43 protein-coding genes, 1 tRNA gene, 1 pseudogene and 1 riboswitch (2 of these 46 running past the window's edge) are annotated in these 57671 nt (G+C 60.5%); of the genes and pseudogenes, 27 read left to right on the forward strand and 18 right to left on the reverse strand.

Going from position 1 to position 57671, the window contains the following annotated elements; translation table 11 throughout:
* Both speB and panB read left to right on the forward strand, forming a co-directional pair.
* On the forward strand, positions 1-446 hold the 3' portion of the coding sequence (gene speB / locus QZ377_RS00650; RefSeq protein ID WP_291438606.1) for an agmatinase. 439 nt of this gene lie to the left of the window's left edge; 446 of the gene's 885 nt are visible here — the last part of the coding sequence; the start codon falls outside the window, past its left edge; its stop codon occupies positions 444-446.
* A 226-nt stretch (positions 447-672) separates the two neighbouring features.
* Complete coding sequence (panB, locus tag QZ377_RS00655) at positions 673-1506, forward strand: 3-methyl-2-oxobutanoate hydroxymethyltransferase (protein ID WP_291438608.1); 834 nt, start codon at positions 673-675, stop codon at positions 1504-1506.
* A 174-nt stretch (positions 1507-1680) separates the two neighbouring features.
* On the opposite strand, the gene QZ377_RS00660 is transcribed toward panB, so the two are convergent.
* From QZ377_RS00660 to QZ377_RS00690, 7 genes are all read right to left on the reverse strand, one after another.
* The gene (locus tag QZ377_RS00660) at positions 1681-2613 is read right to left on the reverse strand and encodes a Dyp-type peroxidase (protein WP_291438610.1); all 933 of its coding nucleotides are present in this window, start codon (positions 2611-2613) and stop codon (positions 1681-1683) included.
* A 90-nt stretch (positions 2614-2703) separates the two neighbouring features.
* Positions 2704-5973 (reverse strand): DEAD/DEAH box helicase, encoded by a 3270-nt coding sequence (locus QZ377_RS00665; protein WP_291438612.1) that lies wholly within the window; start codon positions 5971-5973, stop codon positions 2704-2706.
* 14 nt (positions 5974-5987) lie between these two features.
* Positions 5988-6707, reverse strand: coding sequence for an acyltransferase (locus QZ377_RS00670; protein WP_291438614.1), 720 nt, complete (start codon positions 6705-6707; stop codon positions 5988-5990).
* Positions 6708-6898: 191 nt separating this feature from the next.
* Complete coding sequence (locus QZ377_RS00675; RefSeq protein ID WP_291438616.1) at positions 6899-7444, reverse strand: NADPH-dependent FMN reductase; 546 nt, start codon at positions 7442-7444, stop codon at positions 6899-6901.
* Between the two features lie 285 nt (positions 7445-7729).
* Entirely contained in the window at positions 7730-8149 is a 420-nt protein-coding gene (locus QZ377_RS00680; protein ID WP_291438618.1) for a thioesterase family protein, read from the reverse strand.
* 285 nt (positions 8150-8434) lie between these two features.
* Entirely contained in the window at positions 8435-10018 is a 1584-nt protein-coding gene (locus tag QZ377_RS00685) for an ammonia-forming cytochrome c nitrite reductase subunit c552 (RefSeq protein WP_291438619.1), read from the reverse strand.
* A complete protein-coding gene (locus tag QZ377_RS00690; protein WP_012623734.1) occupies positions 10011-10478 on the reverse strand; it encodes a NapC/NirT family cytochrome c in 468 nt (155 codons plus the stop codon). Before QZ377_RS00690 ends, QZ377_RS00685 begins: the two co-directional genes overlap by 8 nt.
* A 352-nt stretch (positions 10479-10830) precedes the next feature.
* On the opposite strand from QZ377_RS00690, the gene QZ377_RS00695 reads away from it, so the two are divergent.
* From QZ377_RS00695 to QZ377_RS00705, 3 genes are all read left to right on the forward strand, one after another.
* Positions 10831-13446 carry an ATP-binding protein gene (locus tag QZ377_RS00695; protein WP_291438622.1) on the forward strand — a complete coding sequence of 872 codons (2616 nt, stop codon included), beginning with the start codon at positions 10831-10833 and terminating at the stop codon, positions 13444-13446.
* Positions 13446-14981, forward strand: a complete 1536-nt coding sequence (locus tag QZ377_RS00700) for a sigma-54 dependent transcriptional regulator (RefSeq protein ID WP_291438624.1) — start codon at positions 13446-13448, stop codon at positions 14979-14981. The genes QZ377_RS00695 and QZ377_RS00700 overlap by 1 nt, the downstream gene beginning before the upstream one ends.
* Before the next feature lie 439 nt (positions 14982-15420).
* The gene (locus QZ377_RS00705; RefSeq protein ID WP_291438626.1) at positions 15421-15684 is read left to right on the forward strand and encodes a hypothetical protein; all 264 of its coding nucleotides are present in this window, start codon (positions 15421-15423) and stop codon (positions 15682-15684) included.
* Between the two features lie 223 nt (positions 15685-15907).
* Here the strand turns inward: QZ377_RS00705 and QZ377_RS00710 are convergent, their stop codons facing one another.
* From QZ377_RS00710 to QZ377_RS00730, 5 genes are all read right to left on the reverse strand, one after another.
* Positions 15908-17707 (reverse strand): methyl-accepting chemotaxis protein, encoded by a 1800-nt coding sequence (locus tag QZ377_RS00710; protein ID WP_291438627.1) that lies wholly within the window; start codon positions 17705-17707, stop codon positions 15908-15910.
* Between the two features lie 582 nt (positions 17708-18289).
* Positions 18290-18379, reverse strand: a tRNA-Ser gene (locus tag QZ377_RS00715).
* A 192-nt stretch (positions 18380-18571) separates the two neighbouring features.
* Positions 18572-18847, reverse strand: a complete 276-nt coding sequence (locus QZ377_RS00720) for an HU family DNA-binding protein (RefSeq protein ID WP_012623739.1) — start codon at positions 18845-18847, stop codon at positions 18572-18574.
* Positions 18848-19197: 350 nt separating this feature from the next.
* The gene (gene murI, locus QZ377_RS00725; protein WP_291438628.1) at positions 19198-20130 is read right to left on the reverse strand and encodes a glutamate racemase; all 933 of its coding nucleotides are present in this window, start codon (positions 20128-20130) and stop codon (positions 19198-19200) included.
* A 44-nt stretch (positions 20131-20174) separates the two neighbouring features.
* Positions 20175-21131 (reverse strand): sulfite exporter TauE/SafE family protein, encoded by a 957-nt coding sequence (locus QZ377_RS00730; protein ID WP_291438629.1) that lies wholly within the window; start codon positions 21129-21131, stop codon positions 20175-20177.
* A gap of 307 nt (positions 21132-21438) precedes the next feature.
* On the opposite strand from QZ377_RS00730, the gene hisH reads away from it, so the two are divergent.
* The 8 genes from hisH to QZ377_RS00770 all read left to right on the forward strand — a co-directional run bounded on the left by hisH (position 21439) and on the right by QZ377_RS00770 (position 30609).
* A complete protein-coding gene (hisH, locus tag QZ377_RS00735; RefSeq protein WP_291438630.1) occupies positions 21439-22089 on the forward strand; it encodes an imidazole glycerol phosphate synthase subunit HisH in 651 nt (216 codons plus the stop codon).
* The gene (hisF, locus tag QZ377_RS00740; protein ID WP_291438631.1) at positions 22083-22862 is read left to right on the forward strand and encodes an imidazole glycerol phosphate synthase subunit HisF; all 780 of its coding nucleotides are present in this window, start codon (positions 22083-22085) and stop codon (positions 22860-22862) included. The genes hisH and hisF overlap by 7 nt, the downstream gene beginning before the upstream one ends.
* Before the next feature lie 226 nt (positions 22863-23088).
* A complete protein-coding gene (locus QZ377_RS00745; protein ID WP_291438632.1) occupies positions 23089-24045 on the forward strand; it encodes a PP-loop family protein in 957 nt (318 codons plus the stop codon).
* An 881-nt stretch (positions 24046-24926) separates the two neighbouring features.
* Positions 24927-25271 carry a zinc ribbon domain-containing protein gene (locus QZ377_RS00750; protein ID WP_291438633.1) on the forward strand — a complete coding sequence of 115 codons (345 nt, stop codon included), beginning with the start codon at positions 24927-24929 and terminating at the stop codon, positions 25269-25271.
* A gap of 7 nt (positions 25272-25278) precedes the next feature.
* On the forward strand, positions 25279-26589 hold the full coding sequence (purB, locus tag QZ377_RS00755) for an adenylosuccinate lyase (protein WP_291438635.1): 1311 nt from the start codon (positions 25279-25281) through the stop codon (positions 26587-26589).
* 36 nt (positions 26590-26625) lie between these two features.
* Entirely contained in the window at positions 26626-27183 is a 558-nt protein-coding gene (gene pyrE, locus QZ377_RS00760) for an orotate phosphoribosyltransferase (RefSeq protein WP_291438762.1), read from the forward strand.
* Between the two features lie 172 nt (positions 27184-27355).
* Positions 27356-29866, forward strand: a complete 2511-nt coding sequence (locus QZ377_RS00765) for a L,D-transpeptidase family protein (RefSeq protein WP_291438637.1) — start codon at positions 27356-27358, stop codon at positions 29864-29866.
* Entirely contained in the window at positions 29863-30609 is a 747-nt protein-coding gene (locus tag QZ377_RS00770; protein WP_291438638.1) for a hypothetical protein, read from the forward strand. Before QZ377_RS00765 ends, QZ377_RS00770 begins: the two co-directional genes overlap by 4 nt.
* A gap of 623 nt (positions 30610-31232) precedes the next feature.
* Here the strand turns inward: QZ377_RS00770 and QZ377_RS00775 are convergent.
* From QZ377_RS00775 to QZ377_RS00790, 4 genes are all read right to left on the reverse strand, one after another.
* Positions 31233-33539, reverse strand: coding sequence for a hydratase (locus QZ377_RS00775; RefSeq protein WP_291438639.1), 2307 nt, complete (start codon positions 33537-33539; stop codon positions 31233-31235).
* 48 nt (positions 33540-33587) lie between these two features.
* Positions 33588-34292: a LysE family translocator gene (locus QZ377_RS00780; protein WP_291438641.1), complete on the reverse strand. Its 705-nt coding sequence runs from the start codon at positions 34290-34292 to the stop codon at positions 33588-33590.
* A gap of 247 nt (positions 34293-34539) precedes the next feature.
* The gene (gene icd, locus QZ377_RS00785) at positions 34540-35682 is read right to left on the reverse strand and encodes an NADP-dependent isocitrate dehydrogenase (RefSeq protein ID WP_291438643.1); all 1143 of its coding nucleotides are present in this window, start codon (positions 35680-35682) and stop codon (positions 34540-34542) included.
* 87 nt (positions 35683-35769) lie between these two features.
* Positions 35770-37605 carry a cache domain-containing protein gene (locus QZ377_RS00790; protein ID WP_291438645.1) on the reverse strand — a complete coding sequence of 612 codons (1836 nt, stop codon included), beginning with the start codon at positions 37603-37605 and terminating at the stop codon, positions 35770-35772.
* Between the two features lie 233 nt (positions 37606-37838).
* Here QZ377_RS00790 and QZ377_RS00795 point away from each other — a divergent pair, with 233 nt between their 5' ends.
* From QZ377_RS00795 to QZ377_RS00810, 4 genes are all read left to right on the forward strand, one after another.
* Positions 37839-40046, forward strand: a complete 2208-nt coding sequence (locus tag QZ377_RS00795; protein ID WP_291438647.1) for a ribonuclease catalytic domain-containing protein — start codon at positions 37839-37841, stop codon at positions 40044-40046.
* Positions 40047-40158: 112 nt separating this feature from the next.
* Positions 40159-40830, forward strand: coding sequence for a glycerol-3-phosphate 1-O-acyltransferase PlsY (plsY, locus tag QZ377_RS00800; protein WP_291438649.1), 672 nt, complete (start codon positions 40159-40161; stop codon positions 40828-40830).
* A 315-nt stretch (positions 40831-41145) separates the two neighbouring features.
* Positions 41146-42591 carry a threonine synthase gene (gene thrC / locus QZ377_RS00805; RefSeq protein WP_291438651.1) on the forward strand — a complete coding sequence of 482 codons (1446 nt, stop codon included), beginning with the start codon at positions 41146-41148 and terminating at the stop codon, positions 42589-42591.
* A gap of 213 nt (positions 42592-42804) precedes the next feature.
* Positions 42805-43254: a GyrI-like domain-containing protein gene (locus QZ377_RS00810; protein WP_291438653.1), complete on the forward strand. Its 450-nt coding sequence runs from the start codon at positions 42805-42807 to the stop codon at positions 43252-43254.
* A gap of 136 nt (positions 43255-43390) precedes the next feature.
* Here the strand turns inward: QZ377_RS00810 and QZ377_RS00815 are convergent, their stop codons facing one another.
* Entirely contained in the window at positions 43391-44740 is a 1350-nt protein-coding gene (locus tag QZ377_RS00815) for a sugar transferase (protein WP_291438655.1), read from the reverse strand.
* Between the two features lie 373 nt (positions 44741-45113).
* The gene (locus tag QZ377_RS00820; RefSeq protein ID WP_291438657.1) at positions 45114-46262 is read right to left on the reverse strand and encodes a glycosyltransferase family 4 protein; all 1149 of its coding nucleotides are present in this window, start codon (positions 46260-46262) and stop codon (positions 45114-45116) included.
* A 270-nt stretch (positions 46263-46532) separates the two neighbouring features.
* On the opposite strand from QZ377_RS00820, the gene QZ377_RS00825 reads away from it, so the two are divergent.
* From QZ377_RS00825 to QZ377_RS00870, 10 genes and pseudogenes are all read left to right on the forward strand, one after another.
* Positions 46533-47555: an SDR family oxidoreductase gene (locus tag QZ377_RS00825; protein ID WP_291438658.1), complete on the forward strand. Its 1023-nt coding sequence runs from the start codon at positions 46533-46535 to the stop codon at positions 47553-47555.
* Positions 47556-47913: 358 nt separating this feature from the next.
* A riboswitch (glycine riboswitch) is annotated at positions 47914-48015 on the forward strand.
* A 160-nt stretch (positions 48016-48175) separates the two neighbouring features.
* Positions 48176-48550, forward strand: a pseudogene (locus tag QZ377_RS00830) (GrdX family protein); the annotation flags it as partial.
* A gap of 1 nt (position 48551) precedes the next feature.
* Positions 48552-49838: a glycine reductase complex component B subunits alpha/beta gene (gene grdE, locus QZ377_RS00835; protein WP_291438659.1), complete on the forward strand. Its 1287-nt coding sequence runs from the start codon at positions 48552-48554 to the stop codon at positions 49836-49838.
* A 31-nt stretch (positions 49839-49869) separates the two neighbouring features.
* Complete coding sequence (grdB, locus tag QZ377_RS00840; RefSeq protein WP_291438661.1) at positions 49870-51174, forward strand: glycine reductase complex component B subunit gamma; 1305 nt, start codon at positions 49870-49872, stop codon at positions 51172-51174.
* 242 nt (positions 51175-51416) lie between these two features.
* The gene (gene trxB, locus QZ377_RS00845) at positions 51417-52331 is read left to right on the forward strand and encodes a thioredoxin-disulfide reductase (protein WP_291438663.1); all 915 of its coding nucleotides are present in this window, start codon (positions 51417-51419) and stop codon (positions 52329-52331) included.
* 136 nt (positions 52332-52467) lie between these two features.
* The gene (grdC, locus tag QZ377_RS00850) at positions 52468-54003 is read left to right on the forward strand and encodes a glycine/sarcosine/betaine reductase complex component C subunit beta (RefSeq protein WP_291438664.1); all 1536 of its coding nucleotides are present in this window, start codon (positions 52468-52470) and stop codon (positions 54001-54003) included.
* Between the two features lie 10 nt (positions 54004-54013).
* On the forward strand, positions 54014-55180 hold the full coding sequence (gene grdD / locus QZ377_RS00855; RefSeq protein WP_291438665.1) for a glycine/sarcosine/betaine reductase complex component C subunit alpha: 1167 nt from the start codon (positions 54014-54016) through the stop codon (positions 55178-55180).
* A gap of 101 nt (positions 55181-55281) precedes the next feature.
* On the forward strand, positions 55282-55602 hold the full coding sequence (locus QZ377_RS00860; RefSeq protein WP_291438666.1) for a thioredoxin domain-containing protein: 321 nt from the start codon (positions 55282-55284) through the stop codon (positions 55600-55602).
* A 111-nt stretch (positions 55603-55713) separates the two neighbouring features.
* Positions 55714-56190 carry a glycine/sarcosine/betaine reductase complex selenoprotein A gene (gene grdA / locus QZ377_RS00865; protein ID WP_291438668.1) on the forward strand — a complete coding sequence of 159 codons (477 nt, stop codon included), beginning with the start codon at positions 55714-55716 and terminating at the stop codon, positions 56188-56190.
* Positions 56191-56634: 444 nt separating this feature from the next.
* Positions 56635-57671 carry the 5' portion of a methyl-accepting chemotaxis protein gene (locus QZ377_RS00870; RefSeq protein ID WP_291438670.1) on the forward strand. 721 nt of this gene lie beyond the right edge of the window, so only the first 1037 of its 1758 coding nucleotides appear in the window; its start codon is at positions 56635-56637; its stop codon lies off the right edge, out of view.

The raw sequence follows: 57671 nt of genomic DNA on the forward strand, positions 1-57671 counted from the left end.
ACGCCTGTGTCATGCACCGTGCCGTGGCCGATCTTGGCCTGCCCCTGGTGCAGTTTGCCGTGCGCGACTTTTGCCGCGAAGAAGCGGAGGTGCGCAAGGCGCACAGTGTCACGCATTATGATGCCTATTTCATGGCGCGTGTGGGCCTGCCCGAACAGCCCCTGCCCGAGGATTTTCCCCGGCGTATCTACATCACCTTTGATGTGGACGCGTTTGACGCTTCGCTCATGCCTGCCACCGGCACGCCTTCGCCCGGCGGCATAAGCTGGCGCGAGGCCCATTTCATTCTTGAGCGCTGTGTGGCCGGGCGCAAGGTGGCCGGGCTTGATGTGGTGGAGCTGGCGCCCATAGAGGGGCTGCACCATTGCAATTTTACGGCGGCCAAACTGACGCATTTGCTTATGGGGCTGGCCCATGCGGCCAATACCGGCCCGGACGGCGCCTGATCAGAAGCGCTGTGGCAGCCGCCCGCAGGCGGCCCAAACGGATAATTGTGAGAGGATTTCAGGCGATCATTGCCCTAAATGCAGCAATGGCGTTGCAATAGGCTGAGATGTATATTCTTTTAAAATACAAGGCGCTGGCGGGACGATCGTGTCCGGCAGGGCGGCATTTCCGGCGTCCCCAACGCCCTCGGCCTCTCCGGCAGGATTTTTTACAAGGAGCAAAGAAATGAAAAATACTGTGGTCACCTTTCGCGCCGCCAAAGGGCAGGACAAGCTTGTTGTGCTTACCGCCTATGACTACAGCACGGCCCGCGTCATGGATGCCGCCGGAGTCAACGCTCTGCTGGTGGGAGATTCTCTCGGCATGGTCATGCTGGGGCATGAGAACACGCTGGGCGTCACTATGGACGACATGGTCCGTCATTGCGGCGCAGTGGCGCGCGCCGCGGAGCAGGCCCTTGTTATCTGCGACATGCCCTATATGAGCTACCACACAGGGGTCGATGAGGCCGTGCGCAATGCCGGGAGGCTGGTTACGGAAGGGCGCGCCCAGGCCGTCAAGCTGGAAGGCGGCGCGGAATTCTGCGATGTGGTCAGGGCCATTGTGCGGGCTTCCATTCCTGTCATGGGGCATCTTGGCCTTACGCCCCAGTCTGTAAACGCCATGGGTGGCTTCAAGATGCAGGGCAAAACTCCGGCAGCGGCCCAGAAGCTGATGGACGACGCCCGCGCCCTTCAGGAGGCTGGCGTCTTTGCGCTGGTGCTCGAATGCGTACCCGCTCCGCTGGCTGCCCGTATTACAAAGGAACTTGCCATTCCTGTCATCGGCATCGGCGCAGGAGCCGACTGCGACGGCCAGGTGCTGGTCTGGCAGGACATGGCGGGCCTCAATGCCCGGCCGCTGCCACGCTTTGTAAAATATTTCGGCTCGGTGGACATGGCCCTGCGTGACGCCATTGAAGCCTATACCCGTGAGGTGCGCGTGGGGGCTTTTCCCGGTGAAGAGCATTGCTACCCCTTGCCCGAAGGTATGGAAAAAGCCCTGAAAAAACTTAAATAGGCCCGGCCTGCTGGCGGCCTGACGTGCAGACCGCCAGCAGGCCGCTATGCACCGGATACACAGAACCCCGGCAGTGCCGGGGTTCTGTCATTTCTTTCGCAGCCAGCTTTTTGCCTCTGGCACGAAATAGTTCAGTTGAAAGCGGTTTCTAGAGCAGATTAGCGTTAAAATACTCTAGATATCGCCCAGTTCTTCAAGCATTTCCATCGGGGGAACAAAAAACAGCGTGCCGGTTGTCGCAGTGCTGAAATCAAGCAGCCGGTCCGTGTTGCCCACGGGATCGCCGATATACATGTTTTCAAGCATTTTACGCGTCGTGGAAAACGTGCCGGCATAACCAATGAAATATGTGCCGAACTCGTCTTTGGCCGGGCTGGCAAAAGGCATGTTTGCCCGCACGATTTTCAGCTCATTGCCTTCCGCGTCTTCAATATTTGTCAGGACGTTATGCGCGTTTTCCGGTTTTTCTTCGTCGCTGAGCTCAACATCGTTGAATTTATGCCTGCCGATGGCTTTTTCCTGCTCTTCTGTGGAAAGGGCGTTCCAGGCATTCATATCGTGCAGATATTTTTGCACAAGGGCGTAGCTGCCGCCCTTGAAGGCCGCGTCCTCGTCGCCGATTGTGGCGGCTGTAAACCGTGCATCGTCTTCGGGATTTTCCGTACCGTCAACAAAGCCGATGATGGAGCGGCCGTCGTAATAGCGAAAGCCCTGCACTTCATCAATGACATACACTGCTCCCTGAAGTTTGGAGCTGATGATGGATGCCGCTTCAAGACATACGTCAAGCCGTGCCGCGCGGATATGGAAGAAAATGTCGCCCGGTGTGGAAACGGCGGTATACTTGCCCCCTTTGATTTCCTTGAATACTTCCAGTTCTTTGGGTTTGCCGCGCCCAGGAAAGAGCTTGCCCCAGGCTTCGGCGCCGAAGCCCATTATGCAGCTGATTGCCGAGTCCGGCAGGCGGGTACGCATGCTTCGGGCAACGGCTGAGAAATCGGCGCACAGGGTTTTTACTTTTGCCGCAGCACCGGCTTCGTCCTGAAGGCCGAAGACCATAAAAACAGCATGTTCGCCCGGAGTATTGGTGACGTCTTGTGGCTTCATAAGTCTACCTTTATTGTATAGTGTTATGTTGTTGAAATGTTGTAATTGTCAAGGCCGCTGCGGCCATTGCGGCATGGGGCCGCAGGCGGGCTATGCGCCCTGCGGGGGCGTAAAGTTGACGGGAACACGCACACGCCCGCCCGCCTTGTTGGTAAAGAGCAGATGGCCATGCTCAAGGCCGTAGAGGTAGAGGCGGCGGGTCAGGTCCACATCCTTTCGGCAATAGGCGGCGATTTCTTCCACGTTACCTTCTTTCCACCAGCGCAGGGCTTGCAGCCCGTCGGCACTTTTCGGCTCATTCAGGGTAGCCTGACCCAGATTGTCCAGCGATATGCGGTAGCTCAACCGCTCCTTTACGCGCTGCAAAAGGTCCAGACTCGGCAGGCCGCGCAGGTCAAACGGCGCAAAGGGTGTCAGAACGGCATAGTCAAAGCGCAGGCTGTTAAAGCCCACCACAAGGCCCGCGGCCCGCATGCGCTCAAAAAGCGCGGGCAGTTCGTCCTGGCTGTAGGAAAAAAAGCCGTCCACGCGGCTGTCATAGGCCACGGCCACGCTCACGCCCATATCTCCGGCCTTGTGCCAGCCGCCCACCTCGGCGGCGGCGCGGCGGGTTTCAACGTCAAAAACAAGAAAATGGGCGGGTGGCGCTATGGGCGTATGGGGCAGAAGGTCAGCCATATTGTTCACCTCGCTTTTGACGGCAGCGGGCGCGCACGCCGCGTCATGTTGCCGGGTGCGCCCCTGGGGCGTGATGATGTCGTTTGCCGGGGATGCGGCCTCCGCAGCAGCCGGAGGCATGCCTGTACCCGTACCGGTATGGTGCTGTGCGGTGGCATGCATGCCACTGCCTGCTGCCTCCGCAGTGCCGGAAGAATGGGGGCCAGGAGCCGCAGCGGAGCCGTTTGCCGTAAAAAATTCCAGCTTCGGTTCCAGTTCCGGGCGCGGTGGTGGCGGGCTTGTGACCAGCGTCTGCAACAGGTGATCGCCTTCGCTGCCCGGCGCGAGCAGTTGGCGTAACAGCTCCAGTGCAGCCAGTTTGCTGATGGGCCTGTTGCCCGAACCGCATTTGGGCGAGTGCACGCAGGAGGGGCAGCCGTCTTCGCAGGGACAGGAGGCCACGGTTTTGCAAGTGGCTTCAAGCAGGGCGCGGGCGTCGGAAAACGCCTGACGGGTCAGACCAGCGCCGCCGGGGAGGCCATCATAAATAAAGACGGCGGGCAGGCCAAGCTGGATGTGCATGGGCGTTGATATGCCGCCAAAGTCGTTGCGGTCGGCCATGATGAGCAGGGGCAGCATGCCGATGGCCGCGTGCTCCAGCGCGTGAATGCCGCCCATAAAGTGCATGAAGTTTTCTTCCAGGCCGGCACGGATATTGTCCGGTATGACAAACCACAGGCCTTCGGTTTCAAAAACCTGGGGCGGCGCGTCCAGCGGGGCGATGGTGAGCAGGCGGTTGCCCGTGGTGGAGCGTTTTTCATAGCCTGTGATGGTGTCGATGATGCGCAGCCGCCCACGGCAGACCAGAGCGCGGCCCAGAGAAACGCGTTCTGTTTCTTCAAGGATGTCCGTAGTTTTTTGTCCGCGCGTACGGGTAAACCAGCCCACATTGGCCTCTTTGGCAATAATGCGGGCGCGGCCGGGGTCTATTTCTTCAATGATGTAGCTGCGGCCCCGGTGCAGGTAAACCGCGCCGGGATGCGTCTCACGCCAGGCGCGAAAGCCGTCCACCGAGCCGATAATATGTCCCTGCCCGTCCTCAATACTGAAGGTCTGCCCTGTGCCGCGCAGATCCACATGGCGCTGGGGACGCTTGCGCGAGGCCAGGAGCTGCCCGCCGTCAGCGGACTGGAGCAGAAGACCCTGCATATTGAGCGCGCGGGCGGCGGCCAGCGCCGCGGGGCTTGCCAGCATGGCTTCGCCTGGGCGCAGGGGCATTTCGGCGGCGGCGCATTCCAGATGCCGGCCCAGAATGACCTCATTGTCGGGATTGACCACGGCCTTTTCCGGCGGACGATTGAAAAAGTCGTCGGGATTGCGGGCAAAATACTGGTCCAGCGCGTCTTCGCCCGCCACCACGATAACGGCGGACTCCTGCTGCGCGCGCCCCACGCGCCCGCCGCGTTGCAGGGTGGCCATGACCGTACCCGGATAGCCCACAAGAATGCAGACATCAAGGCCGCCGATGTCTATGCCCAGTTCAAGGGCGCTGGTGCTGACCACGGCCAGCAGTTCGCCGCTGGCCATGCGTGATTCGATGTTCCGGCGCTCTTCGGGCAAAAAGCCCGCACGATAGGCGGAAATGCGGCTGGAAAACGAGCCGGACTGCCCGGCCCACAGGCTGATAAGCTCTGTCATGCGGCGCGAACGGCAATAGACGATGGTACGCAGGTTACGGGCCAGAGCCGCCTTGAGCAGGTCGATGGCCGCCGTGGCCGGGCTTTGCTCGGGATTGAGAAAAACAAAATGCCGTGGTCCCTGCGGCGCGCCGGACCTGTCAATAACTACGGGTGGCGGCAGTGCGGCAGATTGTTGCGAAAATGTTCCTCCGGCTGCGCCGGTGTGCGTGGCAGCGGCAGCCGTTCCGGGCGGCACAGGGCTTTCAGGATGCCCGCTGTCTCCGGTTCCGGGCCATGCCGCGCCGGTGAGCGCCGCGCCCAGCTCGCCGGGATTGCCCACCGTGGCCGTGCACAATACATAGACCGGCTTCGCCCCATAGCGTCCGGCCAGCCGGTTAAGCCGCCGGAAAACCTGCGCCATGTGCGCACCGAACACGCCCCGGTAGGTATGGGCTTCATCCACTACCACATGGGTGAGTCCCGCCAGAAAGGCCGCCCACTGTTCGTGATGGGGCAGGATACCCAGGTGCAGCATTTCCGGATTGCTGATGAGCACCGCAGGCGGGTCGCGCCGGATCTTGCGCCTGAAGTGGTCCGTGGTGTCGCCGTCATACAGGGCGGCGGTGGGGCGGGCGTCTTTGGGCCATGCGGCGGTAAGGGCGTTAAAGGCCGCGAGTTGGTCCTGGGCCAGGGCCTTGAGCGGAAAAAGATAAAGTGCGCGCGCATCTGGGTCGCGCAGGTGGCGCTCCAGCACGGGCAGATTGTAAATGAGGCTCTTGCCGCTGGCCGTGGGGGTGGCTGCCACAATGGAATGCCCGGCGCGGATGTGGTCAGTAGCCAGGGCCTGGTGGCTGTAGAGGCCGGGGATGCCGCGCTGCTCAAGGGTACGGCTTATGGCTGCGGGCCAGGGCAGACGCGTGGGGGCATACCGGGCTTCGGATGCAGGCAGCAGGCGGTGACAGGTAACCTGCCCCCCCAGCCTTTCTGAGGCCAGCAAGGCAGCGATGTAAGAACCCACAGACATGATGCGGATGCGCCCTAGCCCCGTGTGGTCCCGGGAAGATTGCCGTTTTCGGCCGCTGCCGGGGTACGGTCCTCGCCGGGGGTGAGGTGCCGCAGCACCCGCGCCGGAGAGCCGGCGGCCAGGCTATGGGGCGGCACGTCGCGGGTAACCACACTACCCGCGCCGATGATGGCTCCCTCGCCAATAGTCACGCCTTTGAGAATGATGCAGTTCAGGCCGATCCAGGCATAGTCGCCGATGGTTACGGGCCTGTCGCCATCCATGCCCGGTTCCGTGGCGCGGTCTTCAGGCGGCCAGTGGGCGTGAAAGTCCGAATCCACAATAATGCAGTTGGGGGCCAGCAAAACCTGACGGCCGATACTGATGACGGTGGAGCGGGCCGTTATGGACGTGCCGCTGAGCTGCGCGCCCGGCCCCACTTCTATGCGCGCGCCGGGGCCAAAAGTGCGCAGGCGCACGGGATTTGCCAGAGCGGCTGCCGTGGCCCGTCGCCAGGAGGATATGAGGCTTGCGCCCGCGCCGATGGAAATATGGCTGCCCGGCCAGCGCATAAGCCCCACCGGCCCGTGTGCGCTGACGCCCTGACCCACAGATACGCCCACAAGTGCCGCCTTGCAGCGCAGGCGCAAGGTTCCCCAGAAGCGGCCCCAGCGCGTCATGGTCTGAAGGCACAGATAGCTGATGACATTGGCCGGGGTAAGGCCCCGTTCCAGAGCTTTGCGCAGCATGTTCATGCTTGGTTCCTTTGTGCGGATTTATCCTGTGGTCTGCGTCAGCATGACGCTGCGCGGCAACGGGCATGCCCTGCGGGCTTTTCAGGCAGCGGAAGAGGTGTTGCCGCCGCTGTCCGCTCCCGGCTGCGGTGCAGGCAGGAGCGGACAGCGGCGTTACAGACGGCGTCTGGCCGCAGGCAGTAAAGGCGTTTTTACTTCCGCAACTGGCGCGTCCACTGGGCAAGGGACTGCATGACGTCCGTAGCCTGTTTTGTCAGGCCATCGTCCTGCACATCGCCGTTGTCGTCAAAGCAGGCGCTGAAAGCATTGGAGAACAGTTCAGGCCTGTTCAGCAGGCGCAGGTTCAGGTACACGCAGACCTGGCGCAGGTGGTACTGGCTGCGGCTTGTACCCATGCCGCCCCCGGCGCCGACAATGCAGGCGGCCTTGCCGGTCAGCGGGGCGAGATCGGGTTCGCGCGAGAGCCAGTCCAGCGCGTTTTTAAGGGCCGGGGCCAGCGAGTAGTTGTACTCGGGGCAGGCCAGCACCAGAGCGTCAGCCGCAGTGACGCGGGCCACGAGATCCTTGACGGTCTGCGGCTTTTCGATGTCCTGATTGTAAAACGGCAGGCCGGAAATGTCCGCTATTTCCATACGCACCCCTTCGGGCAGGTGCGCGGCGCAGCAGCGCAGCAGACCAGTATTGCGGGAGGCGCGACGCAAGCTGCCCGATATGCCGATAAAGGTAAGGTCGCTCATGGTATTCTCCTTGTGTCCGGCTGTGCGGACAAGGCAGGATAGCAATTTTTATCGCGAAAGCCTACTGCTTTGCTGAGCCGTTCCGTGCCGGGCAACGGCGTAACAGCATGTGTATGCCTTTGCGCCGCGCGGCCGGGCAGTACAGTGTTGTAATTTTACCAATGCGTGTTCTTAGCACTACAATCGCCCGTTCTTGCGCTTAACAGCACAAATACATTGTGCTTGTGTCTCCACGGCGGCTACCTGCCCGCGCGGCCGCCAGGGCATTTTCAAGGTAAAAATGCCCTAACAGCCGCAGTGCTTGCGGTCGCGGGTACGGCTTTCAAATTTTTCTTTATGCACCACCACACGTTCGTGCAGACCTTCGCCGATAAGTCCCACTTCGTCGCGGGCGCTGACCTTGAATGTCAGTCCCTTGCCGTTGGAAGACATGCCCACAAGCTCGGCGGTAAAGCTTACCTTCATGCCGCAGGGGGTGGCCGCCAGGTGCGAAATGTCCACTTTTGTACCCACAGTGGTCATGCCCAGGCCCTGATGGTCGAGAATTTCCTGCACCGTGGCCACGGCCGTGGCTTCCATCCATGCGATCATCATGGCTGTGGAAAAAACCTCTACCAGGCCGCTGCCGACGTTACAGGCCAGCATGGCCTCGCTGACCGTGATTTCAGAGCTGCCTGAAAGGCCGGGTTCCAGTTTCTTTTTCATTATTCTTACCTCACTTGCGCGCCGCCTGCGCGAAAAGCGGCGTCAGTATGGTGGTTGAACGTACGGCGCGCACCCGTTTTTGGGGCTGCCTTTGTTCTGTATAGAAAAGATGGCGGCAGCTAGCAAGGCCCGCTGCCTGCCGGACATGCCCCGCCGTAACTTTGGCGCGAAGCCAGGCGGCATGCCCTGGAATGTGCTGGAAAAACAGGCCGCCCGGCGATGCGGGGCATCGCCGGGCGGGGTTGCGCGGGTTTTTGCCCGCAGGAGGTTGTGGCTGGCTGAAGCTTATTTGTCCTGCCCGGCCTGTGAGGTCAGGCGGTCCTGGCCTTCCCATACCTGCTCGGCCTTGGGCAGAGCGGGCAGCAGTTTGGTCCAGGGGTTCTGCTTGAGGAATTCCGGATCCTGCTGGAGCTTGCGGCTCAGGTTCAGAATGGGCGGCACAATTTCCTTGATGTCGCCAGCCAGCATGGGGGCGATGCCGAAATCCGTGGCCTGGGTCGCCAGGTCAACGGCCTTCTGGCTGCATTCCATACTGGTCATGAGCGTATCAAGGGCCTTGGCCGGGTTGTGGAAGCCCACGCTGTTTTCAGCCGAAACATAGTCCCAGAACAACTGGCCCTTACGCACCATTTCGCGTGCTTCGGCCATGAGGGCTTCGTAATTGGCGGCGCGCTGGCCGTCATAGGCGTTGGCAAGCCGCACGGCCTCGTGCGCCTTGACGGACATTTCCTGGGCCTTGAGCAACTGGTCAAAGGTCTTCTGCTGGGTATACAGCACGCGCTGGCGCAGGTATTCGCCGGTCTTGTCGGCGTGGCACTGGCGGCAGGCGCGCATTTCGGGATCCTTCATGGGCGAGGTCATCCAGTGGCTGGATATCTTTTTGCCGTCTTCACGCACATACTGCATGTGGCAGTCCGCGCAGGAAACACCGGCCGCGCCGTGAGGACCGTCCTGGAAGGTTTCGTATTCGGGGTGCTGCATCTTGATCATGGGAACCTTGGAGGCAGCGTGCACCCAGTCCACAAAGGGGCCGGGCTTGCCGTCAGCGCCCTTGGCTCCGTGACCCTTGTAGTACTGGTACATGTCTTCGGGGTTGAAGCCGTTATCCCAGGGGAATACGGGCTTTGCGGCCGGGCCGTTATCCTTGTGGGTAAAATAGTATTCCACATGGCACTGGGCGCAGACCAGGGTGCGCTTTTCGTTGCGGCTCATCTTCTGCCAGTCTTTGCCACTGCGCTTGAGCCAGTCTTTGAGCGGTTCGGAGTAGAGGCGCAGCTCCATGGTGGCCGGGTCGTGACAGTTGGCGCAGCCGATGGTTTCGTCATGCGCGCTGATCTTGTCTTTGGCGCGGAACTCATTGACGTCCATAGACCAGAACTTGTCGCCGTACTGGGCAACCCATTCCATCATTTTGGGGGTTTTGCAGTTCCAGCAGGTGGCGGGCAGGTTGCCCTTGCCGTCGGCCGCGAAACGGTTGATGCGGTCAATATTCACAAAGTCGTCAATGGCATAGGTGTGGCCGCGCGTTTCATTATACTCGTACATGAACGGGTAGCCCAGCCAGAGATTTTTCAGATAGGGCTGTGCGTGCTTGAAGCCCTTGGGCAGGGGATTCACATTGTCATTCTTGTGATAGGGAACCGACCCTTTATAGTCGGTCATGATCCTGTCTTCGTTATTTTTCATGTACGAAGCATACTGCTGCGGAAACTGGCCCTTGAAAGCCGACATCTTGGTTTCCGTTTCAGCAATGCCCGTTTTGTATTTGGGGGCCTTCAGCTCTGTGGAAACATCCTGACAGCCGCTGAGCAAAGCTACGCCCAGCAGCGTGGCCAACGCCAGGGCCGTGGTCACAATTCGCTTATTCATAGGCTACCGTCCTTGTGCTGATGGGCTTCATGCGCATGTGGGCCACGCCCTTGTGGCAGTCCACACAATAAGGCTTGGCATCCATGCTGGCCACGTTGATGTTGGTCTGGGTATGGCATGCCTTGCAGTTCGCGTTCACCACGTCGCGGGTGCGCAAGCTCAGGGGACGCGGAATATCGTGTCCCATAATATTGCCCACCACGTCGCGCAGGCCTTCCTGCGCCTTGAACGGCAGCTTGACCAAAAGATTGTGCGGGGCATGGCAGTCATTACAGGCAAGATTGGCGTGCGTTCCCATTTTCTGGGTTACGGCAGCCTCCTGCATGATATGACAACTGGCGCAAAACGGCCGTTGGTCAGTGGTTGTCATGGCATAGGCCAGAACTCCCATTAGTACCACGCCCGCCGCAACGCCTCCCAACAGCCACTTCAGCCAGGGTCCATTGCGGGGTGTACCCATAGAGCCTCCTTCGCTCGCTCCTAGTGCAGATGCGCCCTGAAGACCGACCTTCAGGGCCGGATTTCGCCCGGGTGGGGCGCAGGCAGCCGCTTGTGGCCGCCGGGCAGTCGTTGGATTCAGGCAGACCGCCCTTCCGTGCCGCCACTGCGGCGGACGAAATATTTATTCAGCTTTTCAAGAAACGTACCAGGATGTATAAAAAAGCACAAATAAAAGTGTTTTTATTTCAGCATGTTGCATGAATGTATTTTTTGAAGGCGCTTGGCGGGATTGAGTTGTTCAGGTAAATATGACAGAATTCAGAAAATTATGACAACTCTGTGAGAGTGCAACACCTCTGTCCGAGGTCTTTATGATTCATGTATACAATAAAAAAAATCGTTCCGCTATCTGGTTGCCCTTGCTGGCGTGCTTTTTATGGCTTGTTTTTACAATGGGCCTGTATCGGCAGGCCTTGCGTGTTGACGAGGCGCACCGGCTGGAGCTGGAGCACACAAGGCTTTCCACTGTGGCGCGCCAGCTTATGGATGCGCGTAACTGGAACGCGGCTCATGGCGGTGTATACGTGCTTGAAAGTGAGTACGGCAAGCCGAATCCCTGGCTGCCGGCAGGGGAGCGCACCGTAACCACGGGCGATGGCCGTACCCTTGTGCTTATGAATCCGGCCTATATGAGCCGCCAACTGGCCGAGCGTAATTCCGAACCCGGCATAGAAATCAGCATTATCAGCAATATGCCCCTGCGGCCGGAAAATATGGCCGACATCTGGGAGAATGACGCCCTGGGCCAGTGTACCGTGGGCGCACGGGAAGTTTTCAGCGCGCCGCAGCCGGGCAGCCACGGAAAGCTGCGCCTTTTGAGCGTGCTTGTGGCGCAGCCGAGCTGCCTGCGCTGTCATGTCAGCCGCAAGGTGGGTGAGGTGCTCGGCGGTATAAGCGTCAGTCAGGACGGTGAGGCCTATGTGCACAATGCGGCTTTGCAGCAGCGCAATATGCGCATGCTTTACGCCTTGCTGGCCTTTACCGGAGTTCTGGCCATCGGCGGCCTGACGCTTAATCTTACGCGGCGGCGCTGGCTGGCCGAAGAGGCCAGCCGCATGAAAAGCGCCTTCATGGCGCGGTTGAGTCACGACATGCGCACGCCCCTCACGGCCATTCTGGGTATGAGCGAGCTTTTACAGCATCAGAACGTTGCGGAGCGGGACCGTAAAAAAGCCCTGCGCTATCTTACCCAGGCGGGCAGCGCCCTGCTGGAAATGGTGCGCGACATTACAGACCACGCAACCCTTGAGCAGGGTGTCCTTCATCTGCGCACGGCGCCGTTCAGCCTGCGCGCCTGCCTGGCTGACTGCGTGGCCCTGTACAGCCCCGTTGCCGAGGCCAAGGGGCTGGATATTGACCTGGATGTGGATAGCGGCCTGCCCGACGCCGTGGCGGGTGACAATTTTCGTCTGCGCCAGGCCTTGGGCAATCTTGTCAGTAATGCCGTAAAATTTACCGAAATGGGTCGGGTGCGTATTTGTGTGGAGCCGGGCGCTGTGCAGGCCCGCAAGAAGGGCGAAGACGGCTCCGCCCGCCTGTGCCTCAGAATTCTGGTGCAGGATACCGGGCCTGGGCTGCGTGAAGAAGACGCCGAGCGTATTTTTGAAAGCTTCCAGCGCGGCAGCGATGCTTCGGGCGCGCCGGGGACGGGGCTTGGTCTGTACATTGCGCGCACCATTGCGCGCCGTATGGGCGGGGATGTCAGTGTGGCGTCTTCGCCGGGCGGCGGGTCCTGTTTTACCCTTGAGGTTTGGCTGCACCTGCCTGGGGATGGTTCGGAACCCGGATCAGGGCCGGGATTGAAGCCGGATGGCAAAAGCGGTGGCGGGTCCGGCGGTCTGCCGGCAGGTCTTGCGCCGGGGGATGCTGCCGTGCCGCGTGCGGAAGCTGGGCCGGAACATTCCGGTAACGCTGCCGGCTTTGCTGTACCCGGGAGCGGCAGCCATACTGCCGGGACCTCCTGCACAGCGCACAACTCCGGTGAACCTTCCTGCTGCGGCAGTCTTGAGGGAGATTCCGGCACGGCGGAAAAACCGGAAGCCCCCTGTTTTAAAGGCTGTCGCATTCTTGTGGCCGAAGACAATGAGGCCAACAGGTATATTATGGAGCATATGCTCAAGGGTGAAGGCGCGCGCGTATGTATGGCAAAAGACGGCAGCGCCGCCTTGGCAGCCCTGCACGAAAGCCCCTGGGATCTGCTTATCCTGGATTCGCGCATGCCCGGCGTAAGCGGGCTGGACGTTCTGCGGGCCGTGCGTGAAGGCCATACCTGCGCCCCGCCGGAGCAGAAGGCAATCATTTATACCGCGGCATTGAACGCCGAAGACAGGCGCATCTGCGAAGACCTGGGTGCAGACCGTATTCTGCTCAAGCCCCTCACCTTTGCCGGGCTGCGCAGCGAACTGGCCGCCCTCCTTTTTGACAGGCAGCAAGATGCCCGCGTGGAGGCTGCCCCGGAGCCGGGGCGTGAACCCCTTGTTCCTTTGCCGGACCCGGCATCCGCGTCGAAGACGAAGGTTGCACCCGCGGTCTGGAACCGGCCGGAAGCCCTCGCGGCCCTTGACGATGATGAGGATCTGCTGCGGCGTCTGGCGCGGGTGCTTTGCGAAGACCTGCGCAACAGGGAAGCCCATATAGCGGCCGCCCGGAACGCGGGGGACAGCGCAACGCTGCGGCGTCTGGCCCATGCCGTAAAAAATTCCGCCGGGGCCATGCGCCTTGATCTTTTGCAGGCCCGTGCCGGAGAGGCGGAAATGTCCGAAGACAATGCCCTTCCGGCGTCCGTGGAGCGCATGCGCTGCGCCATGCGCGAGGCCCTGCTTCTGCTTGAGGCGGAACCGGGCTGCATGCAGACTCCGGAAAAAGCCGTACCCAGTGCCGGGGCCGTCCTTTGTTCCGGTGCGGCGTCACAGAGAGGAGAGAGCTGATGGCCCGTATTCTGGTGGTGGATGACGAAGCCCTTATGCGAACCATGGCTGAAGTGGTGTGTACGCGCATGGGCCACGAGGTGCTGCTGGCAGAGAGCGTCAGCCAGGGGCTGGAGCTTGGCCGCCAGGGTGTGGACGTGGTGCTGCTTGATGTCTGGCTGCCCGACGGCAACGGCCTTGAGTGGCAGGGCGACTTTGCCCATCTGCCCGGCATGCCCGATGTGGTCATTATTACGGGACACGGTGACGGCGATGCCGCCGAGGCGGCCCTGCGCTCCGGAGCCTGGGAGTTTCTGACCAAGCCGCTCAAGGTGCGTGATATCGAGCAATGCCTGCGCCATGTGCTGACTTTTCGCGAAAACCGGGTTCCGGGGCCGGAATCGCTGCTGGTGGACAGCGGCCATGTTCTGGGCTCGGGCATGGGTATGAGCCGCGCCCTCAAGCTTCTGGCCCAGGCCGCGCAAAGCGAGGTCAATGTGCTTTTGCTGGGCGAAACGGGCGTGGGCAAGGAAGTTTTCGCCAAGGCGCTGTACCGCAACAGCGCGCGTGCCGCCAGACCCTTTGTTACCGTAGACTGTGCTTCCCTGCCGGATAATCTTGTGGAAAGCCATCTTTTCGGCCACAGCCGGGGAGCGTTTACCGGGGCCGATCGCGCACGGGAAGGGCTTTTGCTGTCGGCCAACAAGGGTACGCTTTTTCTCGATGAAGTGGGTGATCTGCCCCAGGCCATACAGGGCGCCTTTTTGCGGGCGCTGGAACTACGGCGCTTCAGGCCGGTGGGTGACGTGCGCGAGGTCAGCAGCGACTTTCGCCTTGTGGCCGCCACCAACAGGGATATAGAAAGCATGGCCCGGGAAGGGACGTTTCGGGCTGACCTGCTGTACCGGCTTCAGGGTATGACCATTGTCATCCCGCCCCTGCGCGAGCGCAGGGATGAGGTTCCCGCGCTGGCCCGGCAGGCTGCAAGCCGTTTTTGCCTGCACAATGATCTGCCGCCCAAGGCTGTATCGGATGCCATGCTGGACGTGCTTATGGAATATTCCTGGCCCGGGAATGTGCGCGAGCTGATTCACAGTGTGGAGCGCGCCTGTCTTGCGGCCGGGCAGGGGGATGAGCTTTTGCCTGCGCATTTGCCCACGCGCATGCGTGTGGATGAGGCGCGTCGCCGTATGGGCCGCGGGCCGGACAGCGGTACTGCCGATATTGCGGGCAGCGGGCAGGCCCCTGCGTGCAGTTTTTCCGGGGCGTTCTGCGGGGCCGTGCCGTCCGCGTCCGTTGGACAGGGCATGGGTGGAGAGAGCGCTTCCGGCAGGCATGCGGGCGGCTCCGTGGCTTCTGTTCTGCATCCGGGCTTGCCTCCTGTAGGGGCGGCAGGTGACGATCTGCCGGACTTGCGCCAATGGAAAGCACGGGCCGAAGAAGTCTATGTGCGGAGCATCTGGGGGGCCAGCAACGGCGACGCGCGCACGGCTGCCGGAATGGCCGGGGTTTCGCGCGGGCACTGGTACGAGCTTATGAAAAAGCACGGCCTGTAGGCTGTGCGGCATCCGGCACCTAAAGGTTGTGCTGCACGGGTGGCCTACGGACGGGCTGTTTGGCCGTGCTTTTGCCGATACCCTGTGCGTCCGGGCGGGCCAGCCCGCTGCGGGCATCTGGTATTCGCGTGCCTGGGCAATACCTGCGGCTTTCTGCCCGGCAGGAGTGGCAGGCTGCCATAAACAGGCTGCCATGCAGGCGCCCGTATGGTGTGGCAGCCTGTTGGGAACAGCCGGGGCCGATGTTTCTGCATGTTTTTTGCTGTCCCTGGTTACCGCCATGCGGCATGCCGGGATGAAGCTGGCAAAAAGTGGCGGTATACGCCATTATCCGGACGCTGAAAGAAAGGCGAATACTGCGTGTCAAGAACTCTTGCATCACGGCATAAAAGGCGCTATAGCGAAAAAAACCGGATTATTAAAGGCAATATAACAGCGTATGAACAAGAACTCCATTACCATTACCATCAAAGGGTATGTTACGGCGATGCCACGCTCTGTGGATGCGCGGCAGGCCAGGGTGGCCGTAGTTCAGGACGATGTGGAATACCGCATCGTGCCGCGCGGCGCTGGCGTGGATTTGGATGATGCAGTGAGCCTTCCCGTGGAGGTTTTCGGGCAGCTCGAAGAGGAGGACGGCGTAAGCTATCTTGTTGTTCGCGGCTATACGGTGCTTGAAGACGACTCCTGGCTTGAAGAGTAGGTTTTCCCCGTATCCGTCCGGACCTGCCGGAAAGCTTCCGGCGGACGGTCCCGGTTCTGACGCTTGTTTTTGGGCGGCATCTGCCGTCTGTTTGCAAAAAGACGGTTCATGACCGTCGCAGGGTCTGCGCGAACCGGGTACAGGTAAAATACGCTGACGTAAAAATGAAAAGCCCCCGCCAACTCAAAAAACAGTTGGCGGGGGCTTTTTGCGCCGGGCGCGGTTATTTTTTCATGTCGCCGATGAGCTCGCTCAGGTTCTGTGCCTGCCGGGCCAGATCGCTGACGGCAAGGGCCGCTTCGTGCATGGCTTCAGCAGTCTGCTGCACCACGTCGTTCACAGTGCTGATGGAGCGGTTGATTTCTTCACTGGCAACGGACTGCTGCTCACTGGCCGCCGCAATGGCGTTGACCTGGTCGGCCGTGGCTTCCACCGTATCGACGATTTCTTCCAGGGCCTGGCCGGACTGATTGGCGAATTCCGTGGCCTGGCTTATCTGTTCCGAGGCCGTTTCCATAGCGGTCACGCTTTTTGCCGTGCTCGCCTGGATGGAAGTGATGGCCGCGCCCACATCGTGGGTGGAGGCCATGGTCTTTTCCGCCAGCTTGCGCACTTCGTCAGCTACCACGGCAAAGCCTCGGCCTGCCTCACCGGCACGGGCAGCTTCAATGGCGGCATTAAGGGCCAGCAGGTTGGTCTGGTCCGCAATGTCGGAGATGACGTTCATGATCTTGCTGATGGCCTGGGCCTGATCATTGAGCTGCCCCATATTTTCTGTCAGGCGCTGCGAAACTTCGTGCACCTGGCTGATGCTGCGCACGGCCTGTTCCACTATATGCGCACCGGCCACGGCCTTTTCACGCGTGTCGCGCGAGCTGGTGGAGGCCTGGTTTGCGTTTTGGGCCACACTCTGCACCGTGGCGTTCATCTGGTTGATGGCTGCCGCGGCCTCGGTGAGGCGTTGGGCCGAATCCATCGCGCCCCTGTCGGACTGCTCAATCTGGGTGGAAAGCTGGGTGGAGGCGGTACTGACCGCATGGGCCACCTGCTCCAGCCTGTCGGCGGCCACAAGCATGGCGGCAGCTTTGGCCTGGGCATCCTGCCCAGCCAGTTCGGCCCGGCCCTGGGCGATTTTGGCCTCATTGGCGTCTTCGGCGGCCTGGCGGCTTTTTTCAGCCGTTTCATTGATGAGGTTTTTCAGCTTGTCCACCATGTCGCGTAAGGCGTGTTCCAGCAGGGCCACTTCGTCTTTACCGTCAGGCGTGATGTTTACATCAAGGTTGCCTGCGGCCACGGCACGGGCCTGCCCGGTGATTCCGGCCAGGGGACGGGTGATGGATGTGGCCAGGTGATAGGAAAGCGGCACGACAATGAGCAGCAGCGCCGCAAGAAAGCCGCCGCCATACGTGCCGAGGGTACGGGTAAGCAGGCTGTTCATGGTGCTGTGCAGCCTGCTTTCTGCCCTGTCTACATTGTCAATGTACACGCCCGTGCCGATCCAGTAGGGCGTGCCTTCTATCTTTTCCGCATAGCCAAGTTTGAAAACGTCGCCGCTGCCGGGCTTGGGAAAGACAAAATCCACAAATCCGCCGCCTTTTGCCGCGGCTTTGTTCAGCTCCACCACATAATGCACGCCCTGCTTGTCGGCTGTGCCGGACAGGTCTTTGCCGATAAGCTGTTTTTGTGTGGGGTGGGCCACGCTGATAGTGCCTTCGTACACATAAAAATAGCCTGAAGCGTCGTCTTCAAAGCGTGATTTTTCTATGTAATCCGCAATGATGCGTAACTGCTCCTGCTGCGGCAACCCCTTGGTCATGGCTGCCAGCCCGAGGGCCGAAGCCTGGGTCACGTCCTTGATGCGGGCGCGCTGTGAATCCAGCAACTGGTTTCTGGCAACCGAAGTGCCTTCGTCAATGACGCTGCTGGTCATAAAAAAGGACAGAACCGCCATGGCGATGACCATGGCGATCATCAGGGAGACAAAGCAGGTGATCCTTTGGGCGATACTGATATTTCTGAGCATGAGATTCTCCGGCCTTGGGCGGTGCGGTTGCTCCCGCCGGGCGGCGATACTGGGCTGGTTGTGTTGTTTTGGGCATTGGCCGTGGCCGTAGTGGTGTGCCTGTCAATCAGGCCCGCGGAGCACGGTTCTTGGCCGGTGTTCCGGTGCTGTCATACGAAAGAGCGCAAAAATCTCCGCCGTTGCGGTGAGCCAGGCAAACCGGCTTTTTCCGGACAGGGATGCCTGCGGGCGCAAAGGCGGAACGCTTTCGCAAATGGGAAGAGCCTGCTGGTGCATGATTTTGAAAAAAAGAATGGGCAAGCCATGCCTGCACGGACGCAGCACTTCGCCATGCCTGAACACTGGTGGGCGTTCAGCATGGCGGCGCATGGCAGCACCCCGAGGGCAGGTGCGCCCCTCAGACTGCTGTTATGTAAAGATAATGATTTACTATACCTGTTGTTGCGTGTCTTCGCAACAGCCCAGGAGGGCATTGCGGTGCGGGCGATGAGCTCATCCGGGCGGTATTGCCGTTGCGGCGGGAAATGCGCGATAAAAAATAATCCCCGGCACTGACGCGCCGGGGATTATTTTTTAACATTATGGCGGAGGGGGAGGGATTTGAACCCCCGGAAGGCTCACACCTTCAACGGTTTTCAAGACCGCCGCGATCAACCGCTCTGCCACCCCTCCACAGGGTGGGCACATCAGTGCCAGCACTGCTAGTAATGTATTCCGGGCCGAAATTCAATATGCACGGTGGTAAAGGTGCACGCTGTTTTTGGGGCTGGCCCCGCACGCGCGGCAGCGCATGCTTTTTGCGGAAAAAAAGACGGCGCATTATCCCGTGAGGAAACGCGCCGTCAAAAACTCGCTACGCCGTATTTATTTAATGGCGTCTTTCAGGCCCTTGCCGGGCGTGAACTTGGCAACTTTGCTGGCCGGAATGGTGATTTCCATGCCGGTGCGGGGGTTGCGACCCTTGCGGGCGGCGCGTTCCACAACCTTGAAGCTGCCGAAACCGGTGAAGGTTACGGATTCGCCGGCAGCAAGGGCTTCGCGCAGGGCGGCGACAACGGCGTCAAGGGCTTCTTCGGCCTTGGCCTTGGTGGGAAGACCAGCTTTGGCATGGATTTTTTCGACAAGCTCAGCTTTAGTCATGATTCTTACTCCATAAAAGGATTTCGGTTTGTTCCCTGAGTATCCATATCGGGCGGCACATCGGCATGGCCGGGGAGGTGGCCCGACGGGCCATTCTCACATGGGATAGCCGCGCTATGCCGACCCGGACATGCGCGCGCTATGGGAATTTACAGGCAGTGACGCTTTTAGCGCCGTCAGACTGTTGTCTCATTACGTTAGCGGCGTTTTCCTGTCAACGAAAAAGCACTGAATGCCGCGTCTGCTCTGGCTTTTCGTCTTTGCGGGGCTGAAAAAAATTCACAAGCATGCCCGGGGCGTCACAAAAAGTCATAGGTAGTATAATGAAATAATTGAAAATAAACCAGGCCCTACAAGTCGACCAGCACAACCTCGCTCTGGGCCATTTCACGGCCCAGAAAAAGGCTGCCTGTGCGGATAAACCGGGCCACATGGTCTGTGGTCAGAAAGCGGCTCTGCCCTGTGCGGCACGGCATGCCTGCGGCGTCAGCCCCTGCCTGCGTATCGGGGTGGAGCATTTCCAGGCGGCCCAGTTCGCCGGCCACCACCTGAGCCGTAATGGCGGCAGAGTCCACAATGCGCACATGCGGCCCCACCACCTGGCGCAAGGCTCCTTGCAGCAAGGGGTAATGGGTGCAGCCCAGCAGCAGGGTATCCGGCTGTACCGGCGCGCCCGCCGCACCGGCGGCATTGGGGGGGGCGTCGCTTTCAGCGGCATTGCTGCCGGTTGTATCATTTATGGCAGGGGCGCAAAAAAGGCCTTGCAGATAGCGCCGGGCCACGCCTTCCACCAGCGGGCCGTCCATCCAGCCTTCTTCGGCCAGGGGAACAAAAAGATTGCAGGCGCGTCCCAGCACCACGGCTTCGGGCCGGATGCGCGCTATGGCCTGCTGATATGCGCCGCCGTTGATGGTGGCCTCTGTACCCAGCACTACTATATGGCCGTTGTGGCTGGCCTGGGCCGCTGCCTGCGCCCCCGGTTCGACCACACCCAGAACGGGCAGGGGGGCAAAGTGCTGGCGCAGTGTCGGCAGGGCGGCGGCTGTGGCCGTATTGCAGGCTATCACCAGCATTTTTACGCCCATATCCACCAGTTTTTGCGCAGCCTTGAGCGTATAGCGCCTGATGGTATCAGGTCCTTTGGTCCCGTAGGGCAGGCGGGCGGTGTCGCCAAGATAGAGCAGGTCTTCGCCGGGCAGGCGATGATTCAGGGCCTTGAGTACGGTGAGACCGCCCATGCCGGAGTCGAAAAGGCCGACAGGCAGCCGCGAGCTTTGATTCATGCTGCGTCCTTTGCAATGGCCGCGCATGAGCAGGGCGCGCGGCGCTAAAAAGCTTGGCCCAGATAACGCAGGGCTGTAAAGAGCAAAATGGCGGTCAGCAGGCACTTGAGCGCCGTGGCCGGTACATGCTTCTGGCAGCGCGCGCCGAGGTACATGCCGCACATGCCGCCCAGGCCCACCAGTATGCCCATTCTCCAGTCAGGAGCAATAGCCATGCCGGGGTACATGGGGGCCAGCAGCGAATAAAAGCTCACGCCCGCCACCGAAGTAAGAAAGGTGGCAAAAAGGGTGGCCCCGGCCACGGCATAAACCGGAAGCGCGAAAAAAGAAACCAGAAAAGGCGCCATGATAGCCCCGCCGCCAATGCCGTAAACGCCGCCTATAAGCCCCACAACAAGGCTCAGCAGGGCCAGCTTTGGGGTGGAGACCACGTGTTTTTTCTCTTGAAAGGCAAATGACAGGCTGCGGGTATTCCATTGCAGCACGCGACAGCAGCTTGCCGGAGCGTCAGGCCCCGCGCACCTGTCGGCATTGCCGGATGCGGGTGACACGGCGGATACGGCGGGCGCGCCGTGCGGTTGCATGTCCTGACTTTCTGCCCGACGGCCTTTCCAGACGGAGCGGGCCATGCGTGCGCCCACATACAGGAGCACAAGGCCCGCGAAAATTTTAAATTTGTCCGGGTCCGGCAGCCAGTTGACGCGGATGAGCGCCCCCAGAAACACTCCGGGCAATGTGCCGGCGGCCACCGTAAGCGCCAGCGGCCATATGAGCCGACCTTCACGCCAGTACCGCCAGACGCCGGGCGGGCAGGCCAGAATGTTGAAAAACTGGTTGGTAGCGCTGACGCTGGGGTTCACATAGCCCAGTACGCTCATATGAAAAGGCAGCAGCAAAAACGCCCCGGAGATGCCGCCCATAGAGGTAAAAAACGAAATGCAAAGGGCCGCGCCGAAAGGAATAAAGGGGTTGCATTCGATGCCGGCAGTGGGAAAATACATGACGGCCTCCGCAATTTGTCAAAACGCAGTTACAAGACGACAATAAAAAACAATCGGATACGACCTGCATTGTTCACGGTTTTTATAATAATCGTGAATATTGATTTTGTCACTATGTCGTATCCGCGTTTTTTGTGCCGGAATCCGGGTCAACGCCCCGGTTCAGCCCGACGCGCCGGGTGCATCCAGCCCGGCTGCACCTGTTCTGTCGCGTTGCCTGCTGCCCTGCAAAAATGTATGCTTGCAGCTTCTCAGCGCACCTGACGGCGGCCTGCGGGATCCGTCGCACAACAATGAAGGAAGCACCATGCTGGCCATTCTGGACTACAAGGCGGGCAATCAGACAAGCGTGCGCCGCGCTCTGGAGCACCTCGGCGTACCATGCGCCATAACAGCCGACCCGGCAATGCTTGAGAGTGCCGCGGGAGTGATCTTTCCCGGTGTGGGCGCGGCGGGGCAGGCCATGTCTGCTCTGGCCGAAGCCGGGCTGGACACGGCCCTGCACCATGTGGTGCGGCGCGGCCAGCCTTTGCTCGGCATATGCCTGGGCTGCCAGATACTGCTGGAAAGCAGTGAGGAAAATGCCGCACAAACCCTCGGCATTGTCCCCGGCGTCTGCCGCCGGTTTGAAGACCATATGCGGCAGGAGGACGGCTCTGCGGCTCCAGTGCCGCATATGGGCTGGAACAGCCTTGAGGCTGTGGCCCCCTGTGTTCTGCTGGACGGCACTGACCCCGCGGCCGAATATTATTTTGTACACAGCTACTATGTGGAGCCTGATCCATCGCTGGTGCTGGCTACCACCACCTACGGGCGCACGTTCTGTTCTCTTTACGGGCGCGACGGCCTCTGGGCCGCGCAGTTTCATCCCGAAAAAAGCGGCAGGCCCGGCTTGCGCCTGCTGAGCAATTTTTATGGATATTGCCGTCAAGTCCCGGCAGGAGGCACGTCATGCTGAGTAAACGGGTCATCCCCTGTCTTGATGTGCGCAACGGCCGCCTGACCAAGGGCGTCAAGTTTGTCGGCAACGAGGATATCGGCGATCCCGTGGAAAGCGCCCGCCGTTACTACGAAGAAGGCGCGGATGAGATCGTTTTTTACGATATTACGGCCTCAGCAGAGGCGCGCGGTATTTTTCTGGATGTTGTGGAGCGCGTGGCCGAGCAGATATTCATTCCCTTTTCCGTGGGCGGCGGCATATCCAGCGTGGCGGACATGCGGGCCGTGCTGCTGGCCGGGGCGGAGAAAGTTTCCATCAATTCTGCGGCGGTGAAAAATCCCCACCTCATCAGCGACGGGGCGGATGCCTTCGGTTCACAGGCTGTGGTGGTGGGCATGGATGTGCTTGCCGTGCCTGAAAGCCCCGAGATTCCCTCCGGCTACGAAATTGTCATCCACGGCGGCCGCAAGCGCATGGGCCTGGACGCCATCGCCTGGGCGCGCCGCTGTCAGGAACTGGGCGCGGGCGAGCTGTGCGTTAATTCCATTGACGCAGACGGCACCAAGGACGGCTACGAGCTGAAGCTTACCCGTGCCATTGCCGACGCTGTTTCCTTGCCGGTCATTGCTTCCGGTGGGGCGGGCGAACCCCGGCATATGCTGGAGGCCGTGACCGACGGCGGGGCCTCGGCGGCGCTTATCGCCTCCATCGTCCACTACGGGCAGTACAGCATACGCCAGTGCAAGGAATATATGGCCGCCCACGGTGCGCGCATGCGCCTGACCTGGTAACGGCAGCCCGCCCGAAGGTTGGCGGAGTGTCGCCGGGTGGCTGTCCACGGGCATCGTGGAGCGGAATGTTTCCGTAAAATTGGGTTGCTCCCGGCCGTGAAGCGACGCAGTTTTTGCCCGTACGGCGGGGCGCGTTGCCGGATGTCGGCCCGCAGGCCGCAATGGCGCGCCGAAAGGCAGGCGGTGCCTGTGCGCCTGCTGCCCGGCATCCCGGACAGGAGAGATTGTGACAAAACGTGACTCTGCCCGGCTCTGCGGTGGAGAACCTGCCCCGTCTGCCGGACAGGCTGCTGCCCCTGGCCCCGTTCAGACGGCCTTGCCGCAGGGGCTGGTCCGGCTCTTGTCAGGTCTGCCCCCGCTGGCCGTGGCCTTTTCCGGCGGTATCGACAGCCGGTTTCTTTGTCATGCCGCCTTGCTGGGCGGCTGTGACGTGCTGGCCGTGCATGCGCGTGGCCCGCATGTTCCGGCAGAAGAGAGCGACTCGGCGCTGGCCTGGGCGCGGGCGCGCGGCTTGTCTTTGCTGGTGGTGGATTTTGATCCGCTGCCCCTGCCGGAGGTTGCCGCCAACAGCCGCCTGCGGTGCTATGCCTGCAAACAGGGTTTGCTGGCGACTGTTGCCGAAGCTTTGGCCCGCGCCGGAGAGGCGGTCGACAATGCGCCTGCGGGCAAGGGGCATCACGGCGCGCGTCTGTTGTGTGACGGCAGCAATGCCGATGACCTTACGGCTTTTCGCCCGGGCCTGCGCGCCCTGAAAGAGGCGGGAGTTGTGTCGCCGCTGGCGGAGGCTGGCATGAGTAAGGGAGCTATACGGGCTGCGGCCCGTGCTACGGGGCTGGATGATCCGGATCAGTGCGCCCGCCCCTGCCTGTTGACCCGCCTTGCCTATGGGCTTGCGCCGCAAAAGGACGTTCTGCACCGTATTGCCGCCGCAGAACGTTGCCTTGCAGCCTTGCGCGACAACGGGGACGTGGGCAGTGCTGCCTCCGGGCTTGTGGCGGGCTGCGCCCTGGGTGATTTTCGCCTGCGCCTTGTCCCGCAGCCGGTTTTACAGGTGCAGTTTCTGCCCGAAGCCCTTGAGTCGCCCGTGCGGCGCATTTTGGAAGCGCATGGTTTTATGAACTGTGAGCTGCTGGTCGGGCAGGGTGTCAGCGGTTTTTTTGACAGGCCGCCCGTGCAGCCCTGAGCGGGAGTTGGCCCGCCCGCGTGGCGCAGCCGGAGGCCCGGGCATGCTTTTGCGGCCCTGCGCGCCGCGCCGCGCCCTCACGCGGGGCTGGACTTTGTGCTTAAAAGGGCCTATGAATACCCACTTATATCAATGGGGCTTACCCCGGAGGAAATTATGGCTCATAAAAAAATCGAACGTAAGAAAGAACTGGCCCGTCGCCGTCATCGCCGCGCGGAGCGCCTGAAGCAGCGCGTGCGTGAAGCCAAGGCTGCTGCCAAGGCGTAACTGTTTCTGGATAACCGCCTGCCGCAAAACGCGTTTTCGTTTAATGGGGTCAGGGATAAGGCTGGAAGCGCCGTTGCGGGCGCTGTGCCGGGGCTTTTCTGGCATCCCGAAAAAAGCCGCGTCTTTTGCGGGCGCTACTTATTTAGCAACAGAGCACCGGTTTTCAGGTCCCTGGGGCCTGCCGGGGGCTGCCCGCGCAGCCCTCTTGCACCGTAGGCAAGTGAGACTGGCCGGGACTGTTCCCGGCGGTCTTTTTGCATGCGTATCGCCTGAATGCTTGTCCCGCATGTCTTCGGGCTGCTGCGCCGGGACGTTCCGTATTGTCCGGCGGGGGCGGTTGGCCTGCCGTACCGGCAATCCGGTATTTTCAGTAAGGTGCTTTCGCCATACGGGCATTTTGTTGCAGATACATAAATGCTTCAGCGCCGCGTACACGCGCAGCGCCCACAGAATGGCGCGGGCTTTGCCGCAAGGTGTGCTTTCGGCAGGGCGGTTTTTGAAGTGCCGCGCATTGCGGGGACGATCTTTCTGTAGTGCGCGTGGGGCGTTCATACGTCATGCACCGGCGGGGCGCTGCCGCTGTAACCATCAAATCAATCTGCGCTAGTGTGATCATGCCTATTTACGAATATCAGTGTTCCAAGTGTCAGCACCGGTTTGAGGAGTGGGTGAAAAGTCCCTCCGATCAGGGCGAAGAGCCTTGCCCCAAGTGCGGCGCGGCCTCTCCGCGCATAATGTCGCAGACATCTTTTGTACTCAAGGGGGGCGGCTGGTACGTTGATGATTATGGCTATCGCAAGGGCATAAAGGAAGAGGGCGGCGCTGCCGCGGCATCTTCTTCTCCCACTCCGGCGGAGGCCTCTCCGGCCGCGCCGACCGCACCCGCACCTGCCGCCGCTCCGGCGGCCGCTCCCGCAACCCCGGCCCCTGCTGCCGGTCCCGCGAAAACGGACTCATGAGGCTGTCATGATCGAACGCTACACCCGCCCGGAAATGGACCGTATATGGACTTTGAAAAACCGCTATCAGGCATGGCTTGACGTTGAGTTGGCCGTTTGCCGGGCGTGGAGCGAAATGGGCCGGATTCCGGCCGAGGCCGTTGCCGTTATCTGCGACAAGGCCGCCATTGATGTGGACCGCATTCTCGAAATCGAGGAAGTGACCCGTCATGACGTCATTGCCTTTCTGACCTCGCTTGAAGAAAAGGTGGGGCCGGACGCGCGCTACATCCACTTGGGCTGCACTTCGTCAGATATTGTGGACACGGCCAACGCCCTGCTGCTGGTGCAGGCGGGCGAACTGATCCTGAAAGACCTGCGGGGCCTTCTGGACAGCATTGAATCGCTGGCCCGCCGTCATAAAGGCGTACTGTGCATGGGCCGCACCCACGGCATTCACGCGGAGCCTACCAGCTTCGGCCTCAAGATGGCCGGTTTTTACGCCGAGTTTTCGCGTCATCTGGCGCGGGTTGAGGCGGGGCTTGAGAGCGTGCGCGTGGGCAAAATATCCGGCGCAGTGGGTACATACGCCTTTTTGTCGCCCGAGTTGGAAGCGCGCGCCCTGGGCCATCTGGGCCTTGGGGTTGACCCGCATTCCACCCAGATCATCCAGCGCGACCGTTACGCCCACTTCTTTACCTCCCTGGCCATTCTGGGCGGCGGCATAGAGCGCCTTTGCGTGGAGCTGCGCCACCTGCAACGCACCGAGGTGCTGGAAGTGGAAGAGGGCTTTGCCAAAGGGCAGAAAGGCTCTTCGGCCATGCCGCACAAAAAGAATCCCATTTCGGCTGAAAATATGACCGGGCTTTCGCGCCTGCTGCGTACCAACGCCCTGGCCGCCCTGGAAAACCAGGCTCTCTGGCACGAGCGCGACATCAGCCATTCATCGGTGGAGCGTGTTATCATGCCCGATTCCACCATATTGGCCGACTACATTCTTGCGCGCCTTACCCGCCTGCTGGACGGCCTTGTGGTCAAGCCCGACCGCATGCGCGAGAATATGGACCGCTCCTTTGGCCTGTATTTTTCGCAGCGTGTGCTCACGGCGCTTGTGTCCGGCGGGCTGCCGCGCCAGCAGGCCTATGAGGCCGTGCAGCGTCTTGCCATGCAGAGCTGGGAAAGCCGCGTGCCTTTCCCCGATCTTGTGCGCGCCGATGCGGATATGAGCGGCCGTCTGGGCGAAGCCGCCCTGAAAGAGCTTTTTGATCCTTCCTATTACCTGCAGTACGAGGACGAGATTTTCGCCCGCGTGTTTGCTGAAAGCCCCGCCCGGGCCTAGCCGAGGTTGTTCATGAGCGTTTGCACCCAAGAGCATATGATGGAACTTAAACGCCGTCTCGCGCGCCTGCTGGTGGAAAAGTCCTACCGTGAAGGGGATTTTATGCTGGCTTCAGGCCGCAGAAGCGACTATTATTTTGACTGTCGTGTAACGGCCCTGCACGCCGAAGGCTCCTGGCTTATCGGCACGCTGTTCAACCACATGCTTCGCGATCTGGATATCCGGGGCGTGGGCGGCATGACCATGGGTGCAGATCCGCTGGTTTCCGCCACTACGGTTATTTCGTATGAGCAGGGCAGGCCCCTGCACGGCCTGCTGGTGCGCAAAGAGGCCAAAGGCCACGGCACCGGGCAGTTTGTGGAAGGACTTGGCAACTTTAACGCAGGTGATCGCGTTGCCATGCTGGAAGATGTGGTCACCACGGGCGGTTCGCTGCTCAAGGCCTGCCACAGGATCAGTGACGCAGAGCTGAATATTGTTGCTGTGTGCGCCATTCTGGACAGGGAGGAAGGTGGCCGTGAAAAGCTCCGTGAGGCGGGATATGAACTGCTTGCCCTCTTCACCCGCGCGGAACTGGTGGCCCTTGCGCGCTGAGTTCACTCCGGCGGAACCTGACGCAGCGGCCCCTGGGGCCGCCGTGCCTGACGGTATTTCGCGGGCGTCTCTTTTGCCGTACGCAGAGGGGCGCGCGCCTCTTCGGCACGCGATGGCACGTTTTTCCTTCACAGCCCCCACAGCCCGCCCATCCCGTTCGGGAGGCCGCGTTTTGCGCAACAGTGTGGCTCTCCGCCGTATTGCTGTTTTTCTTTTTTCTCTTTGCGCCCTGCGGGCCTTGCCGGGCCTTGCGGCGGCGCTTTTGTGCGTTCTTGCCGCGTCCGGCTACGCGCGCGCCGACAACTGGCAGGCTTCGCTGTACAACGAGGGCCTGCCTTCCCATCTGGTGGCTGTGGACAAAAACCGCCAGACCTTCATGTTTTTCGAGAAAAAAAGCCCTCTCAAGCTCCGCTATACCTATCCCTGCACCACCGGGCAGTTGACCGGCGACAAGAAGGTGCTCAACGACCTGCGTACTCCCGAGGGCATCTATTTTGTGGAATACAAGATAGCCAGCGGACTGGACTTCAAAGAATACGGTGGCATAGCTTACACGCTCAACTACCCCAATCCCGTGGACAAGCTGCGTGGCAAAACCGGCCACGGCATATGGATTCACAGCAAGGGCCTGGGCATTGAGCCGCTTTCAACGCGGGGCTGCGTGGCTATCGGGCTGAAAGAGATTGACGAGGTCGGCCCGAGCCTTGTACCCGGAACCGCCGTGGTGCTGGCGGAACGTCTGGATGAAACCGCTATGCCGCAGCCGGATAACGGCACGGCCCGCGAATTGCGGCGGCTCATGCAGGCGTGGAGCAACGCCTGGGCCGGGCGCTCATCCAAGATGTTTGAGTTCTATGATGGCGATGCATACAGCAAGGCCATGCCCGAAAGTTTCGCCGCCTTCAGGCTGAACAAGGAACGTCTGTTCAAGATCCTCAGCTTTATCAAAATTTACAACCGTAAAATTCACGTACTTGAAGGGCCGGGCTATTGGGTTACCTGGTCCGAGCAGTTTTATACCGCATCCAACCTTTCCACTGAAGGTGTCCGCCGCCTGTACTGGCAGCGGGGCGACGACAAGAAGTTCCGCATTGTCGGTATGGAATGGACCCCCCGTGATCTTGGCATGCGGGCCGCTTACCAGAAAGGCCAGCTTGTGGCCGAAGCGCCGTTGCAGACGGCTTCGGACGTTGATTCCGAAGCGCCCCTGCCGCCGCGCCTGGATATGCCTGAAAGCGCCGCTGACGGCGCCGAATCTGTGGCCGCCAACGCCGCCGCTGGGGGCAAGACAACCGGCAAAGCGCCTGCTGAAGCCGCAGCGCCGGGTAAATCCGTTGCACTCAGCGAACCTCTTGTTCCCCGCCGCATGCAGGCTCCGCCCCCGGCAGAAGTGAACTGGGGCGCGCGCCCCGCCATGGAAGACTCTGCCCGGTTTGCTGCCGAGCAGCGGGCCGCCGAAGAACTTGCTGCCCAGCAGCGCGCGGAAGAAGAGCGCGCCGAAGCGAATCGCCTTGCCGAAATCCGTGCTGCGGAAGCACGCGCGGCTGCCGAAAAAGCCGAGGCCGAACGCCTTGCCGCTGAACAGGCCGCTGCTGAAAAAGCCGCTGCCGAAGCTGAAGCGCAACGGCTGGCACAACTTGCAGCGGAAAAGCTCGCCGCAGAAAAGCTCGCTGCGGAAAAACTGGCTGCGGAACGCGCAGCGGTAAAGGCCGAGGCCGAACGCCTGGCTGCCGAAAAGGCTGCGGCTGAAAAGGCCGCCGCCGAAGCTGAAGAACAGCGGCTGGCGCAATTGGCCGCGGAAAAGCTCGCCGCGGAAAAACTGGTTGCAGAGCAGCTTGCCGCCCAGCGCGCCGCCGAAGAACTGGAAGCCAAAAAGCAGGCTGCCCTTGCCGCGCAGGACTTGCACCTTACGCCGGAACTGCGCGCCCAGTTGCAACAGGCTGTGAGCGGCTGGAATGCGGCCCTTGCCGCCCGTTCGCCGGCCCTTGCCGACTTTTATGATCATGCACGCTTTAACCGCGAGCCTGGAGCACCGCGCGGGCTTTCCTATAATGCCGCCTGGCGCGAGCTTGAAAAGCATCTGGGCGCGCCCTGGCTGCGTTACATCAGCCGCAAACCTTCTTTCGAGGTGCAGGGCAAACTGGCGGTCAGCCGTTGCGAAGAGCTTGTGGCCGGCCCTCACGGTCTGAGCGAAGGCGTTCGTACGCTCTGGTGGCGCAAGGGAGACAACGGCGACCTGCGTATTGTGGCCTCGCAGTTCCAGCCCGATGAGCTGGGGCTGGCCGCCGATTATCTCGATCAGGTAAGCGGCGCGGTGAGTGATGCCATTGAAGGCTGGCGCAAGGCCTGGGAGGCTGGCAACCTGGATGCATATATGGCCTGTTATACCGACAGTGCTGTGCAGCAGGGCCGGTGGGGGGCCAAAAACATCCGTCGCCAGAAAGAAGGGCTGTGGTCCCGTGTGCAGCCGACCCTTGTACAGCTTTCCGGCCTGCGGCTGGTGGCGGACAAGACCGGCATACGCGCCGACATGGGGCAGACCTATGCCGACAGCGTCGGACACAGCGACAGGGGAACAAAAACTCTGCTGTTACAGTATGACGGCAAGAAATGGCTTATCGCGCGTGAAGACTGGACGGCGGCCCCCGCCGCTGCCCCCGCGTCCGGAGGAGGCAGGCCTTGAAATACAAGGAAAGCCTTTCCATCATCTTTATGAGGGATAACGGTCCCCGGAGCAGCTTTCGCGTTCGTCGGGGCCGCTTTTACGCGGCGCTGGCCTTTTTTGCCTGCCTGCCAGTGCTGAGTGCTGTTCTGGGCTGGCAGTGCTGGCAGCTATGGCAGGAGAATGCCGCGCTGCGCGCCAATGTGCTGCGCTTTGAAAGCGACTATCAGGGTGCGCAGGCCACGGCAGAGCGCCTTGAACATCTTGAAGAACTGCTGCGCGAAGAAGATGTGCAGGGGCGCGACCTTGTTCTGCGCCGCCTGGGTGGGGGAGAGGCCGCTGTCGAGACTTCCCCGGCAGAGAGGGATGAAAACGGCAAAAGCGAAGCGTTGCGCGGTGCAGAAGGGCCAGGGCATGAGGAATTTCCTGCCATTGACCTTGATTACGTCAAGGTGGGCAATGTGCAGGTACGCGCCCTGCGCGGCGGCAAGCTGCGCCTTGCCCTTGATTTGCGCAACACCGACAACCAGCGTCTGGCTTCCGGTTCTGTGTCGGGTACGCTGGTTACGGCTGACGGGGCAAAGCACGCCCTGAATTTTGACCCGGAAAACGTGGGTGATTTTCGCATCAGCCGCTTCAAGCGCACTGTCATCGTGGTGCGCCTGCCGGGACGTCTTGATCTGATGAACGCCCAGGTTATTCTTGAGGTGCACAATCAGGATGAAAGCGTGGTCTACCGCAATATTTTTCCTGTGGAGCACTAGGCCCGCTTATCATTAAAATGCCTGCCTGCCCTGCGCGACTGGCTTTGACCGGTTGCCGCCCAACCCGACGAGCATCAGCTTATTTGATGCAATGCCATCCATTGCTTTGGCTCGCATGAAAATTCAAGGCCGTTGAGCTATCGCAAACAGCGATATTTTCCGCAGAGCGGCCAGACATCTTTGGAGCACGGCAAGCAAAGAGCTTGCCCGCAGAACGGAAAAAATCTTTCCCGGGTATCCTGCTTTTTCTCCACGCTCACCGTACAGCCCCAAGATGCAAAACGCGCCATAAGCACCGCCAACAGCGGGCTGTGCTTGTGTTGTTTTTCTGTCAGGGCTCGGGCCTTTGTCGCTGTAGCATGGCACACAGACAGTCAGACCCCCCCCACAGTTTTCGGGCAAAGCGAAAGTAAACGATGGCATTGCGCGGCGCGCAGGGAGGGAAGCTCCCGAAGCAGGGGCCGCGCCAGCGGCCCCGTCCCCTCCCGCAGATCAGGAGAATGCTTGTAGCAGATTAAGCAGAAATAAAGATTTTGTGGGCTGGGAACGTGAAGAGGGACCCCTTTTGCAAAGGGGTCCCTCCACAAGCATTTCAAAGTGAAAGTGCTCTAATCCGCCAGCGGTTACGCGTTGCGTGTGGCGTTATAGAAGTTGATCAGGCAGCCATCAAGGATGATCTGGCGTTCGTCATCGGTCAGATCCTTGAGGGTAAGGGCGATCTGCTCGCTCGTACCGTTTTCGCGCACAATATGGGCCAGCAGGGTGGGGTCGGCCTCCTGCACGGCCTTGCGCACGTGAGGCACGGCAAGCCAGTCGCCAACCTGAAGTACGCCGGCAAGATCCTCATCAACAATGAAGGGCAGCATGCCCCAGTTGATCAGGTTGGAGCGGTAGCGCTTGGTGGCATACTCCACAGCCAGGTTGGCCCATCCGCCCAGCACTTTCTGGCAGGATGCCGCCTGTTCGCGCGCCGAACCATCACCAGGCTTGACGGCAAAGATGGTGGAGCCGATGCCCACATTCGCAAGATCGGTTCCGTTTTGCGGGATATTCAGGCCGCAGCGGGCAAAGAGCGCGCGCACCTGTGCCACAAGGTCCGCATCGGCCGCATTGGACAGCCGTGTTTTTTCAAGGAGGTTGACGGCCTTGGCGCGCTCCACATAGCCGGGGTCCTTGCGTGACAGGGTGTATTCCGCCAGTTTGAGCGGGTTGGAGCGCAGGGATGAGGTCTCGCCCGAAGGGATAAGCTCATCCGTGGTGGTCACGGGGTCGGTGATAACACAGGCGACCTGAAGCAGCAGGTGTTCGGGCAGGGCGCTCATGGCGGGCCAGTCCGCAATATTGGGGCCGAAAATCAGCGGTGTTTCGGGCTTGGCCTGACCAAAGCCGTTGTAAACGCGACGATGGTAGATCAGCGGCTCGAAACGGTAATCAAGGCTGACGTCCGCAAGGCCGGGGGCGTTCCAGTCCAGATCCGTGGCGGGGGTCAGGCGGCCGCCATTGGCCGCCGTGGCGGCAATGGAGCGGGCATCCATAAGGGCCACGGCAGAAAGCTGCCCGTTGGCCGGTTTTGAGCCCTCACGGTTGGGGAAGTTTCGGGTGGTGTGGCGGATGGACAGGGCGCCGTGTGCCGGAGTGTCACCCGCGCCGAAACACGGACCGCAGAAGGCGTTTTTCATCACTGCGCCCGAGGCCATCAATCTGGCCGTGGAGCCGTTGTTGACCAGGGCCAGGCCCTGCGGTTCGCTGGCAGGGTAGACGGAGAGGCTGAAGGCAAGATTGCCCGTGCTTTTGCCGTCCAGAATGGCGGCGGCCAGGGTGATGTTTTCAAAGCTGCCGCCCGCGCAGCCCGCAATGATGCCCTGGTCTACCCACAGGCCGCCATCGCGGATTTTGCCGCAAAGGTTGAGGCCCCTGGCGGCATCGCCAAACTGGCGACGGGCCTCGTCTTCCACATGGGCCAGAAGCTCGGGGGCGTGTTTTGCAACCTCGGCCACGGGGTAGGCGTTGCTGGGGTGAAAGGGCAGGGCGATCATAGGCACGATCTTGCCGAGATCAATGCGTATAAGGCCGTCATACGCTGCCGGGCCTTCAAGGCGCAGTTCGGCGTAATCGCCGGGGCGGCCATGCTGCTCAAGATAGCGGGCCACTTTGGCATCTGTGGTCCAGATGGACGAAAGACAGGTGGTTTCGGTGGTCATGACATCGATGCCGCAACGGTATTCCACCGAAAGGCCATCCACGCCGGGACCCATAAATTCCAGCACCTTGTTTTTCACAAAACCGTTTTTGAAAACAGCGGCAATCAGGGCCAGGGCTACGTCCTGCGGGCCTACGCCGGGGCGCGGCGCGCCTTCGAGCCATACGGCGATTTTCTGCGGATCGGCCACGTCGTAGGTTTTGCCGAGCAACTGTTTGACCAGTTCCGGCCCGCCTTCGCCCACAGCCATAACGCCCAGCGCGCCATAACGGGTATGGCTGTCGGAACCCAAAATCATGCCACCGCATTTTGTCATCATTTCACGTACATATTGATGTATGACCGCCAGATGCGGGGGAACGAAGATGCCGCCGTACTTTTGGGCGGCCGCAAGGCCGAAAAGGTGGTCGTCTTCGTTAATGGTTCCGCCCACGGCGCAAAGGCTGTTGTGGCAGTTTGTCAGGGCGTAGGGAACGGGAAATTCCGTAAGGCCGCTGGCCCGCGCTGTCTGGATAATGCCCACATACGTGATGTCGTGCGAGGCCAGGGCGTCAAAGCGGATGCGCAGCACGTTTTCCCCTTCCGGGGCTGTGTTGTGCGCGGAAAGAATGCGCGCGGCCAGACTGTTTTTGCGCGCGGCCTCCACATCCACGCCTTTGGCGCGGGCCTCTTCGGCACTGCGGATGGTGTTTCCATCAATGACAACGGCATTGCTTATGAGTTCAATCATGGTGGCAGACCTTTTTGCTGGGTTTTGAGGTCGCTGGCGCGACGCCGGTTAGCGGGACTGCGCCGCGGCCAGTTTGAGGCCGAAGGCTATAAAGATAAAACCTGTAAAGCGTTGCAGCCAGAGCTGAAAGCGACTGCTTTCAAAAACATGGCGCACACGGCCGAGCATATAGGCCAGAGGCACATACCAGAGCAGGCACAGGGCCGACAGTATGCCGCCAAGCTCCAGAAACTGCGGGGCGAGTGGAGCGTGCGGATTCATGAACTGCGGCAGAAACGTCAGAAAAATGATGACGGCCTTGGGGTTCAGGGCATTGGTCAGAAAGCCCTGACGAAAAAACGACCACCACTGGCGGCCCGTAAGGCGCGGAGCCGCTACAGTCTTTTTCATGACGTCGTGTGCCGGATCATTTTTTTGCAGGCCGTCTGTTAGCGGCGCAACCTTCACTACCGCAGCGCCGGTCTGGCGGCCGTGGCGCAATGCCTGGATGCCGAGCCAGATGAGGTAGGCCGCACCCACGTATTTCAGGATGCTGAACCACAATACGGACTGCGCGATAATGGCGGAAATGCCGAGCATGGCGGCCGTGGTGTGCACACCGATGCCCAGGGCCACGCCGCAGGCCGCGGCCTGCCCCTGGGGGCGGCCGTCAAGCAGCGATATCTTGGCGATAAGGGCAAAGTCCGGTCCCGGCAGCATGACCAGCAGCGCCGCCATGGGTACGAACAGAAGCAGGTTTTCCATTGAAATCATGTGTGTTTTCCTGTCCTGCGGGGCGGCATGGCGCATCGGTACGATCAGATGCGCCATGCCTTCTGGAGATGTTTTGCCGTTGTTACGGCATGCTGTTCAAAAGTACCTGAAATTTTAAGGGATATTTTTTGTAACATACACGGCAAATAGCGTTTTGCCCTTGTGTGCCGCGTGTAAGGCACGGCATTTGTGGCAATCGTGCAGTGCCGCGCCAGAGTTGCGCTGGCCTGTTTTGGCAATACGGCTGTTACAGGTTGGCCCCGATGATATCGCCAAACTCCCGGCAGCCCACCACGCGGGAGCCGGTGACCTGGGCGGCCAGGTCCTCGGTAACGGCCTTGCCCGCAATGGCTTTGCCCACGGCCTTGCGGATGCGCCCGGCGGCGTCGTGCTGCCCCAGGTGCTCAAGCATGAGCGCCCCGCACAGGATGACGCTGCCGGGATTGGCCTTGTCCTTGCCCGCAATGGTGGGAGCTGTGCCGTGGGTGGCTTCGTAGAAGGCCAGCGTGTCGGACATGTTCACGCCCGGCGCAAGGCCGAGACCGCCCACCTGGGCCGCCAGCGCGTCGGAGATATAGTCGCCGTTGAGGTTGGGCGTTGCCAGCACCTGATACTGCTCGGGACGCAGCAGCGCCTCCTGAAACATGGCGTCGGCTATGCGGTCTTTGACCACAAGGCGTCCTGCCACGGGTTCTTTTTCGGTGCAGGTGCAGTCGCCGAATTCCTGGGCGGCCACGTCATAACCCCATTGGCGAAAAGCCCCTTCGGTGAACTTCATGATATTGCCCTTGTGCACAAGGGTGAGGCTTTCCTGCTTCTGGTCCAGGGCAAAGCGCAGTGCGCGGCGCACAAGGCGCTTGGAGCCAGCCTCCGTCATGGGCTTGATGCCCACGGCGGCATCGTCGCTGACCTTGGTCACGCCCAGCTCATCGCGCAAAAAGGCCACAAGCTTGCGCGCTTCAGGGGTGTTGGCGGCAAATTCCACACCCGCGTAGACGTCTTCGGTATTTTCACGAAAAATGACCATGTTGACGCGCTCGGGGTGCTTGACCGGGGTTTCCAGCCCTTCAAAGTGGCGCACAGGGCGGATGCAGGCGTAAAGGTCCAGGGTCTGGCGCAGGGCCACGTTAAGACTGCGGATGCCCGTACCCACAGGCGTACCCAGGGGGCCTTTCATGGCGAGTTCGGCATGGCGCAGGGCTTCAAGCGTAGCTTCGGGCAGGGGGTGACCGCTTTCTTTCACGGCTTTGTCGCCGGCCAGCAGTTCTACCCAGTCAAGGGTAAGGTCGGCCCCGGCGGCGCCAATGGCCCCTTCAATGACCGGGCGGGCAGCTTGCCAGATTTCCGGGCCAATGCCGTCGCCTTCGATCCAGTACACAGTCTTGCGCATGTTCCCCCGTCCTTTTGTAATAGCAGTGAATATGAAGCAGGGCCGGGCCATCCCAAGCCCGGCCCCGGTCTGATGCTGAAAAACGGTCTAGTCCCCGTCGTCCACGCTGCCGACCTCATGCTGGAGGGAGCGGGCGCGCTTGAGCAGTTCCTCAAGCTGAATATCCACACCGATCACCCCGGCAATATTGTCTTTTTCATCAGTGACGGCACAGGAAACCGTGATGATGAGCTTGCTCGTAAAGTGCGACTGGTACACGTCCATAATGTGCAGATCGCCGCTTTGCATGGGTTTTTTGAACCACTCACGGCCGGAGAAGTCGTAGCCGATGGGCAGGGCTTCGTAGGTATCCTTATACACGGGGTCGGTGATGGCGGAGCATTTGAGGCTGCCTGTGGCATCCGTGAGGTAACAGTACTGGATAAAGGGGTATTCGCGTTCAAAGGCGTCGATCTTGGCATGGGCCTTTTCGCCGAAGTCCAGAAGGTCCTTGTCGCGGGCAAGACGCACAAGCAGGTTGGCGGCCAGTTCGCCCGCGAGCTGCTTCATGTTGTCGAATTCTGAAACAAAAAGCTCGGGCATGAAGCGCTGTACCAGTGCTTCCATTTCCACATGCGAGAAATTGGTGGTGCGCCCGGTTTCTTCATAGACAGCCATGATGGCATCGTAGATTTTGCCCACAGCAGGATGTTTTTTGGATATTTGCCGCTCTTTTTCAAGATTGAGATTGGTGTTGATCCAGTAAGCCACACCCGCGCGGCCCGTCTTGTCGGTGATGATGATGGGTACGGAGCGGCCAAGCAGGTGTCTGGTGTCGAAAATATTGTATATTTCTTCGTTCTTTGCCAGGCCGTCGGCATGCACGCCCGCGCTGGTGGCGTTGAAGTCGCGCCCCACAAAGGGATAGTTGTGGGGAATGCGGTAATCCAGCTCTTTTTCAAAAAACTGGGCTACTTCGTGCAGCACTGTGGTGTCGGCGGCCGCGTCATCGCCCGTAAGGGAGATATACTCCACAAGCAGGGCCTCAAGCGGGGTGTTGCCCGTGCGTTCACCAAAGCCGAACAGCGTGCTGTTAACCGCGCCGCAGCCGTTGAGCCATGCCGTGACGCCGTTGACGAGCACCTTGTGAAAGTCGTTATGCCCGTGCCATTCAAGCCACTGCCCGGGAACGCCCGCCTCGTCGGTAAAGGCGCGCACAATGCGCTGCACAGAGCGGGGCAGGGCTGCGCCGGGGTAGGGTACGCCGTAACCCATAGTATCGCACAAACGTATTTTTACGGGCATGCCGCTCTGGCGCGAAAGCTCCATGAGCTTCTGGGCCAGGGGCAGGCAGAAGCCGTAAATGTCAGCCCTGGTGATGTCTTCAAAGTGGCAGCGGGGTATGATGCCCCATTCCAGCGCCTGTTCGGCCATGCCCACGTACATGTCCATGGCCTGCTGGCGGGTTTTGCCCAGCTTGAGAAAAATGTGGTAGTCCGACACGCTGGTGAGCATGCCGGTTTCGTCAAACTCCATATCGCGGGCCAGCTTGAGGTCATCCTTGGTGGCGCGTATCCAGGCGGTCACGCGGGGGAAGCGGTAGCCGCGCGCGCGGCACACGTCAATGCACTTGCGGTCCTTGGCGGAATACAGAAAAAATTCCGAAGCCGTGATAAGCCCCGTCTTGCCGCCGAGGCGGTGGAGAAAATCAAACATTTTCGCCACCTGTTTGACCGTATACGGCGGGCGCGCCTGTTGGCCGTCACGAAATGTGGTGTCGGTGATGCGCATCTGTTCCGCAGGGCGCGGCGCCAGCAGCACTTCGTCAAAAGCAGTGCGGCAGATACTGGTATAGGGGAAAAGTTCACGGTAGAGCTGGGGGGTTTCAGGCTCCTGCATGACCAGGGTACGGCTGCCTCCGCTTTGGTGGATGATATTGCTCATATGCTCCCGCCGACTCGCGCTGAACGCGCGGAAAAAAGTTTTCCGGAGAAGGCCTGTTATAGCGGCTTACGGGGGTCTCGTCCAGTACGGTGCGCTGTCTGTACCCGGCAAAAGCGGCGCGTACGCACGTTTACCGGCCATCGGCACTTGCCAGAAGAGAAAAAATAAAGGATTGTCCCTGTCGGAGGCGTGTGGAAGCATGACTGTGCGGCGCGCCTTCTGAAGGAGCAGGCATGTCGGATTGTGTGCGCTACCCAGCGCCGGGTTGCGTGGTGGAGTATCTGGAGGGCAATGCCGTTCAGATTGCCCTTATTACTGAAGAGGCCGGGGGCCGTTTGCGTCTTTTGCTGCCCAACCGGCGGGAAACGCGGCTCAATGCGCCGCGCCTGCTGCCGTGGCTTGGTCCCATGTACAGTGCGGACCTGGGCAAGGAAGATGCGGTACGCCTGCTTGAGCAGCACCGGAAAAGCCGTGAGGAGCTTGCGGCTGACGTGCCTGTGATGGACGCGTGGGAACTGGCGCAGGGCGAGGTGGCTCTTGCCCCTGCACAATGGTTTGCCGAGCTTTTTGCCACTGATCCGGATTCCGATCAGGTGGCTGCCTACGGGCGCGCCCTGCTGGCCTGCAAAAGCCACTTCCGTTTCCAGCCGCCGGATTTTCAGGTTTTTCCCGCAGAAACGGTCGAAAAGCGGCTGACGGAAGAAAAAACCCGTCTGGAACGCGAAGCCCTTATCGCGGGCGGCGCGGCTTTTCTGCGTCTTTTGTGGGATGTGGCCTGCCGCAAACGCGACCTGCCGCCCCCTCCGGTCGAAGGTTCCGGCAACGGCGAATGGCCCGTCCCCGAGGTTGCCGAGCGCCTTGAAGAGGTGCTGCGTGTCCGCATGACCGACCCCGAAGGGCAGGAGCATGAAACCCTGTGGCGCACGCTTGCCAAGGGCCTGCCTGATGTACCCCATTTGCCTGTGCAGTTGCTGATGGCCTGGGGCAAACTGCCTGCCCATTACAATTTCTGGCTGGACCGCGCGGGCTATACCCCCGGCGATAGCTGGTGGACGCCGCACCGCGAAGAGGTGGAGGCGCTTGCCGCCGCCGCTGTCGCAGGGGCCATGCCCTCTGTGCAGCCCGCGCCGGAAACGCCGTTGGCGGAAAGCCCGTTGCCGGAAAACGGCTGCTGCCCGGCCCCCGGCCTTTTGCCCGAAAGCCCGCTGCCCTTTATCAGCATCGACAGCGCCAGCACACGCGACGTGGACGATGCCTTTTACGTGGAAACCACGGCAGAGGGGCGCACGCTTACCCTGGCACTGGCCTGCCCCGCCCTGTACTGGCCTTTTGGCGGCCCGCTGGACAAGACCGTCCTGCACCGTGGAACCAGCATTTACCTGCCCGAAGGCGACTGCCATATGCTGCCCGAAGAGCTGGGAACCTCAGCGTATTCCTTGCTGGCCGGCCAGCAGCGTCCCGCCCTGTGCGTGCGGGTTCCGGTGGACGACAACGGGCATTTCGGCCCGTGCGAAGTATATCTTGCCCGTGTGAATCTGGCCGCCAACCTGACCTACAGCGACAGTCAGGCCGTGCTGGACGCGCTTGCCGCCGGAGAGCCCGCGGCTCTGCCCGACAATCCTGCCGCCACGCATGCCGGGTTGCTCGGCCTGGGGCTTGCCTTGGCGCGGCAGCGGCAGCAGGCCCGCATTGAGGGCGGGGCCGTCATTATGGACAGGCCCGACCCTGCCATCCGGCTGGAGGGTGAAGGGGCCGAGGTGCGCGTGCACGTCGGGCCGGACTACCACGCCCCGGATGCGCAGATGCTGGTGGCTGAAATGATGATTCTTGCCAGCGCTGCCGTGGCCCATTGGGCACTGGAGCGGGAGATTGCCATGCTGCACAGGGTGCAGGATGTGGTGCTGCCCCGTGAATACGCCGGCATATGGCATACCCCGCAGGACATGACGCGCATCATGCGCGCCCTGACGCCTTCAAGCCTTGAGGTGCAGGCCAGGCCGCACGCGGCCTTGGGCCTTGACCGCTATACGCCCATGACCTCGCCCCTGCGGCGCTACCCCGACCTTGTCAACGAGGCACAGGTGGTGCATTTCTTGTGTGCCGGGCAGCCCCGCTGGAGCGAGAGTACCCTGACCGAACTTTTGCAGACGCTCTCGCCCGTGCTGGATGCCGTAGGGCAGGTGCAGCGCTTCCGCCCGCGTTACTGGAAGCTGCTGTACTTCCGTCAGCAGGGCGACAAGGTATGGTGGCCCGGCGTGATCACGGAAGAAAACGATGCCTTTGTGAGTGTGAGCTTGCAGGATCAGGGCATGTTTGTGCGCGGCAGGCGAAAGCTCTTTGACGACAGGGCGCATCCCGGCCTGCGGGTGGATGTGCGGATCGGCAAGGTACACCCGCTGTACAATGAAATCATGATTCTGGAAGCAGCCACGGTGGACTAGCGCGGCGTGTCCCCGAAGCGTGCGGCCCTGAGCTTTTCAGGACGCATGCGTGACCGCCCGGCGGCTATACATTCAAAAAAATGCAGTCCGACAGCGTGTTGTGGAGATACCCATGCTGGAAATACTCTGGATAGCCCTGGCTTATGTGCTCGGTTCCGCGCCGTGGGGGCTGGTTATTGCCAGAACCTTTTGCGGCATTGACCCGCGTGAAAACGGCAGCCGCAATACCGGAGCCACCAACGTGGCCCGCCTGTGCGGCTTCAGGTGGGGCGTAGCCACGCTTTTGTGCGATGTGCTCAAGGGGGCCGTACCCGTGTGGCTGGCCTTCAGGATCAATGCCTCGCCTGTTTTTGTGAGCATGGTGGCCCTGGCCTGTGTGCTCGGGCATGTTTTTTCCTGCTTTATGAAGTTCCGGGGCGGCAAGGCCGTGGCCACAAGCATCGGCATTTTTCTGCCCCTGGCCTTCTGGCAGCTTTTGGCCAGCTCACTGCTGTGCACGCTTGTTATCTGGCGCAGCGGCTTTGTTTCTCTGGGTTCGTTGACCCTGGTCACGGCCCTGCCTGTGGCTCTGGCCGTCAGCGGGCAGTGGGTCTGGCTGCCGCTGGCCCTCGGCGTGTGGGCCGTTGTGGTGTGGAAACACCGGGAAAATATCGTTCGCCTGCGCTCCGGCACGGAAAAAAGCTGGCTCAAGAGCAAGAATAAGGGCGAAACCGCGGGCAATGCTGTACAGGGTGATGCCGCGCAAAACACGAGCGCGCAGGATGCAGGCCGGAAGGACGGATAATTCTGCCGTGCGCATGTTTCAGGGCAATGTTGCCCTACGTCTGCCCTGACGGTTCGTGGCCGGTCCCGTCTCCTGTTCTGAAGGCGCAATGCGCGTTCAACCACAGCCGGAAGGCTGGCGCATGCGACCACAGCGCAGCGTGGCGGTACTGCTGCACGGCTGCGCGCTGCAACGGGCGTTTTGAACACGTTGGGAAAACCTGTTCCCAAGGGTAAAATATTTCGGAGCATTCCACCTGTGGAACACTCCGGTCGGCGGCACGAGCCGCTGTTGAAAAAACGGTTTTTGTTCCTGATGCCAAAAGGAGTTCGTCACATGGCCCACGCGGATTTTCCGGCCTATCGCGGCCGCATGGAATATGTCTGCCTTGATTGCGGCGCGCGCTACCCGGGGGACAGCCTGCTGTACACCTGCCCGCAGTGCGGCGGTGTTTTTCTACTGGAAAACCTGGACTTTGCCAGGCTGAAAGAGCGCAGCGGCCAGGAATGGCGAAAGATTTTTGACGACCGTTGCGCCAGCCGCTCCACGGCGCTCAAGGGCATTTTTCGGTACTACGAGCTGCTCGCCCCCCTGTTGGACGAAGACGATATCGTTTATCTGGGCGAGGGCATCACCCCGGTGGTGGAAGCCTCCGCTGCCCTGCGCGACATGACGGGCGTAGCTTTTGCCTATAAAAACGACGGACAGAACCCCAGCGCCTCATTCAAGGACAGGGGCATGGCCTGCGCCTTCAGTTATCTCAAGTGGCTTTGCCGCCGCAACCAGTGGGACGAAGTGCTGACAGTCTGCGCCTCCACCGGTGATACATCGGCAGCCGCGGCCCTGTACGCCTCCTATGTGGGCGCGCCGCTCAAGTCCGTGGTGCTGCTGCCCCACGGCAAGGTGACGCCCCAGCAGCTTGCGCAGCCCCTTGGCAGTGGCGCCACAGTGCTGGAACTGCCCGGCGTGTTTGACGACTGCATGAAGGTGGTGGAGCTGCTGGCAGAAAACTACCGCGTGGCGCTGCTCAACTCCAAGAACAGTTGGCGCATTCTGGGGCAGGAGTCCTACGCGTATGAGGTGGCTCAGTGGTATGGCTGGGATATGACGGACCAGTGCCTCTTTGTACCCATTGGCAATGCGGGCAACGTCACTGCCATCATGTCGGGCTTTTTGAAAATGCTTGATCTTGGCATTATTACGGGCCTGCCGCGTATCTTCGGCGTGCAGTCCGAGCATGCCGACCCGGTGTGGCGCTACTATGACGCCCCCGCAGGTTCACGCCGCTGGCAGCCGGTGACCGTGCAGCCCAGCGTGGCCCAGGCGGCCATGATAGGCAACCCCGTTTCATTCCCGCGCGTGCGCATGCTGGCCGAACGCTTTATGGAAAGCGGCGGCGAAGGCGCTTTCCAGGTGGTGCGCGTGACCGAGCAGCAGATCATGGACGCTATGATTATGGCAAACCGTCACGGCCACATTGCCTGCACCCAGGGCGGTGAATGCCTGGCCGGTCTGCGCAATGCCCGCGCCCTGGGCCTCATGGGCGACCACGAGCACGCTGTGCTTGACGCCACGGCCCATGCCCTCAAGTTTGCCGGTTTTCAGGACATGTATTTCAACGATGCTTTCCCGCTCGAGTACGGCGTATCTCCGGACAGGAGCCTGGCAAACCTGCCGGAACTGCTTTTGCCCCAGAGCGCTCGCGAAGGGCGGGATGTGGCGGAATTCGCCTCGCTGGGGGCGGAAGCCGTGGTGCAGCGTCTGAAGTTGCAGAAAAAATGACGTTTTTGCCGTAAGTTGTGTTAATAAAAGGGACTTTTTATAAAAGTCCCTTTTTGCTTTAGTATATGAAAAGTTGAAAACCATAGCAGAAAAATAAACAGATAACCTGTGTTCACTGTCTTCGTCTGGAGCGCAACGTGTTCAGGCGAAATACCGGCTATCGCAAAACAGGGGTACTCCACAGGCGGAACACCCCAGCGCAAGGAGCATCTCATGGATAAATTCAGGGCAACTGTTGTGGAGTTTCCGGCGACACGCCTGACGGGCATGAAGGTGCGCACCTCACTGGCGCATGCGCAGCAGGACTGCCCGGCCGTCTGGCAGCGGTTTGGGCCGCGCATGACCGGCATTGAGGGCAGGCAGAGCTTCGGCGTTTCCATTATGCTCAATGCCGAGGAGATTGAATACTGGGCGGCGGTGGAAGCTGACGGGCGCGATCTTCCGGCCGATATGGGGCATGTGGATATTCCCGCGGGAACATATGTGGCCCGCCGTGTGCCGGACCTGGAAAGTATCGGGGCCGCCTATATGTTCATTTTTGAAAAATGGCTCGGCGGCCAGGAAACCTATGCATATAACGAACAGGCCCCGTGCTTTGAGCTGTACCCGCCGGCCTGGAACCCTGAAGTTTCTTTTGAAATCTATATGCCGGTAAAAAGCTGAGGCGTCTGCGCCTGGGCATGACACATGAAAGCCCCGCCACGCAGATCGTTGCTGATCCGTGTGGCGGGGCTTTGCGTTGCCTGCTGAAAAGGAATGGCCGGGGGCTGCGCCGGACCGTAGGGGCTTTGCCCCGGCGTTACCGCGCGCCCTTGGGGAAGAGCACCACGCCGATAGTTTTAAAAATGATGTTTATATCCAGCAGGATGGACATGTTTTTGATGTAGTAGAGATCGTATTCCAGCTTGCGGCGCGCGTCTTCTTCGGACGCGCCGTAGGGGTAGCACACCTGCGCCCAGCCGGTCAGGCCGGGTTTTACCGTGTGCCGCAGGCTGTAGTACGGGATGGTTTCCTTGAGTTTCTGCACAAAGGCCATGCGCTCGGGGCGCGGCCCGATAAAGCTCATGTCGCCCTTGAGGATGTTCCATATCTGCGGCAGTTCATCTATGCGTACCTTGCGGATGAAGCGACCGAAAAAGGTGACCCGGCTGTCTTTGGCGCTGGCCCAGACGGCTCCGTCTTTTTCCGCATCGGCCCGCATGGAGCGGAACTTGTACACCGTGAATTCTTTTTCAAAAAGGCCCACACGGTCCTGCTTGTAAATAACCGGGCCGGGCGACTCCAGCCGCACGATAAGGGCCGTGAGCAGCATCACGGGCGTGGCGGGTATGAGCAGCAGCAGCGAGATCAGCACGTCCAGGGCCCGTTTGAGGCGACGCAACGAGCCACGCGTATTCAACGAAAAACCTTCAGTCTGCAACAGCCATTCATCCGTGAGCTGCGAGAGCGGCAGGCGTTGCACCACATGTTCGTAAAAACTGCGTATGTCCACCACCATGCTGCCGCGCAGCTTGGCCTGCAAAAGCTCGTGGGCGATGTCGTCATCAATGGGCGCATCGGGCAACAGCAGTATCATTGTGGCCTTTTTTTCCTGGGCTATGTCCAGAGCCAGAAAGGGTGGGCCAAGGCATGGTCCGGCATCCGGCCCCTGATCACGCTCGCCCACATAGCCGAGAATTTCCGCCTGGGGCAGGCCCTCGGCCAGCAGTTGGCGTACCTTGCCCGCGCGGTCCACGCCCACCAGCAGGATGCGCAGGGGGTGGGTGAGCTTGTCGGCATTGAGGTGGTACAGCCAGCGCCACAGCAGGCTGAGGCAGAAAGAAAGCGCGAAAAGCAGGGTGATGGTCTTGCGGTCAAAGCGCCAGTGCTGAAAGGCATAGGATGCCGTGGCCGAGGATACGATGGCCAGCAGGCAGGCTACAAGCACGCGGCCTGTGGTCTCCTTGAAGTCCTCGTTGCCCACATTGTACGCATCAAGGATATAGAAAAACAGCATGTAGAAAAAAACGGTAAAGAGCGAAGCCCCGGTGTAGTCGTCAAAAACGCTCAGATCCGGGGCAATGGTCGTCATGCCTGAAATAGTCAGGGCCAGCAGGATGCAGAACAGGTCCAGAACCTGCAAAAGACCCATGCGGTAGCTGCTTATCATTGCAAATTGTCCTCTGAAGGAGATTAGCCTTGCCAATAGCGTGTCATGCTTGAGCCGTACTTGTCGCCGCTGTTCTTACGGGCCGCAGAGCAGATGTCGCCGCACCCTGCATGCAGGAATACGGGTGGCTGTGCTGCGGAGGAGCCGTTGTCGCCCCGGAGACGGGGATTGCCTGGAACCTGTGGCGAAAACGTCGCTTTCCACCCGTCAGCCCCAGGCTGCTGCCGGTATGCGCCTGATTACCCGCAGGACTGTCCTGTACGGGGCTGCCCGCGTCTTGCCCGAAACCCGGACCTGAAATTTTGGCCCGAAGCCAGGCCTGGCCGCATGCCGCTGCGCCGCCGCAACCGCGAGCCTGCGTGGTTTCGTCAGCTTACGCAAGCGTGGGTACGCGCATGTCTTCAAGAATGCGCGCGGCGACCTTTTCCGCGTCAAATTCGTCCACAGCCATCCGGCGGCCGTTGGCCCCCATTTCAGCCATAAGCTGCGGTTGCCGGATAAATTTTTCCATAGCCGCGGCCAGGGCCTGCGGGTCGCGCAAAGGTACAAGATAGCCGTTATACCCGTCGCGCACAACCTCGCGGCAACCTGGGGCATCGGTCACTATCGCGGCGCGGCCCATGCTCATGCCTTCCATGATGGAGGTGGGCGTGCCTTCGCGCCAGGAGGGCAGCACCATTACATGAGCGGCGCTCACATAGGGGCGTACATCGCGCGTTTCGCCAAGGTACTCTATGCAGCCTTCGGCCTGCCACTGCCGCACGGTTTCAAGGCTTATGCTGCCAAGCCCCTGTTCGGCGGGGCCGAGCAGCAGAAAACGGGCCTTGGGGTGCGCCGCCTTGAGGGCGCGGGCCGCCTGGGCGTATTCTTCAAGCCCCTTGGCTTCAAGCAGTCGGGCTACCAGCAGAAAAACCGGCGGCCCTTCAAGGCTGCCGTCGGCCTCCAGCCCGGGCAGCGGGGCGGGGGCAAAGCGGCTGGTGTCTACTCCCGTGCCGCGCGCCTTGAGTATGCGTGCGCGCGTTCCCAGAATGCCGGCCCGCCGGAACACGGAAATATCATCATCATTCTGAAAAAATACGCCTTCAGCCCCGGCCAGGGCTGTGCGGTAGAGCAGGGCGCTCAGCCTGTTGACGCATTTTTTGAAAAAGCTGTCGGCCTCAAAGGCGTAGCCCAGGCCTGTAATGGTGGCGTATACGTGCGGGATTCCCGCCACGCGCGCGGCAATGCAGCCGTAGATGACGGGCTTGATGGTGGAGCTGAAGAGCAGGTCGGGCTTTTCATCCTTGAACAGACGCAGCAACGCCCCGGTGGTGCGCAGATCGCGCAGGGGGTTGAGGCCCTTGCGGTCAAGGGGGTAGTGCAGCAGGCGTGCGCCCAGGGCTGTCAGCGCCGCCTCCGATCCGGGGTCTCCCGGTGGGGCGCAGCAGACAACCTCATGCCCGGCGCGATGCATCCGGCGGATCAGCACGCTCCAGAAATTGCTCATGGACCTGGCCTGATTGCCCAGAACGATGATCTTCATTTGCCTGCATCTCCCTTTGCGCGTCGCGCCGTTTTGCTGTTGTGACGGCTTGCGGACGCATGCGCCCATGTATATCACCTGGCAGGATAAGTGAAAAGGGGGCCGTCGCCCTCCAATTTCGCTATGCCGCCCGCGCTGCCAGGCCCCAGTCCCGCCCGGCTTTACAGACACGGCCCGGCAGCGTAGGATTATGGCCGCCCGAAAGTGTCCGCCAGCTCTTGTAACGACGGCACGCGGGCAAAAAATCAATGCAAAAAACAGGACGCAAACATGAGCGCGTATTCCCAACTGTGTGCCACTATGCAGGCCTCGCCTTCCCGCTGGCTGATCACCGGAGTGGCGGGTTTTATCGGTTCCAACCTGCTTGAACGCCTTCTCGGGCTGGGCCAGACCGTTGTGGGGCTGGACAATTTTTTGACCGGATATCAGAAAAATCTTGATATGGTCCGCGATATCGTGGGGCCGGAAGCCTGGAGCCGCTTTACCTTTATTGAAGGCGATATTCGCGATGTCGACACCTGCCGCAAGGCCTGCGAAGGTGTGCAGCATGTGCTGCATGAAGCTGCGCTCGGTTCTGTGCCGCGCTCCATTGATGATCCTTTGCTGTCAAATAGCTGCAATATCACAGGGTTTTTGCACATGCTTGTGGCTGCCCGCGATGCCGGGGCAAAAAGCTTTGTGTACGCCGCTTCTTCTTCCACCTATGGCGATTCGCCCGAACTGCCCAAGGTGGAAGACAAGATCGGCCGCCCCCTGTCGCCCTATGCCGTCACCAAGTACGTGGATGAACTGTACGCGGATGTTTTCACCCGCTGCTACGGCTTTTCCAGTGTGGGGCTGCGCTACTTCAATGTGTTCGGCCAGCGCCAGGACCCTTACGGAGCGTATGCGGCGGTTATTCCCCAGTGGTTTGCCAGCCTCATCAAGGGCGAAACCGTCTATGTGAACGGCGATGGCGAAACCAGCCGCGACTTCTGCTATATCGACAACGTGGTGGAGGCCAACCTGCTGGCCAGCTTTGCCCAGGGCGAGGCTGCCAATACCGTGTACAACGTGGCCTTTGGGCAGCGCACCACCCTTAATGAGCTTTTTGCCCTTATTCGTGAAGAAGTGGTGCGCCACAAGCCCGAAGCCGCCAAGGCCGGTGTTGAACACCGTGATTTTCGCGCGGGTGACGTGCGCCACAGCCTGGCTGACATCAGCCGCGCCGAGACGCGCCTTGGCTATGCTCCCCGTTTTGACGTGCGGCAGGGGCTGCGGCTGGCAGGCGACTGGTACGCCGCAAACCTGTAGAGTCCGCTGCCTTTGCGCGGGTACTTCCCCGAAACGCCATTTTGCCTGCGGCGGCATTATTTTTATGCGCAATGAGAGAGCGGAACGGCAGTACTCACTGCCGCTCCGCTCTTCCTGTTCGTAACACGTTTTCTTTTCGCTCCTCTGCCCAGAGGTGCTGCCTTGCTGCTTGAGCAGCTCCTGCAAAAAAGTCGCTGTTTCATGAGACGGGGATAAAAAATATGCCGCTAATGGTATTTTTTATTGCCATATAATCCCGTGACTTGTCGGCAAAACATTGCTGTGCGGGCATTGTGAAATAAATATCTATCGCGAACGGGCTTGACACTTTTTTCTCAATGGGTCATTTGTTAGCCATGGTTAATGCGTGAGAGAGTCTCCAGCTTTCCAAAAGCTAGGGGCACCGAAGGGGCAAAGCCGCCAGGCCGAAACTCTCAGGTAAAAGAATTGCGCATTCTCGTGCTACTGAATCCGCTTGTGGAGACAGGGCGTGCCATCAAACTTCAGGTACGCTTATGCTCTACGTCCTTGTGACCAACAATCCCCGCTTTCAGGATATGTCGCCCGAGGGTTTGAGCATCAGACTCATCTCGGGCTGAGGCGCGTCTGTTGTTCGCGCGGCGCGCGACCTGATCCACCAGGGTTGGCTTCTTGCCAATCACCCCCTCTATGGCAATTTTTTGCCATGGCAGATGCCGTATCGTTCCCTTGTCCTTTCTTTTCCCGACCATCGTGACTCCTTGAGCGCCTCCACCCCGGTGGACGTCTCTTCCCTTGACCTCATCGAGCAGGCCCAGGCCCGTTATGCCGCCGCTGCCCACCGCGCTCCCGTGCCCCTTGCGGGCAGGGCATTGCGGGACTGCGCCTTTGTGGACGTGGAACTTTTACGCGCAACTATCGAGAGTTTGAACTGTAGCATCACAAGCCTTTCGACCCCCCACTGGAGGCCGTCCGGTTCAGAACCGGCCAGGCTTCCGCACGAAAAGGAGATGTAACGTGAAGTTGGAACTGCACCGCATCATGGTCAGCAAGCTGGCCTTTGGCGCGCACACCGGCATCCGCGACGGCGTGCTTACCGTCAACCGGGAAGAGCTGACAGCCCTGCTCAAGCAGGACGAGCGCCTTGCCAGTGTCGAGATTGACGCCGCCCACCCCGGCGAAAGCGTGCGCATTATGCCCGTGAAAGACGCTATTGAACCCCGCTGCAAGCTGGAAGGCCCGGGAGAGGTATTTCCCGGCTGGATTGGCGATGTGGAAAATGCCGGAGAAGGCAAGACGCTGGTACTGACCGGCATGGCCGTGCTGACCACGGGCCGCGTGGTGGCCCCGCAGGAAGGCATCGTGGACATGAGTGGCCCCGGCGCTGACTACACCCCTTTTTCCAAGACATGCAACCTGACCCTTGCCCTGTCTGCCGCCGCAGACCTTGAGCCGCACCAGTGCGAGGCCTGCTTCCGCCTGGTCGGACTGCGCACGGCCCATTACCTGGCCGCGGCCTGCAAGGAAACCGCGGCGGACAAGGTGGAAGAGTTTGATTTTCCGCCGTTCAGCGAAGCCATGCACGCTTACCCCGACCTGCCCAAGGTGGCCTATATCTACATGCTCCAGTCCCAGGGCCTGCTGCACGATACCTGGGTGTACGGCGTGGATGCCAAGCGCACTCTGCCGACCATGATCAGCCCCACCGAAGTTATGGACGGGGCCATCATATCCGGCAACTGCGTGTCTGCCTGCGACAAGAACAATACTTACGTACACCTGAACAATCCGGTTATCCGCAGCCTGTACGATCACCACGGCAAGGACCTGAACTTTGTCGGCGTTATCATCACCAACGAAAACGTGACCCTGGCGGACAAGAAGCGCAGTTCTTCCTATGCGGTCAAGCTGGCGCGCATGATGGGCGTTGATGCCGTGGTCATCAGCGAAGAAGGCTTCGGCAACCCCGATGCCGACCTCATCATGAACTGCCGCAAGTCCGAGCAGGCGGGCATCAGAACCGTGCTCATCACCGACGAGTTCGCGGGCCGCGACGGCTCAAGCCAGTCCCTGGCCGACTCCTGCCCCGAGGGCGATGCCTGCGTGACTGCGGGCAATGCCAACGAGGTCATCATCCTGCCGCCCATGCAGAAAATCATCGGTGATCAGGCCCCGGCCGAAACCATCGCCGGCGGCTTCTTCGGCTCCGTGCGCGAAGACGGCAGCCTTGAAGTGGAATTGCAGGCCATACTCGGCGCCACCAACGAACTGGGCTTTAACCGCATCGGCGGCCGCACCCTGTAGGGGCGTCCGGCTCAAGGAGCAGGAGACTATCATGGCATATAAGCTTGTGCATTATATAAATCAGTTTTTTGCCGGTATCGGCGGTGAAGACAAGGCCGACGTCAGCCCCGAAGTGCGCGAAGGCATCGTGGGGCCCGGCATGGCCTTCAAGGCCGCCCTGGGCGATCAGGCCGAAATCGTGGCCACCTTTATCTGCGGCGATAACTATTGCGCCAACAACCTCGACGCCGTGGCCGCCAAGATGGTGGAAACCGTAAAGAGCTTTGGGGCTGACGGCCTCATTGCCGGGCCTGCCTTTAACGCGGGCCGTTACGGTACTGCCTGCGGCGCGGTGTGCGCCGCGGTCAACAAGCAGCTTGGCCTGCCCGTGGTGAGCGGCATGTACCGCGAAAGCCCCGGCGTGGACCTGTACCGCAAGGAAGTAACCATTGTGGAAACGGCCGACAGCGCCCGAGGCATGGGCAAGGCCGTGCCGGCCATGGCCGCTGTGATGCTCAAGCTGCTGCGCGGCGAAGAAATCGCCGACCCGGCGGCCGAAGGCATTTTTCCCAAGGGCATCCGCAAGAACATGTTTTATGACGAGCCCGGAGCCGAGCGTGCTGTGCGCATGCTCATCCAGAAGGTCAAGGGCGAAGAATTCAAGACCGAATACGCCATGCCCATATTCGACCGCGTGGACCCGCGTCCGGCGATTGCCGATATGAGCAAGGCCACCATTGCCGTGGTTACCTCGGGCGGCATCGTGCCTGAAGGCAACCCCGACCACATCGCCGCTTCGTCGGCCCAGAACTTCGGCGCATACAGCATCGAAGGCGTTACCGACCTTGAAAAGGGCAAGTACCTCACTGCTCACGGCGGCTATGACCAGACCTACGCCAACCAGGATCCTGACCGCGTGCTGCCTATAGACGTGCTGCGCGACATGGAAAAGGAAGGCAAGATCGGCAAGCTCTACAACGTGTTCTATACCACCGTGGGTAACGGCACATCTGTCGCCAACTCGCGCAAGTTCGGAACAGAAATCGGTTCGCAGCTCAAGGCCGCACATGTGGATGGGGTCATACTTACATCCACTTGAGGCACGTGCACGCGTTGCGGTGCAACGCTCGCAAAGGCCATTGAAGAAGCTGCCGATGTGCCCGTGGTCCACATGTGCACCATCGTACCCATTTCCCTGAGTATCGGGGCCAACCGTATTGTGCCTACTGTGTCCATTCCTCACCCCCTGGGCAATCCCGAGCTTTCTGCCGCTGAAGAAAAGCACCTGCGGCGCGAGCTGGTGCTCAAGGCCCTTCAGGCCCTTTCCACCGGGGTAGACGGGCAGACGGTGTTCTAGCCCGCACGGGTTTTCGTTCTCCGGCTTCCGGCAGCGCGGCAAAAGCGTCCGGAAGCCGGGGGCAGACCGGCGGCCAAACGGCGGGCAGGCGGCATCCACGGTTGCGTGACATGCCGCCCGGCCCAGAAAGGCCTTCGCCCGCAGACCGGGCCTTGCCGGAGCCGGAAACCAAAGGAACACACAGCAGACTTCGCGGCCGGATAACGCCACGGCGTATGCATACGGCCCTTCAAGGAGTTTTTATGGAAAAGCGTGAACTGGTCATCATCGGCGCAGGTCCGGCGGGCCTTTCTGCCGCCATTTACGGCAAGCGCGCCGGTCTTGATACACTTGTTCTGGAAAAGGGCCGTCCCGGCGGCCAGATACTGACCACCAGCAGGGTGGAAAACTATCCCGGCATCATTGACGGCACGGGTACAGGGCTGGCCGATGCGTTTCGTGCGCATGCGGAATTTTTCAAGGCGGAGTTTCGCTCGGTTTCGGTGCAAAAGCTCGAAGTGCGCGGCAACGAAAAAATCATCACCCTCAAGGATGGCACTGAAATAGCCGCCGGGGCCGTGATCGTTGCCAGCGGAGCCTATTTTCGCAAACAGGGCTGCCCCGGCGAAAAGAAATACACGGGCATGGGCGTTTCCTATTGCGCCGTGTGCGACGCAGCCTTTTTTGAAGACCTTGAAGTGGCTGTTATCGGCGGCGGCAATACCGCTGTGGAAGAAGCCTGCTACCTCACGGGCTTTGCCTCCAAGGTGTATCTCATCCATCGCCGCGACGAATTCCGTGCAGACAAGCTTGTGGTGGAGCACGCCCTGGCAAATCCCAAGATTGTGCCTGTGCTGGACAGCGTGCTTGAATCCATTGAAGGCAGCGACATGGTTGAAAAAATCATGGTGCGCAACGTGAAAACCAATGAAATGCGCCAGATCGACCTGAGCGGCGTGTTCATCTTCATAGGCACATTGCCCAATGCGGAGTTTCTGCATGATCTGCTGCAGACGGATGCGGGCGGCTGGATAGTCACCGACGACAAGCTGCAAACCTCTGTTCCGGGCATTTTTGCAGCAGGCGACGTACGCAACACCTCGTTGCGGCAGGTTGTCACAGCGGCCGGCGACGGCGCACGGGCTGCCATGGCAGCCTATGCCTACCTTCAACACTAGAGCGTCACACAACGGAACGAGTGCATGAACCGCAAGGCCTGTGCCTTGCCGTGGAACAGGTACTGGCAGGCCCGCCCTGTCGTTACGCAACTCTTTCAAGTGACAGCGCTCTGCAACGAGGCTGGAGGATAGCAGCATGAAAACTGTTGGCATCAAGGCCGCGGCGTACTGCCTCAACTTTGCGCCGGAACTGGCCCTGCATCATGGCGGCACGCCGGCGCAGGAGCGCCGCGCCAAGCCCGACTCCGAATTCCTGCGCGAACTGCCCAAGCACGCGCAAACCTTTGAGCAGGCGGCATCTTACGCGCCCAACAAAACCTATGTGGGCGCCATGAGCGTGGACGAGCTGGCCGCAGCCCCCGCACCCTGGATAGATAATCTCGGCGAGCCGCAGCGCTTCGGCAAGTTTGGCGAAATCATGCCCGAGGATGAATTTATCGGGCTTATGGATATCTGCGACGTTTTTGACCTTATCTGGCTTGAAGAAGGTTTTGCCACGGCCGTGGCCGCCAAGCTGGCCCAGAATCCGGTCATGGGCGAAAAGCAGATGGCCCGTCTTGAAAAGGGCAGGCCCGAAGCCGAACTTCTTGAGGCCATTGAAAAGCACCACGCCTTGCCCCTGTATTTTGAAGGCAAGGTGGTGGGCTGCTGCCGTCGCGCCCACGACACCGATGAAAACCTCGAAGCCGGGATCATGCTGGAAAACCTCGCCAGCAAGGCCAGCGCCGTGCTTTGCCTGCTGCATCTGATCAAGAACGCGGGCATGGCTCCGGCGGATGTGGACTTTGTGGTGGAATGCTCGGAAGAAGCCGTGGGCGACGCCATGCAACGCGGTGGCGGCAATATGGCCAAGGCCATTGCCGAAATAGCCGAATGCGTCAATGCCAGCGGATTTGACGTGCGCGGCTTCTGCGCAGCGCCCGTGGCGGCCATGATCACGGCGGCGGGCATGGTTGCCAGCGGCGTGCGCCCCAATGTGGTGGTCATCAGCGGCGGCTCTGTACCCAAGCTGTATATGAACGCCCGCGACCATATCAAAAAGGGCGCTGTCCCGCTTGAAAACTGCGTGGGCAGCTTTGCCCTGCTGCTGGTTCCCGATGACGGGCAGACGCCTGTCATGCGGCTTGAAGGCATCGGCAAACATACGGTGGGGGCCGGGGCTTCGCCCCAGGCCATCACAACGGCCCTGACTTTTGACCCGCTGTCCCGCGTTGGCCTCAAGCTGACGGATGTGGACAAGTACGCCCCGGAACTGCACAACGCAGAAATCACCCTGCCTGCGGGCGCAGGCAACGTGCCTGAAGCCAACTATAAGATGATCGCGGCCCTGGCTGTCATGAAAGGGCAGATCGAGCGTGGCGACATCCAGAAGTTTGTGGACGAGCGCGGCATGCCGGGCTTTGCACAGACCCAGGGGCACATTCCTTCGGGCGTTCCCTATGTGGGGCATGCCCTTGAAGCCCTGAAAGAGGGGCGCATCAAGCGGGCCATGATCATCGGCAAGGGCAGCCTTTTCCTGGGCCGCCTGACAAATCTGGCTGACGGAGTTTCCTTTATCATGGAAGCGCCGGGAAGCGCCCCTGCGGCGCAGGACGTCAGCCAGGCGGATGTGACGGAAATGCTGCTCGACACTTTGGGCGATCTGGCGGCCAATCTGCAAAAGGGCCGGTAGAGGAGGGGCTATGGCTAGTCAAAACGACAAGCGCGCCATCCTCGGCAAGGCTCTTGAGGACCTGGTGACGCGGGCGCGCAGCGGGCGCGAGCCGTGCCGCATAGGGCTCATGGCTGCCGGAGGCGAGCATTCGGATATGGAGTTCATCACGGCTGCGGCTGCCGCCATGAAGGAAGACGCAGCCCTGACCGTGGTGGGGGTCGGCCCGCGCCCTGCCGGGCTGCTGCCCGCGGGTATGGACTGGATCGAAACCGGCTGCGAGGGCGGCGAACTGGCCGCAGGCATGGAAAAGGCCCTGGACAGCGGCCATATCCAGGGGGCTGTGGCCCTGCACTATCCCTTCCCGCTGGGCGTGAGCACCGTAGGCCGTATACTTACGCCTGCTCTGGGCAAGGCCATGTTCGTGGCCTGCACCACAGGTATGAGCGCCGCAAAAAGGCCGCAGGCCCTGCTGCGCAATGCGGTGCTGGGCATCGCCGTGGCAAAAGCTTCGGGGCTGGCCGCGCCCACCGTGGGCGTGCTCAATGTGGATGCGGCCCCCCAGGTCTTGCGCGCCCTGAACCGCATGGCCGAAAAGGGCTATGCCCTGAACCTCGGGCAGAGCGTCAGGGGCGACGGCGGCTCACTGCTGCGTGGCAACGACCTTTTGCGCGGTGCTGTTGACGTGTGCGTCACGGATACGCTGACGGGCAATGTGCTCATGAAGCTCTTTGGCGCATTCACTTCGGGCGGCGCATACGAAACCACCGGCTGGGGCTACGGGCCTTCCGTCGGCGAAGGCTGGAACAAGGTTGTAAGCATCATCTCCCGTGCATCGGGATCTCCGGTTATTGCCAACGCCCTTGCCTATACGGCGGCGGCCGTGCGCGGCAGACTGCCTGCCCTGGTAGCTGAAGAATTGCGTATGGCGCGTGCTGCCGGGCTGGATGATGAGCTGGCCGCCTTTGAAAAGAGCGATGCCGCCCCGGCCGTTCAGGTGTCGCCGCCCCCGGTTGAACCCACTGATGAAGAAATACACGGCATTGACGTGCTGGATCTGGAGCAGGCCGTGCGCTGCCTGTGGAAGGAAAAAATATATGCCGAGGCCGCCATGGGCTGCACCGGCCCTGTGGTGAAGCTGGCTTCGGCCCGGCTTGAGGCTGCGCGTAAGATATTGGCGGATGCCGGTTACATTTGATCCTCCGGCAGGCGGGCCGCCCTGGGTCGGAGCCGTCCGGCACAGGCCCCGGCCCGCCTTTACCCATAAAGTTTCAACCATCCGCAAGCAAAGCGAGGTGCATGATGATTATTGTCGATAAGGAAAACTTTGAAGCCGAAGTGCAGCAGAGCGCCATGCCCTGCGTGGTGGACCTGTGGGGTCCGCAGTGCGGTCCCTGCCTGGCCCTTATGCCCGCAGTGGAAGAACTGGCCGCCGCCTATGAAGGCAAGGTCAAGTTCTGCAAGCTCAATGTGGCGGAAAACCGCCGTCTGGTCATCAGCCTGCGCGTCATGGCCGTGCCGACCATCCTGTTTTACAAGGGTGGCGAGTGCGTGGCCCGTCTGACCGGTGATGCCGTGTCCATCGAGTCCATCAAGGCTGAAACGGACAAGCTGCTGTAACAGTTTCGCGTCGGGGCAGGCCGGTACGGCCTGCCCGGCGCCTGGATGAGGATGACGGGCCGCCGCATAGGCCCGTATTGGCAGAACGCCCATAATCTCAAGGAGTATGCAATGGGTAAGCTTACAGGCAAGAAGCTTCTGCTGCTTGGCGAAAGGGACGGCGTACCCGGCCCGGCCATGGCGGATGTCTTCGCAAATTCGGGCGCGGAAATATTGTTTTCCGCTACCGAATGCTTTGTCTGAACGGCCGCAGGGGCCATGGATCTGGAAAATCAGCAGCGCGTCAAGGACGCGGCTGAGAAGTTTGGTGGCGAGAACGTTGTGGTGATTCTCGGCTCTTCCGACCCTGAAGGGGCGGAAATTTATGCCGAAACCGTCACCATGGGCGACCCCACCTTCGCCGGACCCTTGGCAGGAGTCCCGTTGGGACTCTGCGTATATCACATTCTTGAACCCGAAATCAAAGCAGAAGCCGATCCCGCCAAGTGGGAAGAGCAGATCAGCATGATGGAAATGGTCCTTAACGTGGACGCGCTCGTGGAATCTGTAAGAAAGATGCGCGAAGCCAACAGCAAGTTCAGCCTTTAGGAACATTGCCCGCCTGAACTGTACGCAAGGTTTTGAGGGTACATCCTTTCAGGCCTTGCTCCGGCGGCTGCCGCCGGATACAGGGACGGGTTCGGAATAAAAACGCATAAAAACAGAACTCCGCCTGTCGGGAAACCGCAGGCGGAGTTCTTCGCTTGTGCTATAATCAGCCAGAAAAAATGGAAATTACAGGTATAACGGCGCTACGTTCAGGAGTGTTTCTCAAGTAATATTTATAACAATTATGGTAAATTATCTTATTAACTGTGCCCTATAGCTTGCATAAATTTTGCCGATATGTTTCGGTAGGGGATCAGATAATTCGCGAAGATTCATGGGCGATGCATGTCGCCATATGGCATTCTTTGACCACTGCAGTAATGCAGAGAATATATATTTGTATACAGGAAAGAACTGTTCAACTCTCAGCCAAGCAGTGTTACTATGAATTCATTTTCTTTGCGCGGAAAGTTCATTTTGACGATAACCATAGGTGCTGTGGCTCTTGCTGCCATGTTCGCCTTTTCTCTTGACGCTGTTTCTACGCTTGACCGCTCGTTCTTGCAGATGCGGAATGTGGATGTGGTGGGCAAGATAACCAGCCTTGAAATAGGCAAGGACATCAACTATGTGAGCCGCCTCACCCGTGATGCCATGCTGGGCGGCAACATTGAAAAGGATATCAAGCAGCAGAGCGACATCGCCAAGCGTAACGAAGAGCGCTTTCAGCAGCTTGCCGCCATGCCTTTCAGCGGTGAGGAAAAAAAGATTATTGACGAGGCCCGCACGGCCGCCATCAACTTTATCGCCAATGGTCGCGATGTTCTTTTGCCGCTTCAGTCCGTTCCTGCTGACGAACGGTACAAGGGCTATAAAGAATATGCCAAACTGGTCACCCCCTACGCCATGGCCTATCGTGATCAGGGCGGCCTGTTTGACAAGGCCATGAATGCCCGTTTTGATGCCGCCATGCAGCAGATGCAGGAACAGCTTGAGCACAGCCGCACGACCATGTGGATAATACTGGCTGTTTCCATGCTGGCTATTTACGGTGTGGGTTTTGCCTCTACCAGTCGCGATCTCAACGTCATGCGCGAGTGTATCGCCTTTGCCGGTGAACTGGGGTCTGACGACCTCACACGCAGGCTTGATACCAGTAAAAGGTCTTCCATCACGCCTCTGGCCAAAGCGCTGAACGCCACTGCGGATAACCTGGACAGCTTCAGGGCCGAAACACGCAAGGCCACAGCCGAAGCCCAGAAAGAGCGCGATGAGGCCCAGGGCTTCATGCATCAGGCACAGGCGGCCAAGGAAGAAGCCGAAAAGGCCAAGATTGAAGGCATGCTCTACGCCGCAAGCCAGCTTGAAGCAGTGGTGCAGACGCTTAACAACACCACTGATAATCTTTCCAGCCTTATCCACAGCGCCAATAACGGCACCACCCGCCAGGCTGACCGCATGCGCGAAACAGCCTCGGCCAT

The organism is Desulfovibrio sp., from assembly GCF_019424165.1.
Taxonomy (GTDB): Bacteria; Desulfobacterota; Desulfovibrionia; order Desulfovibrionales; family Desulfovibrionaceae; genus Desulfovibrio.

Bases quoted from the DNA above. Each gene is read 5' to 3' on its own strand.
- grdD (WP_291438665.1), top strand. From the start codon at position 54,014: ATGGCTAGTCAAAACGACAAGCGCGCCATCCTCGGCAAGGCTCTTGAG.
- QZ377_RS00695 (WP_291438622.1), top strand. From the start codon at position 10,831: ATGATTCATGTATACAATAAAAAAAATCGTTCCGCTATCTGGTTGCCC.
- QZ377_RS00820 (WP_291438657.1), bottom strand. From the start codon at position 46,262: ATGAAGATCATCGTTCTGGGCAATCAGGCCAGGTCCATGAGCAATTTC.
- murI (WP_291438628.1), bottom strand. From the start codon at position 20,130: ATGAATCAAAGCTCGCGGCTGCCTGTCGGCCTTTTCGACTCCGGCATG.
- QZ377_RS00680 (WP_291438618.1), bottom strand. From the start codon at position 8,149: ATGAAAAAGAAACTGGAACCCGGCCTTTCAGGCAGCTCTGAAATCACG.
- panB (WP_291438608.1), top strand. From the start codon at position 673: ATGAAAAATACTGTGGTCACCTTTCGCGCCGCCAAAGGGCAGGACAAG.
- icd (WP_291438643.1), bottom strand. From the start codon at position 35,682: ATGCGCAAGACTGTGTACTGGATCGAAGGCGACGGCATTGGCCCGGAA.
- QZ377_RS00775 (WP_291438639.1), bottom strand. From the start codon at position 33,539: ATGATTGAACTCATAAGCAATGCCGTTGTCATTGATGGAAACACCATC.
- plsY (WP_291438649.1), top strand. From the start codon at position 40,159: ATGCTGGAAATACTCTGGATAGCCCTGGCTTATGTGCTCGGTTCCGCG.
- hisF (WP_291438631.1), top strand. From the start codon at position 22,083: ATGCTGAGTAAACGGGTCATCCCCTGTCTTGATGTGCGCAACGGCCGC.
- QZ377_RS00825 (WP_291438658.1), top strand. From the start codon at position 46,533: ATGAGCGCGTATTCCCAACTGTGTGCCACTATGCAGGCCTCGCCTTCC.
- thrC (WP_291438651.1), top strand. From the start codon at position 41,146: ATGGCCCACGCGGATTTTCCGGCCTATCGCGGCCGCATGGAATATGTC.
- QZ377_RS00815 (WP_291438655.1), bottom strand. From the start codon at position 44,740: ATGATAAGCAGCTACCGCATGGGTCTTTTGCAGGTTCTGGACCTGTTC.
- QZ377_RS00730 (WP_291438629.1), bottom strand. From the start codon at position 21,131: ATGTATTTTCCCACTGCCGGCATCGAATGCAACCCCTTTATTCCTTTC.
- QZ377_RS00860 (WP_291438666.1), top strand. From the start codon at position 55,282: ATGATGATTATTGTCGATAAGGAAAACTTTGAAGCCGAAGTGCAGCAG.
- QZ377_RS00790 (WP_291438645.1), bottom strand. From the start codon at position 37,605: ATGAGCAATATCATCCACCAAAGCGGAGGCAGCCGTACCCTGGTCATG.
- pyrE (WP_291438762.1), top strand. From the start codon at position 26,626: ATGATGGAACTTAAACGCCGTCTCGCGCGCCTGCTGGTGGAAAAGTCC.
- QZ377_RS00690 (WP_012623734.1), bottom strand. From the start codon at position 10,478: ATGGGTACACCCCGCAATGGACCCTGGCTGAAGTGGCTGTTGGGAGGC.
- QZ377_RS00795 (WP_291438647.1), top strand. From the start codon at position 37,839: ATGTCGGATTGTGTGCGCTACCCAGCGCCGGGTTGCGTGGTGGAGTAT.
- QZ377_RS00750 (WP_291438633.1), top strand. From the start codon at position 24,927: ATGCCTATTTACGAATATCAGTGTTCCAAGTGTCAGCACCGGTTTGAG.
- QZ377_RS00660 (WP_291438610.1), bottom strand. From the start codon at position 2,613: ATGAAGCCACAAGACGTCACCAATACTCCGGGCGAACATGCTGTTTTT.
- QZ377_RS00705 (WP_291438626.1), top strand. From the start codon at position 15,421: ATGAACAAGAACTCCATTACCATTACCATCAAAGGGTATGTTACGGCG.
- trxB (WP_291438663.1), top strand. From the start codon at position 51,417: ATGGAAAAGCGTGAACTGGTCATCATCGGCGCAGGTCCGGCGGGCCTT.
- QZ377_RS00710 (WP_291438627.1), bottom strand. From the start codon at position 17,707: ATGCTCAGAAATATCAGTATCGCCCAAAGGATCACCTGCTTTGTCTCC.
- QZ377_RS00720 (WP_012623739.1), bottom strand. From the start codon at position 18,847: ATGACTAAAGCTGAGCTTGTCGAAAAAATCCATGCCAAAGCTGGTCTT.
- QZ377_RS00700 (WP_291438624.1), top strand. From the start codon at position 13,446: ATGGCCCGTATTCTGGTGGTGGATGACGAAGCCCTTATGCGAACCATG.
- QZ377_RS00675 (WP_291438616.1), bottom strand. From the start codon at position 7,444: ATGAGCGACCTTACCTTTATCGGCATATCGGGCAGCTTGCGTCGCGCC.
- QZ377_RS00810 (WP_291438653.1), top strand. From the start codon at position 42,805: ATGGATAAATTCAGGGCAACTGTTGTGGAGTTTCCGGCGACACGCCTG.
- QZ377_RS00670 (WP_291438614.1), bottom strand. From the start codon at position 6,707: ATGAACATGCTGCGCAAAGCTCTGGAACGGGGCCTTACCCCGGCCAAT.
- hisH (WP_291438630.1), top strand. From the start codon at position 21,439: ATGCTGGCCATTCTGGACTACAAGGCGGGCAATCAGACAAGCGTGCGC.
- QZ377_RS00685 (WP_291438619.1), bottom strand. From the start codon at position 10,018: ATGAATAAGCGAATTGTGACCACGGCCCTGGCGTTGGCCACGCTGCTG.
- grdC (WP_291438664.1), top strand. From the start codon at position 52,468: ATGAAAACTGTTGGCATCAAGGCCGCGGCGTACTGCCTCAACTTTGCG.
- QZ377_RS00665 (WP_291438612.1), bottom strand. From the start codon at position 5,973: ATGTCTGTGGGTTCTTACATCGCTGCCTTGCTGGCCTCAGAAAGGCTG.
- purB (WP_291438635.1), top strand. From the start codon at position 25,279: ATGATCGAACGCTACACCCGCCCGGAAATGGACCGTATATGGACTTTG.
- QZ377_RS00780 (WP_291438641.1), bottom strand. From the start codon at position 34,292: ATGATTTCAATGGAAAACCTGCTTCTGTTCGTACCCATGGCGGCGCTG.